The organism is Cupriavidus sp. GW821-FHT02F09 (genome assembly GCF_059421605.1).
This window is the reverse complement of record NZ_JBWKVH010000013.1, coordinates 1-56,050: the sequence shown is the minus strand read 5'-3', so window position 1 is coordinate 56,050 and position 56,050 is coordinate 1. Positions and strand designations below refer to the sequence as shown.

Annotated in this window: 52 protein-coding genes and 1 tRNA gene (1 of these 53 cut by a window edge); 26 read left to right on the top strand and 27 right to left on the bottom strand. The window is 67.3% G+C overall.

The window, feature by feature from the left end:
- From AC07XB_RS16750 to AC07XB_RS16725, 6 genes are all read left to right on the top strand, one after another.
- On the top strand, positions 1-247 hold the 3' portion of the coding sequence (locus AC07XB_RS16750) for a DsrE family protein (protein ID WP_492828704.1). 209 nt of this gene lie to the left of the window's left edge; the window shows 247 of its 456 coding nt (coding positions 210-456); the start codon falls outside the window, past its left edge; the stop codon is at positions 245-247.
- Between the two features lie 166 nt (positions 248-413).
- On the top strand, positions 414-1,238 hold the full coding sequence (soxA, locus tag AC07XB_RS16745) for a sulfur oxidation c-type cytochrome SoxA (protein ID WP_492374152.1): 825 nt from the start codon (positions 414-416) through the stop codon (positions 1,236-1,238).
- Positions 1,239-1,303: 65 nt separating this feature from the next.
- Positions 1,304-1,948 (top strand): sulfur oxidation c-type cytochrome SoxX, encoded by a 645-nt coding sequence (gene soxX / locus AC07XB_RS16740; RefSeq protein ID WP_492374178.1) that lies wholly within the window; start codon positions 1,304-1,306, stop codon positions 1,946-1,948.
- Positions 1,949-1,972: 24 nt separating this feature from the next.
- Positions 1,973-2,479, top strand: a complete 507-nt coding sequence (locus tag AC07XB_RS16735) for a TlpA family protein disulfide reductase (protein ID WP_492374153.1) — start codon at positions 1,973-1,975, stop codon at positions 2,477-2,479.
- Between the two features lie 87 nt (positions 2,480-2,566).
- Positions 2,567-4,288: a thiosulfohydrolase SoxB gene (gene soxB / locus AC07XB_RS16730; protein ID WP_492811504.1), complete on the top strand. Its 1,722-nt coding sequence runs from the start codon at positions 2,567-2,569 to the stop codon at positions 4,286-4,288.
- Between the two features lie 40 nt (positions 4,289-4,328).
- Positions 4,329-4,404, top strand: a tRNA-Ala gene (locus AC07XB_RS16725).
- Between the two features lie 118 nt (positions 4,405-4,522).
- Here AC07XB_RS16725 and AC07XB_RS16720 read toward each other — a convergent pair.
- The gene (locus AC07XB_RS16720) at positions 4,523-4,900 is read right to left on the bottom strand and encodes a hypothetical protein (protein ID WP_492374171.1); all 378 of its coding nucleotides are present in this window, start codon (positions 4,898-4,900) and stop codon (positions 4,523-4,525) included.
- Positions 4,901-5,556: 656 nt separating this feature from the next.
- Positions 5,557-6,297 carry a DNA-3-methyladenine glycosylase I gene (locus AC07XB_RS16715; protein WP_492374172.1) on the bottom strand — a complete coding sequence of 247 codons (741 nt, stop codon included), beginning with the start codon at positions 6,295-6,297 and terminating at the stop codon, positions 5,557-5,559.
- A gap of 123 nt (positions 6,298-6,420) precedes the next feature.
- Between AC07XB_RS16715 and AC07XB_RS16710 the strand changes: the two genes are divergently transcribed.
- From AC07XB_RS16710 to AC07XB_RS16700, 3 genes are all read left to right on the top strand, one after another.
- Entirely contained in the window at positions 6,421-6,774 is a 354-nt protein-coding gene (locus AC07XB_RS16710) for a hypothetical protein (protein ID WP_043350474.1), read from the top strand.
- A 181-nt stretch (positions 6,775-6,955) separates the two neighbouring features.
- Complete coding sequence (locus AC07XB_RS16705; RefSeq protein ID WP_492828706.1) at positions 6,956-9,802, top strand: DUF2339 domain-containing protein; 2,847 nt, start codon at positions 6,956-6,958, stop codon at positions 9,800-9,802.
- Complete coding sequence (locus AC07XB_RS16700) at positions 9,802-11,166, top strand: DUF3999 domain-containing protein (protein WP_492828708.1); 1,365 nt, start codon at positions 9,802-9,804, stop codon at positions 11,164-11,166. The genes AC07XB_RS16705 and AC07XB_RS16700 overlap by 1 nt, the downstream gene beginning before the upstream one ends.
- Before the next feature lie 63 nt (positions 11,167-11,229).
- On the opposite strand, the gene AC07XB_RS16695 is transcribed toward AC07XB_RS16700, so the two are convergent.
- The gene (locus tag AC07XB_RS16695; protein ID WP_416049893.1) at positions 11,230-12,546 is read right to left on the bottom strand and encodes an MFS transporter; all 1,317 of its coding nucleotides are present in this window, start codon (positions 12,544-12,546) and stop codon (positions 11,230-11,232) included.
- Between the two features lie 219 nt (positions 12,547-12,765).
- Positions 12,766-13,011, bottom strand: a complete 246-nt coding sequence (locus AC07XB_RS16690; RefSeq protein ID WP_416049892.1) for a hypothetical protein — start codon at positions 13,009-13,011, stop codon at positions 12,766-12,768.
- A gap of 419 nt (positions 13,012-13,430) precedes the next feature.
- On the opposite strand from AC07XB_RS16690, the gene AC07XB_RS16685 reads away from it, so the two are divergent.
- Positions 13,431-14,324 (top strand): DODA-type extradiol aromatic ring-opening family dioxygenase, encoded by an 894-nt coding sequence (locus AC07XB_RS16685; protein WP_492374176.1) that lies wholly within the window; start codon positions 13,431-13,433, stop codon positions 14,322-14,324.
- Between the two features lie 13 nt (positions 14,325-14,337).
- Here the strand turns inward: AC07XB_RS16685 and AC07XB_RS16680 are convergent, their stop codons facing one another.
- The 4 genes from AC07XB_RS16680 to AC07XB_RS16665 all read right to left on the bottom strand — a co-directional run bounded on the left by AC07XB_RS16680 (position 14,338) and on the right by AC07XB_RS16665 (position 17,965).
- Positions 14,338-15,459, bottom strand: coding sequence for an MFS transporter (locus AC07XB_RS16680; protein WP_492374179.1), 1,122 nt, complete (start codon positions 15,457-15,459; stop codon positions 14,338-14,340).
- A 250-nt stretch (positions 15,460-15,709) separates the two neighbouring features.
- Positions 15,710-16,963, bottom strand: coding sequence for an MFS transporter (locus AC07XB_RS16675; protein ID WP_492828710.1), 1,254 nt, complete (start codon positions 16,961-16,963; stop codon positions 15,710-15,712).
- Between the two features lie 141 nt (positions 16,964-17,104).
- Positions 17,105-17,518 carry a VOC family protein gene (locus AC07XB_RS16670; protein WP_492828712.1) on the bottom strand — a complete coding sequence of 138 codons (414 nt, stop codon included), beginning with the start codon at positions 17,516-17,518 and terminating at the stop codon, positions 17,105-17,107.
- Between the two features lie 27 nt (positions 17,519-17,545).
- Positions 17,546-17,965: a GNAT family acetyltransferase gene (locus AC07XB_RS16665; RefSeq protein ID WP_492375243.1), complete on the bottom strand. Its 420-nt coding sequence runs from the start codon at positions 17,963-17,965 to the stop codon at positions 17,546-17,548.
- Positions 17,966-18,115: 150 nt separating this feature from the next.
- On the opposite strand from AC07XB_RS16665, the gene AC07XB_RS16660 reads away from it, so the two are divergent.
- From AC07XB_RS16660 to AC07XB_RS16635, 6 genes are all read left to right on the top strand, one after another.
- Positions 18,116-18,730 (top strand): HD domain-containing protein, encoded by a 615-nt coding sequence (locus tag AC07XB_RS16660; protein WP_492375242.1) that lies wholly within the window; start codon positions 18,116-18,118, stop codon positions 18,728-18,730.
- 78 nt (positions 18,731-18,808) lie between these two features.
- On the top strand, positions 18,809-19,357 hold the full coding sequence (locus tag AC07XB_RS16655) for a GbsR/MarR family transcriptional regulator (RefSeq protein ID WP_492828714.1): 549 nt from the start codon (positions 18,809-18,811) through the stop codon (positions 19,355-19,357).
- Positions 19,358-19,450: 93 nt separating this feature from the next.
- Positions 19,451-20,962, top strand: a complete 1,512-nt coding sequence (locus tag AC07XB_RS16650) for a TIGR01777 family oxidoreductase (protein ID WP_492828716.1) — start codon at positions 19,451-19,453, stop codon at positions 20,960-20,962.
- A complete protein-coding gene (locus AC07XB_RS16645; RefSeq protein ID WP_492828718.1) occupies positions 20,959-21,558 on the top strand; it encodes a DUF4166 domain-containing protein in 600 nt (199 codons plus the stop codon). Before AC07XB_RS16650 ends, AC07XB_RS16645 begins: the two co-directional genes overlap by 4 nt.
- Entirely contained in the window at positions 21,555-21,989 is a 435-nt protein-coding gene (locus AC07XB_RS16640; RefSeq protein ID WP_492811523.1) for a hypothetical protein, read from the top strand. The genes AC07XB_RS16645 and AC07XB_RS16640 overlap by 4 nt, the downstream gene beginning before the upstream one ends.
- Before the next feature lie 139 nt (positions 21,990-22,128).
- Positions 22,129-22,827, top strand: a complete 699-nt coding sequence (locus AC07XB_RS16635; protein WP_492811525.1) for a hypothetical protein — start codon at positions 22,129-22,131, stop codon at positions 22,825-22,827.
- 78 nt (positions 22,828-22,905) lie between these two features.
- Here the strand turns inward: AC07XB_RS16635 and AC07XB_RS16630 are convergent, their stop codons facing one another.
- Positions 22,906-26,499, bottom strand: a complete 3,594-nt coding sequence (locus AC07XB_RS16630; protein WP_492828720.1) for an indolepyruvate ferredoxin oxidoreductase family protein — start codon at positions 26,497-26,499, stop codon at positions 22,906-22,908.
- A 327-nt stretch (positions 26,500-26,826) separates the two neighbouring features.
- Between AC07XB_RS16630 and AC07XB_RS16625 the strand changes: the two genes are divergently transcribed.
- Positions 26,827-28,608, top strand: coding sequence for an NYN domain-containing protein (locus AC07XB_RS16625; RefSeq protein WP_492828722.1), 1,782 nt, complete (start codon positions 26,827-26,829; stop codon positions 28,606-28,608).
- Positions 28,609-28,686: 78 nt separating this feature from the next.
- On the opposite strand, the gene gspF is transcribed toward AC07XB_RS16625, so the two are convergent.
- The 11 genes from gspF to gspG all read right to left on the bottom strand — a co-directional run bounded on the left by gspF (position 28,687) and on the right by gspG (position 40,401).
- Positions 28,687-29,904, bottom strand: a complete 1,218-nt coding sequence (gene gspF, locus AC07XB_RS16620; RefSeq protein WP_492375235.1) for a type II secretion system inner membrane protein GspF — start codon at positions 29,902-29,904, stop codon at positions 28,687-28,689.
- Between the two features lie 16 nt (positions 29,905-29,920).
- Positions 29,921-31,459, bottom strand: a complete 1,539-nt coding sequence (gene gspE, locus AC07XB_RS16615; RefSeq protein WP_492811531.1) for a type II secretion system ATPase GspE — start codon at positions 31,457-31,459, stop codon at positions 29,921-29,923.
- Positions 31,460-31,467: 8 nt separating this feature from the next.
- On the bottom strand, positions 31,468-33,894 hold the full coding sequence (gspD, locus tag AC07XB_RS16610; RefSeq protein ID WP_492828724.1) for a type II secretion system secretin GspD: 2,427 nt from the start codon (positions 33,892-33,894) through the stop codon (positions 31,468-31,470).
- A 53-nt stretch (positions 33,895-33,947) separates the two neighbouring features.
- Positions 33,948-34,787, bottom strand: a complete 840-nt coding sequence (locus AC07XB_RS16605; RefSeq protein ID WP_492811536.1) for a type II secretion system protein N — start codon at positions 34,785-34,787, stop codon at positions 33,948-33,950.
- Positions 34,787-35,404, bottom strand: coding sequence for a type II secretion system protein M (locus tag AC07XB_RS16600; RefSeq protein ID WP_492375231.1), 618 nt, complete (start codon positions 35,402-35,404; stop codon positions 34,787-34,789). The genes AC07XB_RS16605 and AC07XB_RS16600 overlap by 1 nt, the downstream gene beginning before the upstream one ends.
- Positions 35,405-35,427: 23 nt before the next feature.
- A complete protein-coding gene (gspL, locus tag AC07XB_RS16595) occupies positions 35,428-36,837 on the bottom strand; it encodes a type II secretion system protein GspL (protein WP_492828726.1) in 1,410 nt (469 codons plus the stop codon).
- Positions 36,838-37,228: 391 nt separating this feature from the next.
- Positions 37,229-38,260 carry a type II secretion system minor pseudopilin GspK gene (gspK, locus tag AC07XB_RS16590; protein WP_492375229.1) on the bottom strand — a complete coding sequence of 344 codons (1,032 nt, stop codon included), beginning with the start codon at positions 38,258-38,260 and terminating at the stop codon, positions 37,229-37,231.
- On the bottom strand, positions 38,257-38,928 hold the full coding sequence (locus tag AC07XB_RS16585) for a PulJ/GspJ family protein (RefSeq protein WP_492375228.1): 672 nt from the start codon (positions 38,926-38,928) through the stop codon (positions 38,257-38,259). Before AC07XB_RS16585 ends, gspK begins: the two co-directional genes overlap by 4 nt.
- 49 nt (positions 38,929-38,977) lie before the next feature.
- On the bottom strand, positions 38,978-39,406 hold the full coding sequence (gene gspI, locus AC07XB_RS16580; protein WP_492375227.1) for a type II secretion system minor pseudopilin GspI: 429 nt from the start codon (positions 39,404-39,406) through the stop codon (positions 38,978-38,980).
- Positions 39,403-39,897, bottom strand: coding sequence for a GspH/FimT family pseudopilin (locus tag AC07XB_RS16575; RefSeq protein ID WP_492828728.1), 495 nt, complete (start codon positions 39,895-39,897; stop codon positions 39,403-39,405). Before AC07XB_RS16575 ends, gspI begins: the two co-directional genes overlap by 4 nt.
- 36 nt (positions 39,898-39,933) lie before the next feature.
- On the bottom strand, positions 39,934-40,401 hold the full coding sequence (gspG, locus tag AC07XB_RS16570; protein WP_441637549.1) for a type II secretion system major pseudopilin GspG: 468 nt from the start codon (positions 40,399-40,401) through the stop codon (positions 39,934-39,936).
- 273 nt (positions 40,402-40,674) lie between these two features.
- On the opposite strand from gspG, the gene AC07XB_RS16565 reads away from it, so the two are divergent.
- The 3 genes from AC07XB_RS16565 to AC07XB_RS16555 all read left to right on the top strand — a co-directional run bounded on the left by AC07XB_RS16565 (position 40,675) and on the right by AC07XB_RS16555 (position 42,912).
- Positions 40,675-41,286 carry a type II secretion system protein N gene (locus AC07XB_RS16565; protein WP_492375225.1) on the top strand — a complete coding sequence of 204 codons (612 nt, stop codon included), beginning with the start codon at positions 40,675-40,677 and terminating at the stop codon, positions 41,284-41,286.
- A gap of 162 nt (positions 41,287-41,448) precedes the next feature.
- Positions 41,449-42,021: an EF-hand domain-containing protein gene (locus AC07XB_RS16560; RefSeq protein WP_492375224.1), complete on the top strand. Its 573-nt coding sequence runs from the start codon at positions 41,449-41,451 to the stop codon at positions 42,019-42,021.
- A 399-nt stretch (positions 42,022-42,420) separates the two neighbouring features.
- Positions 42,421-42,912: an Lrp/AsnC family transcriptional regulator gene (locus AC07XB_RS16555; protein WP_043352404.1), complete on the top strand. Its 492-nt coding sequence runs from the start codon at positions 42,421-42,423 to the stop codon at positions 42,910-42,912.
- Positions 42,913-42,993: 81 nt separating this feature from the next.
- On the opposite strand, the gene AC07XB_RS16550 is transcribed toward AC07XB_RS16555, so the two are convergent.
- Positions 42,994-43,692, bottom strand: coding sequence for a GNAT family N-acetyltransferase (locus tag AC07XB_RS16550; protein WP_441637517.1), 699 nt, complete (start codon positions 43,690-43,692; stop codon positions 42,994-42,996).
- 416 nt (positions 43,693-44,108) lie between these two features.
- Here AC07XB_RS16550 and kefF point away from each other — a divergent pair, with 416 nt between their 5' ends.
- A complete protein-coding gene (gene kefF / locus AC07XB_RS16545) occupies positions 44,109-44,690 on the top strand; it encodes a glutathione-regulated potassium-efflux system oxidoreductase KefF (protein ID WP_492828731.1) in 582 nt (193 codons plus the stop codon).
- Positions 44,691-44,700: 10 nt separating this feature from the next.
- Entirely contained in the window at positions 44,701-46,515 is a 1,815-nt protein-coding gene (gene kefC / locus AC07XB_RS16540; RefSeq protein WP_492828733.1) for a glutathione-regulated potassium-efflux system protein KefC, read from the top strand.
- 49 nt (positions 46,516-46,564) lie between these two features.
- Here kefC and AC07XB_RS16535 read toward each other — a convergent pair whose 3' ends face one another.
- Positions 46,565-47,203 (bottom strand): TetR/AcrR family transcriptional regulator, encoded by a 639-nt coding sequence (locus AC07XB_RS16535; protein WP_043350405.1) that lies wholly within the window; start codon positions 47,201-47,203, stop codon positions 46,565-46,567.
- Positions 47,204-47,226: 23 nt separating this feature from the next.
- Complete coding sequence (locus AC07XB_RS16530) at positions 47,227-48,021, bottom strand: DUF1835 domain-containing protein (protein ID WP_492375221.1); 795 nt, start codon at positions 48,019-48,021, stop codon at positions 47,227-47,229.
- A gap of 284 nt (positions 48,022-48,305) precedes the next feature.
- On the opposite strand from AC07XB_RS16530, the gene AC07XB_RS16525 reads away from it, so the two are divergent.
- The gene (locus AC07XB_RS16525; RefSeq protein ID WP_492375220.1) at positions 48,306-49,151 is read left to right on the top strand and encodes a L,D-transpeptidase; all 846 of its coding nucleotides are present in this window, start codon (positions 48,306-48,308) and stop codon (positions 49,149-49,151) included.
- Positions 49,152-49,217: 66 nt separating this feature from the next.
- A complete protein-coding gene (locus AC07XB_RS16520) occupies positions 49,218-49,688 on the top strand; it encodes a universal stress protein (RefSeq protein WP_492375219.1) in 471 nt (156 codons plus the stop codon).
- Positions 49,689-49,692: 4 nt separating this feature from the next.
- On the opposite strand, the gene AC07XB_RS16515 is transcribed toward AC07XB_RS16520, so the two are convergent.
- The 3 genes from AC07XB_RS16515 to AC07XB_RS16505 all read right to left on the bottom strand — a co-directional run bounded on the left by AC07XB_RS16515 (position 49,693) and on the right by AC07XB_RS16505 (position 53,963).
- Positions 49,693-49,971 carry a DUF1488 family protein gene (locus AC07XB_RS16515; RefSeq protein ID WP_183032748.1) on the bottom strand — a complete coding sequence of 93 codons (279 nt, stop codon included), beginning with the start codon at positions 49,969-49,971 and terminating at the stop codon, positions 49,693-49,695.
- 92 nt (positions 49,972-50,063) lie between these two features.
- The gene (locus AC07XB_RS16510) at positions 50,064-52,163 is read right to left on the bottom strand and encodes an FUSC family protein (protein ID WP_492375218.1); all 2,100 of its coding nucleotides are present in this window, start codon (positions 52,161-52,163) and stop codon (positions 50,064-50,066) included.
- A gap of 552 nt (positions 52,164-52,715) precedes the next feature.
- A complete protein-coding gene (locus AC07XB_RS16505) occupies positions 52,716-53,963 on the bottom strand; it encodes a nucleoside recognition domain-containing protein (RefSeq protein WP_492375217.1) in 1,248 nt (415 codons plus the stop codon).
- Positions 53,964-54,271: 308 nt separating this feature from the next.
- Between AC07XB_RS16505 and AC07XB_RS16500 the strand changes: the two genes are divergently transcribed.
- Together AC07XB_RS16500 and AC07XB_RS16495 are read left to right on the top strand one after the other, a co-directional pair.
- Positions 54,272-54,988 (top strand): GntR family transcriptional regulator, encoded by a 717-nt coding sequence (locus AC07XB_RS16500; protein WP_492375216.1) that lies wholly within the window; start codon positions 54,272-54,274, stop codon positions 54,986-54,988.
- A gap of 222 nt (positions 54,989-55,210) precedes the next feature.
- On the top strand, positions 55,211-55,381 hold the full coding sequence (locus AC07XB_RS16495) for a hypothetical protein (RefSeq protein ID WP_492375215.1): 171 nt from the start codon (positions 55,211-55,213) through the stop codon (positions 55,379-55,381).
- A 9-nt stretch (positions 55,382-55,390) separates the two neighbouring features.
- Here the strand turns inward: AC07XB_RS16495 and AC07XB_RS16490 are convergent, their stop codons facing one another.
- A complete protein-coding gene (locus AC07XB_RS16490; RefSeq protein WP_492375214.1) occupies positions 55,391-55,786 on the bottom strand; it encodes a DUF488 domain-containing protein in 396 nt (131 codons plus the stop codon).
- Between the last annotated feature and the right edge of the window lie 264 nt (positions 55,787-56,050).

Genomic DNA, 56,050 nt, shown 5'->3' with positions numbered 1-56,050 from the left:
GGTGGCGTTTGGCTACGGCGTGGACTTCATCGTGGAAGGCGCGCGTGACGCACGTGGCAACACCTTCGAGGCGGCGGTCGGCGCGCTGGCCAGTTCCGGCGTCGAGTTCCGCGTTTGCCGCAATACGCTCACGGCGCGCAAGATTCCGGAGTCCAGCCTGCTGATGGAGGCCAAGGTGGTACAGGCTGGCGTGGTGGAAGTGGCCAAACTGCAGTTCGATGAAGGCTATGCCTATATCAAGCCGTAAGTACGCAAGCCGTAAATACAGGATGTAAGCAGACAGGTTGTAAGCAGCACCCGCGCAAGAGCCGGCCCGCACCGGGCGCCGATAACGGGAAGACAAGCCATAAGATGGGCCCGCGCGGCCTGGCGCCACACGGCGGCAGGCTCCCGAGGCCCCGAGGAGAAGCCCCATGAACACGATCAGACGCCGCCACACCGGCGCCGCGCTGGCGCTGGCCGGCACCGTGGCGCTCGCCGCCGCGGCGGTGCACGCCCAGGGCAGCACCGCCGAGGAAATCGCCAAGTACCGGCAGATGCTCGCCGAGGGCAACCCCGCAGAATTGTGGGAAGCCGCCGGCGAGGAACTCTGGAAAAAGCCCGCCGGCCCCAAGAACGCCTCGCTCGAGCAATGCGACCTGGGTAAGGGCCCCGGCGTGACCAAGGGCGCCTACGCCGAGTTGCCGCGCCTGTTCAAGGATACCGGGCGCGTGATGGACCTGGAGCAACGCCTGGCCTACTGCCGCGTGACGCTGCAGGGCCTGACCCAGGAAGAGGCCCTGAAGAATCCCTTCGCCTCCACCGGCAAGCCCTCCGACATCGAGCGCCTGGTGGCCTTCGTGGCCGGCGAGTCGCGCGGCATCAAGATGAACGTGGAGCTGAACCATCCCGAAGAAAAGCGCGTGTACGCCCTCGGCCAGAAGATGTTCTTCTACCGTGGCGGCGCCTACGACTTCGCCTGCGCCACCTGCCACGCCGTGGACGGCCAGCGCATCCGCCTGCAAGAGCTGCCCAACCTGCTGACCAAGCAAGGCGCGCAAGCCGCGTACACCACGTGGCCCGCCTATCGCGTCTCGCAGGGCGAGGTACGCTCGATGCAGCACCGCCTCTATGACTGCCTGCGCCAGCAGCGCTTTCCCGAACCCGCCTATGGCTCCGACGTGATCACCGCGCTGAGCCTGTTCCTTGCCAGGAACGCAAACGGCGGCACGTACGACGGTCCGGCCATGAAGCGCTGAGGCAAGGGAGAGCAGAGATGAAACAAGCGCATAAATACGCACAAGGCACGCTGGCCACGTTCGCCATGCTGGCCTGCATGGGTGGCATGGCTCACGCGGAGGACAGCGCCAAGCCGGCCAAGGCCACAAAGCCTGCGAACGTCACCGCCAAGGTCGCCGCCGTCAGCGACGCCGACATGAAGAAGCTGATCGAAAGCTCCTTCACCTCCAAGGGCCCCGCCACGGTCGAAGGCGTGCTCGATCGCGACGCCATGCAGAAGGCTTGCAGCGACTACCCCGACCGCTCCAAGGTGCCGGCCGCGGTGGCCAGGAAGATCGAGGCCGCCGAGTTCAAGCAGATCAAGTACCCCGCCGACAAGCAATGGCTGGGCGACTGGAAGGAAGGCGAGAAGACCGCCCAGAACGGGCGCGGCATGCAGTTCTCCGACGCAGTCGGCAGCCCCAACGGCGCTAACTGCTACGCCTGCCACCAGATGACCAAGGCCGAGATCTCGTTTGGCAATATCGGCCCGTCGCTGTACCAGTACGGCAAGCTGCGCGGCGACTCCGAGGCGGTGATCAAGTACACCTGGGGCAAGATCTGGGATTCCAGCGCGTTCGCGGCCTGTTCCAACATGCCGCGCTTCGGGCACAAGGGCATCCTCACCGAGCAGCAGATCCGCGACGTGATGGCACTGCTGCTGGACCCCGCCTCGCCGGTCAACCAGTAAGGCTGCGCAATGACACCCAGCCGCATGGCAGGCTCCCTCCGGCGCGCGCGCGTGCTGCTGCTTGCCGCACTGGCCTGGAGCGGCGCGGCCGCCGCGCTGGAGGTGGGCGACACCGTGCGCCTGCCGCCGGTGCAGTTGCTCGACGGCCGGGTCGTGACGCCCGCCGACCTGGCCGGCAGGCCGCTGGTGGTGGAAGTCTGGGCATCGTGGTGCCCCTTCTGCGCACTGCAGAACCCGCGCCTGCAAAAGCTCTTTGAGAGCACCGGCGGCGCGCGCGGCGGGCTGCAGGTGCTGGCGGTCAGCATCGACAAGGACCCTCGCGACGCCACTACCTACATGGCGAAACACGGCTACACCTTCCCGGCCGCGATGGACACGCCCGCGCTGCGCGCCGCGCTCGGCAAGCGCCGCGGCCTGCCCGAGCTGTACGTGATCGACGCCCACGGCAAGGTCGTGCAGAAGGAGGTCGGCGAGATGCTGGAAGAGGAAGTCGCGGCGCTGGCCAGGTACGCCACGCCAACGCAGAAGTAGCCGCATTGGCCATATCGGCCACATCGGCCACAAGATGCCGGGTCGCAAGAGCCAGACACCGGCGCATGACATGCACAGGACGAGACAATGAACCGACGCGAGTTCCTGCAGGTGCTGGCTATCGCCGGCGCCGGCGGCATGACCTTTCCCGCCACCGACGCACAAGCCGCGCAGGCCGCCGGCAAGCTCTATGACGTGCCGCGCTTCGGCAATGTGCACCTGCTGCATTTCACCGATTGCCACGCACAACTGCGCCCGCTGCATTTCCGCGAGCCCAACGTCAACCTCGGCGTGGGCGACTACGCGGGCAAGCCGCCGCACCTCGTCGGGCAGGCCTTCCTGCGCCACTACGGCATCGCCCCCGGCAGCGCGCAGGCCCACGCCTTCACCTATCTCGATTTCACCGAAGCCGCGCGCCGCTACGGCAAGGTTGGCGGCTTCGCCCACCTCGCCACGCTGGTCAAGCAGCTCAAGGCCGGGCGGCCCGGCGCGCTGCTGCTCGACGGCGGCGACACCTGGCAGGGTTCCGCCACCGCACTGTGGACGCGCGGGCAAGACATGGTCGACGCCGCGCTGGCGCTGGGCGTGGACGTGATGACCCCGCACTGGGAGATGACGCTCGGCGCCGAGCGCGTCACCGAGATCGTTGAGCGCGACTTCAAGGGCAAGGTCGCCTTCCTGGCGCAGAACATCAAGACCAACGATTTCGGCGATCCCGTCTTCGACCCCTACGTGATCCGCGAGATGAACGGCGTGCCGGTGGCCATCATTGGCCAGGCGTTCCCCTACACACCGATCGCCAACCCGCGCTACTTCACGCCAGACTGGACCTTTGGCATCCAGGAAGAAAACCTGCAGCAGGTCATCGACCAGGCGCGCGGCAAGGGCGCGCAGGTGGTCGTGCTGCTGTCGCACAACGGCATGGACGTGGACCTCAAGCTCGCCTCGCGCGTGCGCGGGCTCGACGCTATCCTCGGCGGCCACACGCACGACGGCATGCCGGCGCCGGTGCCAGTCAGCAACGCCGGGGGCACCACGCTGGTGACCAACGCCGGCTCCAACGGCAAGTTCCTCGGCGTGCTCGACTTCGACGTCAAGGGCGGCAAGGTCAGCGGCTTGCGCTACCGCCTGCTGCCGGTCTTCGCCAACTATCTCGCAGCCGATCCCGCCATGGACGCGCTCATCGCCAAGGTGCGCGCGCCGTATGAGAAGCAACTCGGCGAAGTGCTGGCGCGCAACAGCGGCCTGCTATATCGACGCGGCAACTTCAACGGCACGTTCGACCAGTTGATCCTGGACGGCCTGATGGACGTGCAGGGCGCCGAGATCGCCTTCTCGCCGGGCTTTCGCTGGGGCACCACGCTGCTGCCCGGGCAGGCCATCACCATGGAACACCTGATGGACCAGACCGCCATCACGTATCCCCACACCACCGTCACCGCGATGAGCGGCGAGACCATCAAGACCATCCTCGAAGACGTGGCCGACAACCTGTTCAACCCCGATCCCTACTACCAGCAAGGCGGCGACATGGTGCGCGTGGGTGGCCTGCAATACACCATCGACCCCACCGCGTCGATGGGAAAACGCATCACCGAGATGCGCCTCAAGGGCCAGCCCATCGACGCCGCCAAGACCTACAAGGTAGCCGGCTGGGCACCCGTCTCGGAGGACGCCCGCCAGAGCGGCAGCCCGCCGATCTGGGACCTGATGGCCCAGTGGCTGCGCGCCTCCGGCGAGGTCACCGCCCGCCCGTTGAACCTGCCCACGGTGCGCGGCATGACCGGCAACGCAGGCATGGCAACGTGATTGAACAGCCGCGAAAAACTGAGCTACAATCGTTCGTCACGGGCCGATAGCTCAGCTGGGAGAGCGCTGCGTTCGCAATGCAGAGGTCGGGAGTTCGATCCTCCTTCGGTCCACCAGGATTCGCAGTACAAGACAACGCACTACGTTTAACGACGTAGTGCGTTTTTTGTTTTGGGGGTACGGCATTCCCTGATGCGCCCGCAGGGCACACGTCGTTCTCACGGCTCACCGCGGTTACTCGCGGCGCGTCTTTTGCGAAACCGGGACCACCGACGGATTTGCGGCCGTGGGTGCCGGTGCGGACGGCGCCGGGGACGGCCTGATCTGCGGGCTAGGCGAATGCGGCAACCGCACGGGTGCGATGCCCTCGGATCCCAGCAGCGCCTGGCCGTTGTCATAGCCGGTGGAGACGGCTTCGAGGTAACCCTGCGCAAACGTCTGCTCGGGCGTGACCAATGACTGGGCTGGTGCGGGGGGCTGGGCATAGGCGATGCTGTTCGCGCATAGCGCGAGCACGCGCATCAACAGGACACCTCGGCGCAGCGTTCGCATCCCTGCCTGCATGCGCGAGCAGGGCAGGCTCTCTCGTGGTGCATTGCGGTTGATCTTCATGACGGTTCTCCAAAGGAGCGATGGCTCCGGGTGGGACGGTGGGAACGTGGAAGGAAACGAGCATCGGCGCCGCGCTCTGAACCCTTAACCGCATGGACCATGCCATCCGCCTGGCGGCGCCAATAGCGCAGGCGTCGCCACTTTTCCGGGTAAACCTGTTGGAGAACGACAGACACGCAGGCTGGCCGCGGTTGGGCAGGACACAACATGCGATCGATGAAAGCGAGAGGCGACTATCCCGGCCGGGCTGTGGATAACCTGGCAAAACCCTGGGGATAAGCGGGCAGGAAAGCTGTGCCCGGGCTGGGGGTGGGTTGTGGGGTGTATACGAACAACTTCGAGGCGATTTTCTCTCGCCACGTATACGTCCAGTAGATATCCCGCGAGATCAGGGTATTCCCTAGGGTTTATCCTATTCGCAAGTCATTGAGCAGAAAGGGAAAAACCGGCTTATCCACGGGAAAACGGGCCGTTTACCTACTACTACTATATTGGTATACGTAAACAATAAAGAAAAACATAGGGCAACCATTGCGCCGGGCGTATACGCTGCCCGCCTTTGTTGCAGCGCTTCGCACGTATACCTGCACGGGCATCCTCGCCAGCAGGTATACGTGCCGCCGTCGCGTGCTACCGTCGCCTGCCCGACGTTTACCTCACCTTCGCGGCACCTTGAACGCTTGCCTTGCGCGCAAGGCCTCCTCTCGCGTCGCACAGCCTTCCCGGTGATCGTTGACCAGGCCCATCGCCTGCATCAGCGCGTACATCGTGGTGGGGCCGACAAAGCGCCAGCCGCGTTTTTTCAGGTCCTTGGACAGCGCGGTGGATTCCGGCGAGATGGCCATGGTGCGCAGCACTTCCGGCGTCAGCAGCTTGGGGCGGCTGGCCGGATCGGGCTCGAAGCGCCAGAAGTACGCGGCCAGCGACGGCTCTGTCTCCAGCAGTTCCAGGGCGCGCTGCGCGTTGTTGATCGCCGCCTCGATCTTGCCGCGGTGCCGCACGATGCCGGCGTCGCCCAGCAGCCGCTGGATATCGCGTTCGCCGAAACGGGCCACCTTTTCAATCTCGAAGTTGGCGAAGGCGCGGCGAAACGCCTCGCGCTTGCGCAGGATGGTGAGCCAGCTCAGGCCGGCCTGGAAACCTTCCAGGCATAGCTTCTCGAACAGGCGCCGGTCGTCGTCAACGGGAAAGCCCCATTCGTTATCGTGGTAGTGGCAGTAGTCTTCCAGCGTGCCGCACCAGCTGCAGCGCTGGCGCTCCGTGTCCGCCACGGTGTTAGTAGCCGGTAGCGCCGCTTTCTTCGCTGCTTTCGGTGCCACGTTCTTCGGCACCGTCGTCGGCACCTTCTTCGGCCCCTTCGTTGCCACCTTTTTTGTTACGTTGCTATCTGCTGCCATGGGTGCGGTCTCCTTCGATCTGTCATCTTAAAGCGACTCGCGCGGCATGTCGCGCCCACGCGGCCTCGGGGCGCATTTGCTACGATGCCGCCCGTAAAGGACGAATTGATTAAGAGGACTGACATGGAAAAACGACTGGCGACCATCGAAGAAGACGGCTGGCAGCTCGACGACGGCGAGGTCATCGGCGAGGCGCACCCCGAGACGTTCTGGGTGCCGGCACTGGCGGAGCGCCAGGCCCTGCAGGCCGGCCAGCTGGTGAAGCTGATCTTTCGCATCGTCACTGCTGACGAGCAGGACCGCGAGGAGCAGCACGTGGAACGCATGTGGGTGGTCGTGACCGGCCGTGAGGGCGATCTCTACAGTGGCGAGCTGGACAACCAGCCTTATTGCACAGAGGAAATGGCGCCCGGCATGCCGCTCTGGTTCGAGGCGCGGCATGTGATCAATATCCATAAAGAGGGCGAAGAAGAATAACCCGCCCCGGTTAAGCGCCCAGCCGGCGCATATCGACTGGAATCGCCCGGAATCGCCTGGAAATGTCGGTCTGGCGTTACACTGGACATGCATGATGCAGGCGGTGATGGGTGCCGGCAAACGCAGTATCCGCACCAACGGCCGCCGCCTTCCCCAACCTTCTTAGGCGAAACCTCATCTGATGCGCTGGATATTCGGGGTGATTGGCTTGGTGCTCGGCATGGTGGCGGCCGGGTTTGGCGGTGCGCTGACGGGCGCGGTCCTGGGCTTCGGTTTTGGCTGGATGGTCAGCGACCGGCCCACCCGGCCTCCTGGTGAGGGCGAAGCGCAGGGCGCGGCGGCGGCTCCGCTCGAAGCCCGCGTGCTGCGGCTCGAGCAGGAGCTGTCCACGCTCAAGCGCGAGCTGGCGAGCCTGCGCGGCGAGAGCATGGGCACCCCATCGGCCACATCGACCCTTGGCGCAGCGCCGGGTACGGTTGCCGCCAGCGATGTCCCGTCCTTCGAGCCGGCTGCCAGCGTCGCCGTGCCAGTGCCGTCCATCCCGGCGGCGATCCCGATCCCGGTTGAGGCGGCACCCGTGCCGAACTCCACGCCAGCTCCGCCGCTGGCACCCGCTCCCGCACCTGTAAGCGCGCGCCACATTGAACCACCGCTTTCGTCCACGCTCGGGCCGGGCGAACCCGATTTCGTCGAGCGCGCGATATCCGCCGCGCGCGGCTGGCTGCTTGGCGGCAACAGCGTGGTGCGGGTGGGCATCCTGATCCTGTTCTTCGGCGTGGCGTTCCTGCTCAAGTACGCCTCCGACAACGCCATGCTGCCGGTCGAGTTCCGGCTGGCTGGCGTGGCGGCCGGCGCGGTGCTGCTGCTGCTGGCGGGCTGGCGCCTGCGCGAGCGGCGCGCCGCCTATGCGCTGGTGTTGCAGGGCGGTGGCGTGGGCGTGCTGTATCTCACCGTCTTCGCCGCCACCAAGCTCTATGGCCTGCTGCCGGCCGCGGCCGCGTTCGCGCTGATGGTGGTCATCTGCGCGCTCGCCGGCGGCCTCGCGGTGCTGCAGAACGCCCCGGCGCTGGCGTTCACCGGCAGCGCCGGCGGCTTCCTTGCCCCGGTGCTGATCGCAACGGGCGGCGGCAGCCATGTGATGCTGTTCAGCTACTACGCGCTGCTCAATGCCGGCGTCTTTGCCATTGCCTGGTTCCGGGCCTGGCGCCAGCTCAACCTGCTCGGCTTTGCGTTTACCTTTGGCATCGGCACGGCCTGGGGCGCGCTGAACTACCGGCCCGAACTGCTCGCCACCACGGAGCCCTTCCTGATCCTGTTTTTCCTGATGTATACGGGCATCGCGCTGCGCTATGCGCTGCGCCGGCGGGTCAGCCTGAAGGACTACGTGGATGGTACGCTGGTGTTCGGCACGCCGCTGCTGGCCATGGGGCTGCAGGCCGCGCTGGTGCGCAATATTCCTTTTGCCATGGCATGGAGCGCGGTGGCGCTCGCGGCGTTCTATCTCGGCCTGGCGGCGTGGCTGGCGGCGCGCCGCGATCGCCTGGGGCTGCTGTTTGAAGCCGTGCTGGCGCTGGGCGTCATCTTTGCGTCGCTGGCGGTGCCGCTGGCGTTCGACGGGCGCACCACAAGCGCTGTATGGGCCGTGGAAGGCGCTGCCGTGGTGTGGGTGGGGGTGCGCCAGCAGCGGCGCCTTGCGCTGGCCAGCGGGCTGCTGCTGCAGCTGGCGGCCGGCGCGGCGTTTGCCGCGGGCAGCTTGTTCGAGGCCACGCAACTGGCGTGGCCGGTGCTGAACAGCCGCTACGTGGGCACGCTGCTGCTGGCGGTGGCCGGTGTTTTCAGCGGCTGGCGCCTGCACGGGCAGCCCGAGGCGCGTGCCTGGTCCGCGCCATGCGCGCCGCTCGGCCTGGGGGCGGCGTTGTGGGGACTGCTGTGGTGGCTGGGCGGCGGCGTGATCGAAATCCAGCACTGGTATGGCGTGCGGGGCTGGCAAGTGCGCGCGCTGCTCGACATGCTGGCGATGTTCATGGTGCTGAGCGCGTGGTTGGCGCACCTGGCGCGGCGCGTCCTGGCGTGGCCGCTGGCCAGCGTGCCGGCGCAGGGCATGGCGCCGCTGCTGGCGGTCCTTGCCGTGCTTAGCTGCATCGTGCCGTCGGCGTCGCCCTTGCTCGGCTTTGGCGCGCTCGCCTGGCTGATCGTGTTTGGCGCCGCCTGGCTGCTGCTGTGGCGGCAGCAGGACGATGAACGCGATGCCTTGCTGGCGCCCATGCATGCTCTGTTGTTCTGGACCGTGTGCGTGCTGCTGTCCACCGAAGCTTACTGGCGGCTGCGTGCCTATGTGCCGGAGGGCGCCTGGAGCTGGAGCGCCTGGGCCTATGGCTATGGCGGGCTGCTGGCGCTGCTCTCGGCCTGGGGCTGGCGCCTGCGTTGGCCGGTGGGGCGTTTCCAGCGTGCTTACCTGTTGTATGGCGCGCTGCCGCTGGTGGCGTTGCTGTGGCTGTGGAGCATTGCCAGCGTGTCCAGCGACGGCGACGCCGCGCCGCTTTCCTACCTGCCGCTGCTCAACCCGCTCGATGTTGCCCAGCTGCTTGCCATGCTGGCGGTGGCGCTGTGGCAGCACCGGCTTGCCGCCGCGGGCCTGGCCACGCGGCCGCGCGTGCTCGGGTACGCCGCGATCGCCACGGTGTTGCTGTGGCTAAACGCCGTGCTCCTGCGCACCCTGCACCACTGGGCCGGCGTGCCCTACACGCTGGAGGGCCTGGGCGGCTCCACGCTGGTACAGGCGTCGCTGTCGATGTTCTGGACCGTGCTGGCGCTGATCACCATGGTGGCAGCCACCCGCCGCGGCGCGCGCGCGCTGTGGTTCGTGGGGGGCGCGTTGCTGGGGGTGACGGTGGTCAAGCTGTTCCTGTTCGACCTGTCCTTCGTCAAGGGCATCGAGCGGATCATCTCGTTTATCGGCGTGGGCGTGCTGCTGCTGTTGATCGGCTACTTCTCGCCCCTGCCGCCAAAGCAAGAGGAGGCGACGTGATGGCGGCTTTCCGAACCGCGGCCGGGCGGGCGCTGCCGATGCTGATGGCCGCGCTGTTGCCATCGCTGCTGTCATCGCTATTGCTGCCGCTGCCCGCGCGGGCTGAGCGGTTCGCGCTGGCGACCGAACGCGACGCAGCGTACTACGCCGTGACCCTGGACGCCGATGTCTACACCCATAGCGCGCGCCCCGGGCTGGCTGACCTGCGCGTGCGCAACGGCACAGGCGAATTGCTGCCTTACGCGCTGGATCTGCCGCCCGAGCCGGCGGCCGAGGTACGCTCGCTGCGCGATGTGCCGTGGTTCGCGCTGCCGGCCGCGCAGTCGCGGCAGTCCGCGCCCCTGGGCGTGGTGATCGGGACCGACGGCGCGCTGCGCGCCGCCACCGCCCCGCCCGCAGCCGGCACTGCCGGGGCATGGCTGCTCGACCTGAGCCAGTTGCGCGACGACGCCGGCGCGGTGGTGATCGGCCTGCCGGATGGCGATTACCAGGGCAGGGTGGACGTTGCCAGCAGCGACGACCTGCAGCACTGGCAAGCCGCGGGCGGCGCGCAGCTGCTGCGGCTGAGCCGCGAGGGCAGCACGCTGAGCCAGGACCGCATTGCGTTGGGGCGCCTGCGGGCGCGTTACCTGCGGCTGCAGTGGCAGGGCGCGCCGCCCGTGCCGGCGCGCGTGCAGGTGGAGACCGTGGCGGCCAGCCTGCCCTCGCCGCTGGCGCTGCAATGGCGCGACGGCATCGTCGCCACGCAGGCCCAGCCTGGGGGCGATTACCTGTTCGACAGCGGCGGACGCTTCCCGGCCGAGCGCGTGCGCATTCGCCTGCCGCAGACCAACACGGTGGTGCAAGCCACGCTGTGGTCGCGGCCCGATGCGCAGGCATCCTGGCGCATGGTCAGCAGCGCACAGCTCTACCGTCTTTCCGGCGCGGCGGGCACCGAGCAGGAAAGCGCCCAGCTGGCGATCGGGCGCAACACGGATCGCCTGTGGCGCCTGAGCGTGGATGCCCGCGCTGGTGGGCTTGGCGCCGGCATGCCGGTGCTGGCGCTTGGCTGGCGCCCTGCCGTGGTGACCTTTGTCGCGCGCGGCGTGCGGCCGTTCTCGCTAGCGGTTGGGGAGCCGGCGGGCGCGGTGCAAGAACCCGGGGCGGTCGCGCGGGCCGAGTTGCTCGCCGGGCCGGCACCGGTGATCGCCGACGCCCGGATTGCAGGCATGACGGCTTCGCCGCCGGCGGCCGTGCCTTCGGACACCCAGCGCAGCCGGCGCTTCATCCTGTGGGGTGCGCTGCTGCTGGCGGTCGGCGTGCTGGGCTTGATGGCCTGGCGGCTGCTGCGGGTGCTGGGCGCGGCGCAGGCGCCGCCGGACTGAGCGCAAAGAAAAAGGCCAACCTTGCGGCTGGCCTTTTTCATTTCAAAGCGACGTCCGGCGGTACTACTGCAGGGGCTTGCCGGTACGGTCGTGCATGAACAGCAGCGCGACAAAGCTGATCGCGGCCGCGGCAATCACGTAGTAGGCCGGCGCCAGCTTGCTGCCGCTCGATGCGATCAGCCAGGTCACGATCAGCGGGGCAAAGCCGCCGAAGATGGTCACGGCGAAGTTGTAGGCCAGCGACAGGCCGGTGGAGCGGACCTCGGTGGGGAACTGCTCGGCCAGCACGGCCGGTGCCGGGCCGGTGAAGGCCGCCAGCAGGATGCCCAGGATCACCTGGACCATCAGCAGCGTCTGGGTGGTCGGCGAGACGTTGAGCCAGTGGAACAGCGGATAGGCCAGCACGCCGATGATCAGCGCCACGGTGCCCAGCATGCGCTTGCGGCCCACGCGGTCGGACAGCATGCCCATCAGCGGGCACAGCACCAGGATGATGGCGCCGCACAGTGCGGTCGACTGGAAGGTGGCGCCCAGCGGCAGGCCGAGCTGCTGCTTCGCGTACGACGGCATGTAGAACACCAGCACATAGGTGCAGACCGTCCACAGGATGGTCACGCCCAGGCCGGCCAGCACTTCGCGCGGATGGTCGCGCAGCACCTGCGTGAGCGGCGAGAACTTGACCTTGCTGGCAGCGCGCTCGGCGCGGCGGGCCTCAAAGGCGGGCGGCTCTTCCAGGTGCGAGCGGATATACATCCCGACCGGGCCGATCAGCAGGCCGAACAGGAACGGGATACGCCAGCCCCAGGCATCGATCTGCTCCGGCTCCAGGCCGTTGATCACCAGCGCGCCCATGGCAGCGCCCAGCATGAAGGAAATGCCCTGGCTGGCCTGCTGCCAGCTCGCGTAGGCGCCGCGCTCCTCGTCAGGGGCGTGCTCGATCAGGAAGGCGGTGGCGCCGCCAACCTCGCCGCCGGCCGAGAAGCCCTGGATCAGCCGGGCCACCACGATCAGCGCCGGTGCCCACAGGCCGATCGACGAATAAGTGGGCGCCAGGCCGATGATGGCGGTGCCGAGCGCCATCATCAGGATGGTCAGGGTCAGCGCTGCCTTGCGGCCGACGCGGTCGGCGTAGACGCCGAGCACGATGGCGCCGACCGGGCGCATGAAAAAGCCCACGCCGAAGGTGGCGACGGTCAGCAGGAAAGACGTGAGGTCATTGCCGGTGGGGAAGAACAGCTTGGCAATGATCAGCGCAAAGAAGCTGTAGACGGTGAAGTCGAACCACTCCAGGCCGTTGCCGATGGTGGCGGCGAGGATGGCCTTTCGTCGTTGGGCTTTGGATATTTCGTGGACTTGAGGTATTGCAGCGTTGGCTTGCATGTGGCGTTTGATGCGGTGAGAAATCGACGGGAGGCCTGCCCCGAAACTGGACATGCACTCGGAAAGGCAGAATAGTAAGCGATTCTTTAATTAGCCAGCAGGATGGCAGCGTGTGGAGTCAGATCCGCATGGCCGGCTGCGCGGCCAGCGCCCCGTGGAATGTTCCACGTGAAGCAAGCATGCGCGTGCCCGGCGTCCAGGGCGCGCGACGGCCGGGATTCAGGGCTGGCTGGCGTGATGCTGGCGCGCGCTGCGGGCGTCGGGCGCCTCGCCCGGGCCGGCTTCTTGTTGCGGCTCCGGCGTATCCGGGCGCTGGCGCGTGAGCCAGAGCCAGAGGGCGCTGCCGACCCACCCGGCCACGAAGACGGAATCGCCCACATGGTTGAGCAGCGCAGGGGCGCCAGGCGCGTTGAATACATCGACCAGCAAGGGGGCGGGAAGGCGGGCGGCGATCCATAGGAGCACAGCCGGTCCGCTTGCATACACGCCTGGCTGCCACCAGTTTGCATGGGGCAGCAAGGGCCTGTGGGCTGTGCGCTTGACCACGTTGTTCTCCAACCTGACACGCTTCAGGGCGCGTCGTATCCAGTCATGCGGGGTTTGCCAGGGCCCGCGCGGACGACGCGTTGCGCCGCGCAAAGCTGGGCCGGACCCCGTGCTGGAATCATAAGCCGATTGCCCGCCGCGTGTCCGAATCTTTAAAGCGTTGTGTGGTGCACCCCACGCTCGCAGGGTGGGCCGGGTGCGCATGCGGTGGTGGGACGTGCGGTAGCGCCGCGTGAATTCAAGTTTTTTGATGGAGGTGTCCGCAAATAGCTGGCGCAGGGGCTGGGCAGTTTTGTCAAACTGAACACCGCTATCAAAAGGATTTGAAGGCCGCCATCATGCTTCCCGCCATCTACATCTCCCACGGTTCGCCCATGCTCGCCCTTGATCCGGGCCCGAGCGGCGCCGCCTTCGACGCCCTTGGCCAAGTGCTGAGGGCGCGCAAGCCGCGCGCCGTGCTGGTGATCTCGGCGCACTGGATCTACAGCACCCTGGTGGTCGGCACCCGCGAGCGGCAGGAGGCTTGGCACGACTTCGGCGGCTTTCCGCGCGCGCTATACGAACTGCGCTACGACGCCCCGGGCTCGCCGGCGCTGGCCGCTCGCGTCAAGGCGCTGGTCGAGGCCGCGCAGGTCCCCGGCGCCGCGGTAGTGCTGCAGGACGATGAGCGCCCGCTGGATCACGGCGCCTGGATGCCGATGCGGCATTTCTTCCCGGATGCCGACATCCCGGTGGTGCAACTGGCCCTGAACCCCTATCTCCCCCCCGCAGCCCAGATCGAGATCGGCCGGGCGCTGGCGCCGCTGCGCGACGAGGGCGTGCTGGTGCTGGGCTCGGGCAGCTTTACCCACAACCTGCAGGAAGTCTTCGGTGCCGGGGGCCGGCGCGAGCAGCACGGCTCGCCCGTCGAGCCCTATGTGGAGGCATTCCGCGGCTGGATGATCCAGGCGCTGGACGATGCGCTCGCCACCGGCGACACCACGCGCATCGCGGACTATCGCGCGCAGGCGCCGTATGCGCGCCGCGCCCATCCCGCCGACGAGCATTTGCTGCCATTCTTCGTGGCGCTGGGCGCTGCGCTGGGCCCGCACGAAGGCGTGCCCGCCGAGCAGGCGCCGGCCGGCGTAGCACGCGTGGCCGATGAGGTCACTTATGGCGTGCTGGCGATGGATACCTTCGTGTTCGAAGGGGCCGGCACGCACCATGCCCCGGCATGGAGCGAGGCTGCCTGAGCCTGCCTGGGCATCACGCCTTGCGGGCCAAAAGGTAAGGGCGCGCCAGGCGCGCGCCCGCCACGGCGATCCAGCCCATGGTGAGGGCAACCACGCCCAGGCCGTATCGCAGGCTGGTGACATGGGCCACGCCGCCAATCATCACCGGCCCCATCAGCAAGCCGATATAGGCAAAACGCGCCACGCGCGAGATGGCTTCGGCCGGCGTCACACCCGGCAGGCGCGAAGCCGCCACGAAGAAGATCGGCACCATGTTCGCCGCGCCCAGGCCCATCAGCGCGAAGCCGACCAGGGTCGCCGCCGGCGCGGGCCACAACAGCGCCAGCAAGATCCCCGCGAACGCCACCCAGGCGCTGGCGCCGAGCGTGCGCGCATCCGACCAGCGCGCGCGCAGGCGGTCGCCGCCAAAGCGGCCGCAGGCCATGCCACCGGAGAAAGCGGCATAGCCGGCGCTGATCCAGGCGTCCGGCGCCAGCGCCACCTCGCGCATGTAGACGCTGGACCAGTCATACATCGCACCCTCGCCAACCAGGCCCAGGAACGCCATCAGGCCCAGCAGCCAGAGCGCGCGCACCGCATGTGCGCGGTGATGCGCGGAAGGTGGCGGCACGGGATGGTCGTCCAGCAGCCAGGGTGCCACGCCCGCCGTGACCGCCGCGGTCAGCACCGCCATGCCGAGGGCGTGCGCCAGCGGCGGCACGCCCAGGCCCAGCAGCACGCCGCCAACCGCCGCGCCCGCCATGCCGCCCAGACTGAACATGCCGTGCAGCGCGGACATGATGGGCCGCGCGCGGCTGGCCTCCACGGTGGCGGCCTGCGCGTTCATGCCCACGTCGAAGGCCGCGTTGGCCATGCCGAAGGCGATCAGTGCCAGGATCAGCAAGGCAAACTCCGGCATGGCCAGGATGGCCACGGTAGCCACGGCGTAGACCAGCCCGCTGCGCCGGCAAGCGGCCGCGCTGCCCACGCGCCCCACCCAGCGTCCCACCGGCCCCATCGCCGCGATGGCGCCCCCGGCCACGGCCAGCATGGCCAGCGACAGCACCGCATCCGACAAGCCGAAGCGCGCCTTGATGGTCGGGATGTGCACGCCCCAGGTGGCAAAGGTGGCGCCGTTGACAAAAAACAGCGCCATGGTGGCGCGCGCGGCATGCTCCACTCGCCGCGCGCTGACTGGCGCGGCGGCGGGTGTTGCGCAGGAGGGGGAGGGCGGCTGGGTCAGGTTGGGGGAAGCGGAATCGGGCATATTGGCGGCGGGCACGGCCAACCGCGCCTGGCGGCGCGGGAGGTGCCCTGGCGGGCGCTGCAGGGTAATCGAGCCCTGCATCGTCGCACATCGGTGCGTCGGGCGCATGACCGGCGGCGTAGCCGGCCGGCGTGGCCGGCTACGCCGCCGCCGTGTGGCTGGCCGTGCGCAGCAGCCCGTGCCGGTGCAGGGCAAAGCCGAAAGCCGCCAGCGCCATCAGCGCCAGCGCCACCATCACCCACAGCATCAGCCAATAGCCGCCCGCGGCGCGCCACAGCAATGCGCCCAGCCAGGGCGCGGCGGCTTGCATCAGCAGCACCGGCGTCATCATCAGGCCGTTGAGCGTGGCGTAATGGTGGCGCGAGATCAGTTCCGGCATGGCCATGGCGCGCAGCATGGTGTTGATGCCGTTGGCGCAGCCGTACAGCACCGCCGCCAGCATCAGCCATTTGCCATAGCCGAGCGCAAAGCACAGCAGGCCCAGGCACATCACCAGATAGACCGGCAGCGACAGCCGCAGCGGGTGGCGCACGGGAAAACGCATCATCACCAGGCGGCCGACCACCTGCGCCGGGCCGATCAGCGCCGCCACCACCAGTTGCTCGCCCAGCGGCAAGCCCTTTTCGGTCAGCATCGGGATCAGGTGGGCACCCAGCAGCGAGGCAATCACCGCCAGCGCGGTGAAGGCCAGCACCACCGCCCAGAACACCGGCTGGCGCAGCGCGATCCCGGCGATGCCCGGTTGCGCGGCATCCGCCAGCGGGGCCGGCGCCGGCGCCGGCGCGGCCGCGTAGGTGGCATGTGCCGCGTAGCGCAGGCGGGCGTGCAAGGGCGCGCAGACGAAGAGGTTGAGCCCGGCGAAGCACAGCAGCGTCTCGCGCCAGCCCAGGTGCAGCACCAGCCATTGCGCCAGCGGCACGAAGATGGTGCTGGCAAAGCCCGCCATCAGCGTCACGGTGACGATGGACTTCTGGTAGCCATCGCCAAAGGCCTGGCGCAGCACGACGAAGGCGGGCTCGTACAGCGTGGTCGCCATGGCCAGCCCGATCGGTATCCACATCAGCAGGAAGGTCGCCTGGTTCGGGCTCCACGCCCACAGCAGCAGGCCGGTGCCGGCCAGCACGGAGCCCGTGCACATCACGGCGCGCGCCGGCACGCGGTCTAGCAGGCGGCCCACCGCGAACGAGCACATCGCCCAGACCAGCAGCCCGAGCGAATAGCCGCCGGCAAGGAAGGGCTTGGAGTAGCCCAGTGTCGCGCTCATCGGCCCGATGAACACGGTGAAGGCGAAATACAGCGTGCCCCAGGAAATCGTTTCGGTAATGCCAAGGGTCCAGACCAGCTGGCGTGGCGAGATGGCGCGTGGGCCGGGTGGGGCGTCTTGTCGTGTCATGGCGCGCCTGGACGCGGTATGTACCGCCGCGCAATGGCCGCCGTGAGGAGGGGGATGGCGCGCTGGGCGGCGAGGGGGGTGAGCGGGCATTGTAGCGGGCATCCAGGCGGAATGCCCACCTTGCGTCACATGGGCTAGCGGCTATTGCTTACCCGTGGGCGGCCCTTTGAGCTCCACCATATTGCCGTCCGGGTCGTGCACGTAGATCGACGGGCCTTTGCCTTCGGCGCCGAAGCGCATCTCCACGGGACCCGGTTCCACGCCGTGCGCACGCAAGTGGGTGCCGATCGTTTCGGCATCGAACGGATCGAGGCGCAGGCAGAAGTGGTCGAGGTTGCGGCCTTCCCTGCCCGGCCCAGCGCCGCCGGCACGGCCCAGCGGGCCGTCCAACGCTACCAGGTCGATCAGCCCGCCGCCCGCGCGTAACTGGATCAGGCCGAATTCCGCCTGCACACGTTCGACGCTGCAGCCAAGCACGTCCACATAGAAGCGCATGAGCGCCGTCACGTTGCCGGTACGCAGGACAAGGTGATCGATGCCGAGGATGCGGAACATGGCCAAAACTCCCTGCGCTCCCAGCGCTCAGATATCCGGAATCAGCCGCTTGCCCAGGCTCACCGCCTCGTCCTGCGCGTACCCGAGGCTGCGGTAGAAGTCGATGACCTTGCTGTTGCCAGTGCGCACCAGCAGGTTGATCTTGGGGCAGCCGCGCTCGATCAGCAACTGCTCGGCGTGCGCCATCAGGCGGCGGCCGTAGTCGCGGCGCTGGTGATCCGGGTGCACCGCCAGGTAGTAGACCCAGCCGCGATGGCCGTCAAAGCCGATCATGGCCGATGCCACCGGGCGGCCCTCCACTTCGCCCACCAGGAACAGCTCGGGCTGCTCGGTCAGCTTGCGGGCAATGTCCTTCTTCGGGTCGTTCCACGGCCGGGTCAGGCCGCAGGCTTGCCAGAGGTCGATGATGGCGGCTTCGTCGGCGGCCAGGTAAGGGCGGATCTGCATGCGGATTGATGCGCCGCGGCATGCGGCGGCAATGTTAAGTCCTTGACAGTGTAGCCGCCAAACCTGTGCCAGAATCGTTGCTCAATGTTTGTTCAATCGTTGTTCATCACAAGCAAAACAAGCAGGATCACCCTGCACGGAGACCCCACAATGAGCGAAACGACCACGCACGCCCGCGCCACCTTCAGCCACATGGAACAAGGCACGCGCGAGGACTGGGCGGCGATATCCGCCGAGTTCATGCCCTTTGCGCAGGCGCTGGCCGACCGCGTGCTCGATCACCTGCGGCTGCTCGAGGGCGACTGCGGCGGCTTTCCCATCGACCGCCTGACCCACTGCCTGCAGACCGCCACGCTGGCCCACCGCGACGGGCGCGACGAGGAGTACGTGGTATGCGCGCTGCTGCACGATATCGGCGACACACTCGGCAGCTTCAACCATCCCGACATCGCCGCCGCCATCCTCAAGCCCTTCGTCAGCCCGGAGAATCTGTGGATGGTGGAGAAGCACGGCGTGTTCCAGGGCTACTACTTCTTCCATCACCTGGGTCTGGACCGCAACCTGCGCGAGCAATTCCGCGACCAGCCCGCGCTGTTCGAGCGCACCGCGGAGTTCTGCGCCAAGTACGACGGCGCGGCCTTCATGCAGGACTACGACACGCTGCCGCTGTCCTTCTTCGAGCCGATGGTGCGGCGCGTGTTCGCGCGTCCGCGCAACTCGATGTACGTGAAGGAGAACGAGAGTACGCTGGCGCAGCCGGCCTGAACCTGGCCGCCATGGGTTGACTGCAGGAAGTTGAATTTCTGTCTTGACGGAAATTTCCGAACAGATAAACTGTCAGGCATGGAACTTCAACCGGTCGCACAACGCTTCGTCCTGCACTGGGGCGAAATGGGCTCTAAGTGGGGCGTCAATCGCACCGTCGCGCAGATTCACGCCCTGCTGTTCCTTGCCGAGCATCCGCTGCCGGCCGAGGAAATCGCCGACACGCTCAACGTCGCACGCTCCAACGTCAGCAACAGCCTCAAGGAGTTGCAGAACTGGAAGCTGATCCGCACCGTGCACATGATGGGCGACCGGCGCGATCACTTCGAGACCATCACCGATGTGTGGGACCTGTTCCGCACCGTGGTGCGCGAGCGCAAGCAGCGCGAGTTCGATCCCACCATCGATGCCTTGCACGAATGCGTGAGCAATCCCGCGTTCGCCAAGGAGAGCAAGGAAGTGCAAAAGCGCATCATCGCCACCTTGCAGCTGATGGAAACGCTGGGCAGCTGGGGCGACGAAATGCTGCGCCTCTCGCCCGATACCCTGGTCAAGGTGATGAAGCTCGGCGCGCGTATCCAGAAGCTGGTGCGTGGCGACCAGCGTGCCCGCGAAGCCGGCAAGTAGCACAGGCATGAAAAGCAGGCCACCGCGGTGGCCGCTTTTTTTGACCAGATATTTCTCTTAAGACAGAAATTAATGTAAATAAGGATGCTTGAGATGGACCCCACCAGCGGCACGCTCTACACCGTCATCCTCAACCTGCTGATCATGCAGGGATTGATGGGTGCCTTCGATACCGTCTGGCATCACGAACTGCGCTGCGCCTTGCCGCAGCAGCACAACGCCGCGCCGGAGCTGCGCCTGCACGCGATCCGGGCAGTGCTGTACGGCGTGCTGTTTGGCGGCCTGGCCTGGTTTGCCTGGGGCGGCGCCTGGCTGGTGCCGCTATGGGCCATCGTTGCCATCGAGATCCTGCTCACGCTGCGCGACTTCGTGGTGGAAGACCAGACCCGCAGCCTGCCGCCGAGCGAGCGGGTGACGCATACCGTGCTGGCCATCAACGGTGGCGTGATCTTTGGCCTGCTGGCCTGGCATTCGCAAGCCTGGTGGGAACTGCCATCGGGCCTGCACTTCCATCCACAAGGCTGCCAAAGCTGGGTGCTGAGCGTGTTCGCGCTCGGCGTGGCCGCCTCTGGCGTGCGCGATGCGTTCGCAAGCCGCTCGCTGGCGGCCCGCGCCGGTGTTACGCCGTCGTTCGATTTCACCGGCGCCGATCCCTCCCGGCGCGCGCAATCGTTCCTGCTGACCGGCGGCACCGGCTTTATCGGGCAGGCGCTGGTGCGCTCGCTGCTGGCCGATGGCCATCGCGTGACGATCTGGGCGCGCAACCCGCGCGTGGCTGCACAGTTGTTCGACGGCCGCGCCGCATGCGTCGGTTCGCTGGCGCAGATCGATCCGGCCGTGCGCTTCGATGTGGTGATCAACCTTGCCGGCGCGCCCATCCTCGGCCCGCGCTGGAGCGCCGCACGCAAGCGCAGCCTGGTGGAAAGCCGGGTGGGCACCACGCGCGCGCTGGCAGCGTGGCTGGCCGCCGCAGCGTACCGGCCGCGCCTGATGATCAATGGCTCGGCGGTGGGTTTCTACGGCATCCAGGGTGACGACGACCTGAGCCAGCGTACGGAGGCCAGCGCGCCGCAGGACATCTTTGCCTCGCAGTTGTGCCAGCAGTGGGAGGACGCGGCCCGCGCCGTGACGCCGCTGGGTATCCCGCTAGCCATCCTGCGCCTCGGCGTGGTCTATGGCCATCAAGGCGCGCTGCCCGCCATGCTGATGCCGGTGTGGCTCGGCTTTGGTGGCCCGATGGGCAGCGGCCGGCAAGCGCAGAGCTGGGTACATATCCACGACGTGCTCGGCGTGATCGCCTGGCTCTGCCGGGGCGACGCCGCGCAAGCCGCGCCGGCGGCTGTCGCCACCTATAACCTGGTTGCGCCGGATACCCCGAGCCAGGCCGGGTTTGTGCGCACGGCGGCTGCGTTGCTGCGCCGGCCCGCCTTCATGCCCACGCCCGCATGGCCGATGCGGCTGGCGTTGGGCGAGCAGGCCACGCTGCTGCTCGACGGGCTGCGCGTGGCGCCGGCGCGCCTGCAGCGGGAAGGCTATGCCTTCCGCTTCCCGACCCTGCAACTGGCGCTGGAGGACCTGCTCGGCAACGGGCGGGCACGTCGATGAACACGTTAGCCGCGCATGGCACGGACGCTGGCCCGCAAAGCCTGTACGGGACCATGCTGGGTGCCGCTCTTGCCAGCCTGCCGCCGGTGCTGCAGCGCGTGCATCGTGCCGAGGGCGTGCACCTGCGCGGCACGCTGCGCGTGCGCTGGAGCGCGCGGCGCTGGCTGCGCGCGCTGATGCGGCTGTCGGCGCTGCCCCGGCCCACGGCGGCGGCGCCGACCCTTGTGACCATCTCGCCGGAGCCAGCTGGCGAGCGCTGGCACCGCAGCATCGGCGGGCACATCGTGGCGAGCCGCATGCGGCTCGCGCGGGCCGGGCAGGTGACGGAACGCATGGGGCCGCTGGCAATCGTGCTGGCAACGCGTGTCGATGGCACCGGCCGGTTGTGGCAGGCCAGCCGCGGCGTCAGCCTGTTCGGCCTGACCGTGCCGTGGCTGCACGTGCTGGCCAGCGAACGCGCACGGGATGCGCACAGCTATCGCTGCGATGTGCGCATATGGGGGCCCCGCCTGGGCTACCTGCTGCGCTATGACGGCGTGCTGACCATCCGCGAACCTGAATCTGAACCCGAGACTTACCTGGAGAATATGGCATGAAGTCCAATCCAACCATCGGGCGCAATGCGTCCATCAGCCTGCCCCGCGTACCGGGGTGGATGCCTGCCGTACTGCGGCTGGCAGCCCTCTACAACCTGCTCTATGCGATTGCGCTGAGCCTGTGGCCGTCGCAGATCTTCGACTGGCTGGGCATGCCGGCCACGCCCGATGCCATGATCCGCTGCATTGGCATGATGGTGGGCGTCTACGCGCTGGGCTACTGGATCGCGGCGCAGGACATGCTGCGCTACTGGCCGCTGGTGGTGGTGGGACTGGTGGGCAAGACCCTGGGGCCGCTGGGCTTCTTGCATGGCGCGCTGACCGGTGTGTTCGCATGGCGCAGTGGCCTGTTCGTGCTGTGCAGCGACCTGATCTGGTGGGTGCCGTTCTGGGGGATGACGCTGTTCGCGTTGAAGCACCGGGACCGCTGATATCGCTGCGTCAGCAGTGTCTTTACCCCCTGCCTTCGCGCAATCCCCAAGCAAAAGCAGAAATTTCCTACTCTTTTATCGCACCGTGTTGGGTATAGATTGAGGCACCCCGAATGTAACCTATAGGAGGTGCACTTTTATGGCGCTGCCCAACACACCCTTTCGCCCATGCGGGCACGTTCTGCACACCCGGCCAGCGCTGTTCGTGCTGATCAACTACGCGCCATGCGAGGGCCAGCCGGACTGGTGCAACGCCTCATGCGAATTCGTGGAGGAGGGCAATGCCGATGCCGGCTCGGCACTGGCCGTCCATATCTCGCCCTTTGACGCACTGCTGAACGCGGCGTTCGTGTCTAGCCCGGGCAAGCCGTATCACGTCGCGCATGCGGCGGCTTTCGATCCCCGGACCTTGATCCGGGATAGCGGCGGAAAGCTCCATATCAACCTGCACTGCGGCTGGGCTGCGAGCGACGGCCGGATCGTGGTCAGGCGCAAAGGGGGGCTCGCCAGCGTTTGCATGGTGCAGACCGACGAGATCCCGCCATCGGCGCACGATGCCATCGAGCTCGAGATCGACCAGCAAGGCATTGCCAGGTACGAACGCGTGCGCGAACACGCCGGGCTGTTCGCGCACGCGGATTCGCATAGCCTGATCGAAACGTGGACGGAACAGCAACGGCATCAGGCCGTGGCGCTGGCCATACAGCGCATGCCGGGAACGGTCTGCGTGGGCGCGCAGATCAACCAGGTTGCCCTCTACGACCCCGAAGCCGCGCAATGGCACTTCGTGCCCATCGAGGTTTTCTTCGCCGAGCCGGATCGCAACGCGAATGCCTGAACGGTCGGCTTCAGGCCGGCTATCGAGTTTCCGCAACCGGAGCGCCCCTTCGCGGCGGCGCTCCGTTCAAGCTGAAACTCAAGCCACCTGCTGCGCCGTCTCCGGATGCCGGAACTGGTCAAGCAGCGCCGTCCAGCGCGTACGCACCTTCGCCAGGTTGTCGTCCTTGACGTGCCCGAAGCCGCGAATGTCGTCGGGCAGGCTGGCCAGCGTGATCGCGGTTGCATGGTTGGCTGCGCTCAAACCACGCGTCAGCTCCTCCAGCAACGCACGATACTCGCCGATCAGGGCGCGTTCGGTGCGGCGCTCGGCGGTCTTGCCGAACACATCGAACATGCCACCGCGCAGGCCCTTGAGCTTGGCCAGCACGCCGAAGAGCTTCATGGTGGAGGGACCGAAGCGGCGCTTCACAAGATGCCCCTTCTCGTCGCGCTTGGCCATCAGCGGCGGCGCCAGCCAGAAATTGAGCTGGTAGTCGCGCCCGGGCTCGCCTTCGAACTGATTGCGCAGCTTGTCGAGGAAGACGGGATCGGTATAAAGGCGCGCGACTTCGTACTCGTCCTTGTAGGCCATCAGCTTGGACAAGTTGCGTGCCGCCGCTTCGGTCAGCGGCAGCGGCTTGCCGCTGCCAACCAGTGCGATTTCCGCCGTGCGCACACGGTTCACCGCGTCGCGGAAGGCCTGCGCGTAAGCGGCATCCTGATAGGCAGTCAGGTGCTCGGCGCGGTGCGCGATCAGCTTTTCCAGCAGGGCGCCGGAGGAGGTGGGCAGCTTGACCACTTCCGCGCCTTCGGCGGTGTTGCGCAGCTTGCCGGTGAGCGACAGCACGTGCTCCGGGTCGTGCGCCATGTGGCGGCCCCAGTCGAAGGCGGCCTTGTTCTTTTCCACCGCCGTGCCGTTGAGCTCGATGGCGCGCACCAGCGCGTCCAGCGATAGCGGCAGCCAGCCCTTTTGCCAGGCGTAGCCCAGCACCAGCGGGTTGGTGAAGATGGCGTCGCCGATCAGCGCCACGGCCAGGCCGCTGGCGTTGATGAAGTCGCAAGCCTCGCCCACTGCGTTGCGCACATCCTGTTCCGCCGACAGGCCGGGGAACTGCCACTTGGGATTCTTGATGAACTCGGCGGTGGGCGTCTGTGCCGTGTTGACGATGGCGCGCGTGCGTCCTACCTGGGTCTTGGAGATGACATCGTCGGTGGCGCTGACGATGGCGTCGCAGCCAATCACCAGGTCCGCTTCGCCCATGGCGATGCGGGTGGCGTGGAGCTGGTCCGGGTGCGCGGCAATCTGCACGTGCGAGAGCACCGCGCCGCCCTTTTGCGCCAGGCCGGCCATGTCGAGCACGGTTACGCCCTTGTTTTCCAGGTGCGCGGCCATGCCGAGCAGGCCGCCGATGGTGACCACGCCAGTGCCGCCCACGCCCGTGACCAGTACGCCGTAGGGATGCTCAAGGCCGGGCAGCGCCGGTTGCGGCAAGGCCGGCAGGTTGTCCATCGACACGCCGTGGCGCTCGGGCTTCTTCACCTGTGCGCCTTCGGCCGTGACGAAGCTCGGGCAGAAGCCGTTGACGCACGAGAAGTCCTTGTTGCAGGACGACTGGTTGATCTGCCGCTTGGTGCCAAGCTCCGTTTCCAGCGGCTCCACCGACAGGCAGTTCGACTTCACCGAGCAATCGCCGCAGCCTTCGCAGACCGCGTCGTTGATGAAGGCGCGCTTGGCCGGATCAGGGTAGGTGCCGCGCTTGCGGCGCCGGCGCTTTTCGGTGGCGCAGGTCTGGTCGTAGATCAGGATGGTGGCGCCGGGCACCTCGCGCAGCTCGCGCTGGATCTTGTCGAGCTCGTCGCGGTGGTGCACTTCCACGCTTTGCGGCAGCTTGATGGCGGCGCTGTATTTTTCAGGCTCGTCGGTGACGACGACGATCTTCTTCGCGCCCTCGGCCGCCACCTGGAAGGCCACATCCTGCACCGACAGCTTGCCGTCGATCGGCTGGCCGCCGGTCATGGCGACGGCGTCGTTGTAGAGGATCTTGTAGGTGATGTTGACGCCTGCCGCGATCGATGCGCGAATCGCCAGCAGGCCGGAGTGGAAATAGGTGCCGTCGCCCAGGTTGGCGAACACATGCTTGTCGCCGGCGAAGGGCGCTTGCCCGATCCATGCCACGCCTTCGCCGCCCATCTGGCTGAAGGTGCTGGTGCTGCGGTCCATCCACACCGTCATGTAGTGGCAGCCGATGCCGGCCAGCGCGCGCGAGCCTTCGGGCACGTTGGTGGAGGTGTTGTGCGGGCAGCCCGAACAGAACCAGGGCTTGCGCTCGGCCGCCACGCGCGGCACGGCCATGGCTTTTTCCTTGGCCTCGATCACCGCGATGCGCGCGGCAATGCGCGCGCGCACGTCGGAGGGCAGCTCGAACTTGTCGAGCCGCGTGGCGATGGCGCGCGCAATGATGGCGGGCGACAGTTCATAGTGCGCTGGCAGCAGCCAGTTGCTCTGCGGGATCGACCATTCGCCGCCTGCGTTGTCTTTTTCGTCGAACTTGCCGTAGACCTTGGGGCGCACGTCGTCGCGCCAGTTGTAGAGCTCTTCCTTGAGCGCGTACTCCATGATCTGGCGCTTTTCCTCGACCACCAGGATTTCCTGCAGGCCTTCGGCAAAGGCACGCGCGCCGTGCGCTTCCAGCGGCCACACGCAGCCCACCTTGTACAGGCGGATGCCGATGCGTGCGCAGGTCTCATCGTCCAGGCCCAGGTTGGCCAGCGCCTGGCGCGTGTCGAGATAAGCCTTGCCGCCGGTCATGATGCCGAAGCGCGCATGCGGCGAATCGATCTCGATACGGTCGATCTTGTTGGCGCGCACATAGGCCAGGCCGGCGTACCACTTGTAGTCGAGCAGGCGCGCTTCCTGTTCCAGCGGCGGATCGGGCCAGCGGATATTCAGGCCGCCCGGCGGCAGGACGAAATCCTGCGGCAGCACGATTTCCACGCGATGCGGATCCAGCTCCACCGATGCCGATGACTCCACCACATCGGTCACGCATTTCATCGACACCCACAGGCCGGAGTAGCGGCTCATGGCCCAGGCATGCAGGCCGTAGTCGAGATACTCCTGCACGTTCGAGGGATAGAGCACCGGCAGGCCGCAGGCCTTGAAGATGTGCTCGGACTGGTGCGCCAGCGTGGACGATTTGGCGGCGTGGTCGTCGCCCGCCAGCACCAGCACGCCGCCGTGCCTGGAGGAGCCGGCCGAGTTGGCGTGCTTGAAGACGTCGCTCGTGCGGTCCACGCCCGGGCCCTTGCCGTACCACATGCCAAACACGCCCTCGAACTTGGCGTCCGGATACATATTCACCTGCTGCGAGCCCCATACCGAGGTGGCAGCCAGGTCTTCATTCAATCCCGCCTGGAACACGATGTCGTGCGCAGCCAGATGCTGCTTGGCCTTCCATAGCGACTGGTCCAGCGCGCCTAGCGGCGAGCCGCGGTAACCAGAGATAAAGCCGGCCGTGTTCAGGCCGGCGGCGCGGTCGCGCTCGCGCTGCAGCATCGGCAGGCGCACCAGCGCCTGCGTGCCGCTGATATATACGCGGCCACGCTCCAGCGTGTATTTGTCTTCCAGGGAAACGTTTGCGAGCGCGCGGCGGATGGCGTCGCTGACCGGAGGGGTCAGGGGGGCATTCATAGGTGCTCCTCTATGGGGCATGCAGTCGGGATCACCGACTCACTTCAGTTGTGGGCGACCGTGCGCCGCCTCTTGTGAAGGCGGAAAACGACCGTGTCTCGTTGCAGCATGGTAGCACCGCCCCCAAGGGGGCGGCACCTTGCGACGCAGCAAAAAGCGCGCCCGACACAGGCGTGCTTTCCCGAATGGACACGCTTCGCGTGTACACTGCGTTGCAAACAGGTTTACGCAACAAACGGGCAGATGCGGACCGTGCGCCATATCTTCAGGGATTGTGCCCCGGTGCAACCCGCCCCATCCGAGGCCGACCGGCCTCCAGGACCCAACATGACTATTTCCTCCCGCCAGGGCACTGCGACCCTGGCTGTGCTGATCGACGCCGACAATGCGGCGCCCGCCATCGTCGAAGGCCTGCTGGCCGAAGTCGCCAAGTACGGCGTAGCCGCCGTCAAGCGGATCTACGGCGACTGGACCAAGCCCAACCTGGCCGGCTGGAAGGAGCGCCTTCTGTCGCACTCCATCCAGCCGATCCAGCAGTTCCGCTACACGGTCGGCAAGAACGCCACCGACAGCGCGATGATCATCGACGCGATGGACCTGCTGTACACGGGCCGCTTCGACGGCTTCTGCATCGTCTCCAGCGACAGCGATTTCACCCGCCTGGCCTCGCGCATCCGTGAGCAGGGCCTGACCGTGTACGGCTTTGGCGAACGCAAGACACCCAAGCCCTTCGTCACGGCCTGCGACAAGTTCATCTTTGCCGACGTGCTGCGCAGCGACGCCGACACCGACACCGATACGGAAGCCGACGGCGCCGCCGCGCCCGCGCGCAAGCGCAACAGCGGCGAGCTGCGCCAGGATTCGCGCCTGGTGCGCCTGCTGCAAAGCGCCTCGCAAGCGGTCTCGGACGAAGAAGGCTGGGCCACGCTCGGCGGCATGGGCAACCACATCGCCAAGCAGGCACCCGAGTTCGACTCGCGCAACTACGGCTACGGCAAGCTCTCCGAGCTGGTCGCTGCCACGGGCCTGTTCGAAGTCGAGACCCGCAACGGCAACAACAACAAGACGCTGTGGGTGCGCCTGAAGCGCCGTTCCAAGACCGGCGAAGCCGAGCCCCGCCAGGGCGACGAGCGCCAGCCCGAGAACCGCCAGCCCGAGAGCCGTCAGAGCGAGAACCGCCAGGGCGAGAACCGTCAGGGCGAGAACCGCCAGGGCGAGAACCGTCAGGGCGAGAACCGTCAGGGTGAGAATGCCCAGGCAGAAAGCCCTCAGGCTGAGAACCGTGACAACCGCGAGCGGCGCGAGAATCGCCGCAACAAGCGGCGTGGTGGCGATCGCCAGCCTTTCCCGCAGCAACAAGGCTCACGGCCGGAGCGTGCGCAGCAGGCCGCACTGCCTGTGCAGCCCGCGCCGGTGCCCGAATTTGCAGCGCCGGCCCCCGCTCCCGTTAGCGAAACCGCCCCGTCGTTCGTGGTCGATCCGATGGACGTGCTGGAGCGCGTGGAGCAGGCTTACAACGGCGCCGAGTCCGAGGACGAGCAGGACGACGCCGATGCTGGCGAAAACGGCGAATCGAACGGTGGCCGCCGCCGCAAGCCGCCCAAGCCCGAGGTCACGCTGAGCGAGATCCCGTGGCCGATCGACAGCTCGATCTTTGTGGCACCGTCGTCCACCGTGGTGGCGGCGGTCGTCGAAGCCGCTGAAGTCATCGAGATTGTCGAGGTGGCGCCGGTCGTGGAAGCGGTCGAGGTTGCCGAGGTCGTCGAAGTCGCTCCGGTTGTGGAAATGGCCGAGGTGGTCGAGGTTGCCGAGCTGGTCGAGCCGGTCGAGCCCGTGGTTGAGGTCAAGGCGAAAGCCAAGGCCCCGGCCCGCGCGAAGAAGACGGCTGCACCCGCCAAGAAGGCTGCCGCACCGGCCAAAAAGGCAGACGCACCCGCCAAGAAAGCGGAAGCACCAGCCAAAAAGACCGCTGTAGCCGCCAAGAAGGCTGCTGCGCCGGCCAAGAAGGCCGCCGCTCCCGCCAAAAAGGCTGCGCCTGCAGCCAAGAAGGCGGCCGCCGCCGCGCCGGCCAAGCGCGCACCGAAGAAGACGGCGAAGGCTGCTGAATAAGCCACACTCGTCAGAACGCAAAACGGCGCCGCAAGGCGCCGTTTTGCATTTCGGCAGCTTGCGCCGCCAGCCGCATGACTACCGTACCAACTGGTTGATCTCGATGATCGGCATCAGCACCGCCAGCACGATCAGCAGCACCACCACGCCCATGCTGAGGATCAGCAGCGGCTCGAGCAGGCTGGTGAGGAACAGCGTGCGGCGCTCCAGCTCTGCGCCTTCGCCCTGCGCCGCGCGCTCCAGCATGATCGGCAGGTTGCCGGTGGCTTCGCCAGAGCGGATCAAATGCACCAGCACGGAAGGAAACTGGTTCTGCGCGGCCAGCGCGCGTGCCAGCGAGGCGCCTTCGCGCACCCGCGTGGTGGCGTCATCCACGTTGGCCTTGAGCGCCTCGTTGGTCAGCGTTTCCCCGGCTGCCTGCAGGCTGCGCAGGATGGGCACGCCAGCGGATACCAGGATGGCGAGCGTGCTGGCGAAGCGTGCGGTGTTATAGCCGCGGATCAGCTTGCCGACCAGCGGCGCGGTCAGCAGCCAGCGGTGCCACTCCAGGCGCACACCGGGCTGGCGCAGCAGGCTGCGTATGCCCAGGCTCACCGCCACGATGAACGCCAGGGCGGCCCACCACCAGTTGCGCACGAAATCCGACAGCGCCAGCATGATGATGGTCAGCATCGGCAGCTTCTGCTTGGTGTTGGCGAAGACGCTCACCACCTGCGGCACCACATAGGACAGCAGGAAGATCACGATGGCGAACGCCACCACGGTGACGATGGCGGGGTAGGTAAAGGCCAGCCGGATCTTGGCGGTGAGCGAGTTGCGCGTCTCGATATAGTCCGCCAGCTTTTCCAGCACCAGGCCGAGGTGGCCCGAGTGCTCGCCGGCGGAAACCAGCGCGCGGTAGATATCCGGAAAATCGCGCGGATGGTGCAACAGCGCCACCGAGAGCGAACTGCCGCCGACCACGTCCGCGCGGATGCCGGCCAGCAGCTCGTGCACATAGCTGCGCTCGGCCTGGTCAGCCAGCGCCGCCAGTGCTTCGTCCAGCGGCAGGCCGGCCACGATCAGGCTGGCGAGCTGGCGCGTGAACAGCGCTTGCTCTTGCGTGGAGAGCCGGCGCACGAAGGCAGCGGTGCTGCTTTTCTGCACGCCGCCGACGCCTGCCAGCGGATCCACATTGAGCGGTGTCAGGCCGCGCGCGCGCAACTGGCCGCGGGCCTGCTTGGGGCTGTCGGCTTCGATGACGCCGCGATCGGTCTTGCCGGCGGCATCGACGGCCTCGTAACGATAGGCTGGCATGTCTCTGGGCTCGCCCTTAGTCGCGCGTGACGCGCAAGACTTCTTCCAGCGCGGTTGCGCCCGAGTCGATCCAGCGCTGCGCATCGCGACGCATGGTGTGCATGCCGCGCGCCAGGGCCACCTTCTTGATCTCGGATTCGGCCGACTGGCGGTGGATCATGGTGCGGATCTCGTCATCCACGCTGAGCAGCTCGTACACGCCCATGCGCCCCTGGTAGCCCGAGTGGCCGCATTTGTCGCAGCCCACCGCATGCCACACGCGTTGCAGCGGTTTGCCTTGCGCCAGCAGCACGTCGGCTTCGTCGGGTGTGACTTCGATCACTTCCTCGCGCTTGCAGTGCTGGCACAGCCGGCGTACCAGCCGCTGCGCCAGCACGCCGAGCAGCGACGACGACAGCAGGAAGGGCTCGATGCCCATGTCGACCAGCCGCGTCACCGCCGAAGCCGAGTCGTTGGTGTGCAGCGTGGCCAGCACCAGGTGGCCCGTCAGCGAGGCTTGCACCGCGATCTGCGCGGTTTCCAGGTCGCGGATTTCGCCGATCATCACCACGTCCGGATCCTGGCGCAGGATGGCCCGCAGCGCCTTGCCGAAGGTCATGTCGATGCGCGGGTTGACCTGGGTCTGGCCGATGCCGTCGAGGTCGTACTCGATCGGGTCTTCCACCGTCATGATGTTGGTGGTGCGCGCATCGAGCCGCGACAGCGCGGCGTACAGCGTGGTGGTCTTGCCCGAGCCGGTCGGCCCGGTCACCAGCACGATGCCGTGCGGCTGGCGGATCAGGTGATCGAAGCCGCCCAGCGTGCCCGGCGCCATGCCGAGCTTGGCGAGATCGAGGCGGCCGGCCTCCTTGTCGAGCAGACGCAGCACCGCGCGCTCGCCGTGGCCGGTGGGCAGCGTGGAGACGCGCACGTCCACGGGACGCCCGCCCACGCGCAGCGTGATGCGGCCGTCCTGCGGCAGGCGTTTTTCCGCGATGTCGAGCTGCGCCATGATCTTGATGCGCGAGATCAGCGCGCCGTGCAGCGCCTTCTTCGGGCGCACCACGTCGCGCAGCGTGCCGTCCACGCGAAAGCGCACCACCGAGGAGGACTCGAACGGCTCGATGTGGATATCGGAGGCACCTTCGCGCGCGGCCTGGGTGAGCAGCGCGTTGATCATGCGGATGATGGGGGCGTCGTCCTCGGACTCCAGCAGGTCTTCCACGGCGGGAATGTCCTGCATCAGCCGCGACAGGTCGACTTCGCCCTCCACCTCGCCAACCACCTGGGCGGCGCTGCCGCTGTCCTGGCGGTTGTAGGCCTCGGACATGGCGAGCTCCAGCGCATCGGGCTCCAGCACGCGCAGGCGCAGCGGCCCGTGCACGCGTGCCACTTCGGCCAGCGCTGCGGGCGAGGTGGCGCGGCTGACCCACACCTCCAGGCCGTCGGCACGCTGGTGCGCGATCAGCAGGCGGGCCTCGCGCGCGAAGCCGTAGGTGACCAGGCGCGCGGCGATGGTCGACGGCGGCTCCAGCGGCTCGTCGGACATGGCGGCGGGGGCGATGCTTGTGGCCATGGCGAGTCTCAGTTCACCGGGCGCACGGCGTCCACCGTGGCGTTGCCGAGATTGACGCCCGGCGGCAGCGGCGTGCCGTTGGCTGCGGGCGCCTGGGCTTGCGGCTGCCTTTGCTGCTGTTGCTGCTGTTGCTGCTGCGATTGCGGCAGCGTCTGCTCCAGCGGCAGCGGACCCGGCACCGGCCCGCGCGAGCGCGGGTCGACGAACGGTGCCATGGGCGCGTCCGCCGGCGGCAGGATCGGCGTATTGCCGTCGCGCACCATGATGTTGGGTGAGGCGAAGCCCTGCTGCAGGCCGCGCATATAGTCGTAGCGGTCCTGCGTCAGGCGGTCGGTGGCGCCGGCGGTGCGCATCACGTACGGGCGCAGGAACACCAGCAGGTTGGTCTTGCCGCGGTTCTTGTTTTCGTAGCGGAACAGCCCGCCGATCCACGGCAGGTCGCCCAGTCCCGGCACCTTCTGCACGCCGTCGCCGTAGGTGTCCTCGATCAGGCCGCCCAGCACGATGATCTGGCCGTCGTCCACCAGCACGTTGGTCTCGATCGAGCGCACATTGGTGGTCGGGCCCTGGGTGAGGGCGGCGGTGCCCTGTACCACGGACGATGATTCCTGGTAGATCTGCATCTTCACCAGGCCGCCATCGGTGATCTGCGGCTTGACCCGCAGCGTGATGCCGACGTCCTTGCGGTCGAAGGTCTGGAATGGCGTGACTGACGCCGAACTGCCGGTCTGCGCGTAGGAGCCGGTGGTGACCGGGATGTTCTGCCCGATCAGGATCTTGGCTTCCTCGTTCTCCAGCGTGATCAGGTTGGGCGTGGACAGCAGGTTGACGCTGCCGTCGGCACCAAGCGCGTGCAGCAGCGCGCCCAGGCCCATCGCCCGGTTGACGATGCCGAGGTTCAGACCGGCCAGATCGGGCACCAGGCCCGAGACGCTCGGAATGGCGGCGGCGCCGTTCGCGTTGATCGCGGCGGCGGCACCCGTCAGGTTGATGATGTTCTGGCCGCCCGTGCCGAAGTTGGTGCCGGCAAAGACGTTGGTGTTGCTATTGCGCGAGTTGAGCAGGCCCTGCCACTGGATGCCCAGCTGGCCGGTCTGGGTGGAAGAGACTTCCACGATCATCGACTCGATATAGACCTGCGCGCGGCGCATGTCGAGGTCTTCGATCACCGCGCGCAGGTTGCGGTAGACGGGCTCGCTGGCCGTGATGATCAGCGAGTTGGTGGCCGGGTCGGCCTGGATGATGCCGCCGGTGGTCGGCAACGTGTTGGTGGCGAATGAGTTCGCGAAGGCCGAGCTGCCGCCGCCGGATCCCGATCCGCTGCGGGAGCTGCCGGTGCTGCCGCCCGTGTATTGGCCGGTGTTGGGCGTCGAGGTGTTGAGCAGGCCGGTGCCGCCGGCGACGCCCGCCGCGCCGGTCGCGCCCTGCGTGCCGGACTGGCTGGTGTTGAAGGAGCTGTCGGCCGCGACGATGGCGCGCAGCGTCTGCGCCAGCTTGGTGGCTTCCGCGTTTTTCAGGGGCACCACCCAGATATTGCCGGGGCGCGCATAGGGCTGGTCGAGCTTCTCGATCAACTGGCGCGCCTGCTGCAGCCGTGCCCGGCTGGAGGCACGGATCATCAGCGAATTGCTGCGCGGCTCCGCCACCACCGAGGTGCGCAGGCTGGCGTCGGCGCCTGCCACGGCCCCGCCAGCAGCGCCGGCGGAACCCGGGTCCAGCAGTTTTTGCAGCACCAGCGCGGTATCGCTGGCGATGGCATTCTTGAGCGGCACGAGCTCGACCTCGCCCGAGGCCGGCGCGTCGATGGCGGCGATGATGCGGCCCAGGCGCTGCAGGTTCTCGGCGTAGTCGGTAATGACCAGCGTGTTGTTGGCCGGGTAGGCGGTGATGGTGTTGTTCGGCGCGATCATCGGGCGCAGCACCGGCACCAGGTTGTTGGCCGACTCATAGTTGAGGCGGAACACCTGGGTCACCACCTGGTCGCCGCGGGACCTGCCGCTGCCGACCACGATGGGCGAGCCCTGCAGCTTGGCGTCGGCTTCCGGCACCACCTTGGTGAAGCCGTTGCTCTCGACCATCGCATAGCCTTGCATGCGCAGCACCGAGCCCAGCGTTTCCAGCGCCTGCGAGCGCGACACCGGCTGCTCGGTCACCAGGTTCACCGAGCCTTTCACGCGCGGGTCGATGACGAAGTTCTTGCCGGTCGCCTGCCCCACCGCCTTCACCACCGATTCCAGGTCGGCATTGACGAAGTTGAGCACGACCTGGTCGCGGCTGCGCGGAGTCAGGTCGGGCGGCTGGCCTGGCTGGGCCGCCGGCTGGCTCGGTTGCTGGGCCCACAGCGGCGCGGGTGCCAGCAGGGAGAGGCCGCATAGCAGCGCGGTGGCGCGGGCGCAGCGGGTCTTGAGCGAAGGTCGAAGGGCTTGGGTTTTCATATTCGGTTCCGGGCTGCGGGCATCGGCGCGAAGGTTTCGCGCCGATGCCGGGGTCAGAAGCGCAGCCGTGTCACATTGTCCTCACGTCGTCCCAGCAGGCTCAACAGGCCCACCAATTGCGTAGCGGCGTCGGGGTCGGCGTCGGCCGTGCCCTCGAAGCGCGCCTGGCGGCCCAGGGTGCCGCTGCCCTGCAGGTGCAGTGGCCCGGCGAGGGTAGTCAGTTGCAGCTTGCCGTCGGCGCCCGACCAGTCGATCTCGGCGCGGTAGCTGCCAAGCGGGCGCACCCGGCTGACGGCCGATGATACTTGGTCAAGGCGTACGGTCAGGTGGCCGGTCATGCCGCCCGCGCCGCCTGCGCTGCCCGGCTCGCTGGCACGCGCAAAGAACCGGCCTTGCAGGCCGGACCAGTCAATGCGCATCAGCCCGTCGGGGCGCAGGGTATTGAACGGGGCGCCGACGCCTTCGAGCAGCGCCGCCGGCATGCGGATGGCGCCGGCCTGGGCGGTCCAGCCGAGCGGGGTCACCGCCACGGCGACCGGGCCGCTCATGGCCTCGGTATGGTTGACCACCATGCGCAGCGTGCCGGTCAGCAACGGCCAGAAGGCCACTGACCATTGCAGCCGCCCGGGCAGCACCGTGGCGGTCTCGCTGCCTGTGCCGGCCGACAGGGCCAGGGTGGCGCTGCCGTTCCACAGCGAGCCATCGGCATCGGCCAGCAGCACGCGGCGCTGGCTCTGGCTGGCGATGCCATCGGCGATCCATGCCGCGGGAAATGCCGCCAGCACGGTTAGCGCCACGGTGACGCAGCCAAGCGCCAGCCAGCCCGCGCGTTGCCAGCCACGGGGGCTGGCAACGCGGCGGCGGGCGAGCCTCAGGGCTTCCAGGCGCGCCATCAGCCGCGCCCGCCCGGATTTGCCGCGGGGCCTTGCAAGGTGGCGGTGACGTTCACCAAGGCGGTGGCGCCCACGTAGACGATGCGGGTATCGATCACCTTGAGGCGCTGTTGCTGGCGCACATCCTGCAGCCAGCTCGCCACGGAGCCGAAGGGCACCTTGTCGAGCTGCACCTGCACGCTGTTGTCGCCGGTGCCATTGAGGCGGGTGGCCTTGAGGCCGTGCTGGGCAAGGCTCTCCTGCAAGGCCTGGTTGAGCGCCTCGCCGCGCAGCGACGGGGCCGGGCTGGCTGCCAGGCCGCGCGCTTCCTGCGCCAGCGTTTCCATCTCCGCCGCGTCGCTGCGCAGTTGCGGCAGGCTGCGCAGCAGCTTGTCACGACCGTCGGCGGCGGGCTCCCAGAGGACGGTGTAGCCGATCACGAGCGCCAGCACGGCGCTGCCGCCGGCCAGGATGGCCTGCTCACGCGGGTTGCGCGCCGACCAGAAGGCGTCGAAACGTTCCTGCCAGCGCTGCGGCACGCGCGGGCGCAGGCGCGCCAGCCGGTCCGCGACGCGCGCGCGGCCAGCCGGGCTGCGCTGGGTGGCGCGGGGGCCGGGCTTGGATGCGGTGTCTTTCATCGGGGTCACTTGGCGGTCCGCGCTCACAGGCTGGGCTTGATTGACCAGCGGGTGCCGGCCGGTGCGTTGGCGCGCGCGGCGTCGGGCGGGCTGTTGTCAGCTTCCATGGCCAGGCCGGACTGGCGCGCCGCGCTGCGCAGCGCATTGGTGTCGGTGCCAGGCTTGAGCGTGGCGAACAAAGTGTGCCCGCGGTATTCGAGCGCCAGCAGCGCGTCCGGCGCAAGCTGGCGCGCGGCCTGGCCGAAGCGGTCGGCCAGCGGCAGGAAATCGTCGGGCGTGCTGCGCCCGCTCGCCAGGCGCAGCTGGTCGACCTGGCGGCGCATCTGCAGCGGCGGATCGATGACCACGGGGATCTGCGGAAAGGCGCTGCGCAGCGTCTGTTCCTGGCCGGCCGCGAGGCGCTGCGCCTCCTGGCGCAGCAGCAGCCAATGCACGTTCATGCCAATCAACTGGACCAGCACCAGGCCGGCAGCCAGCGCCAGCGGCAGGCGCCAGGCCTTGAGGTTCCAGCGGTCGGCACGGCCCTGGGCGAATTCGAACTGGGCCAGGTCGAGCGCGGGCTCGCGCAGGCTGGCCTGTGCCCCTTCGATCCATACCCGCCAGTCCAGCGCTTGCGCGCCCGGCGGCGCCACCCGCGCCAAGGCGTCCTTTGATGCGTACCAGTCACCGGCGGGGGCGAGTCCCTGCCAGGCGGCGAGCGCCTCGGAGCCTAGCAGCAGGCCGTAGCCGGCGTACTCACTGCTGCGCACGGTCAGTTGCCAGTAGCGCGAAAGCTCGGCTGGCGCGGGCACGCCCTCCGTTTCAAACAAGGGCGACGCGCTGGTCAGCGAGGCGGCTTCGAGCGCCAGCGTGGCCGGGGCCGCGCTGGCCGCGGAGGGGTGGCCGACAGAATCCGCGCCGGGCTCGGCGGGATGCGCCACAGGCTGCTGGGGCAGGCACAACTGCGCCGGCAACACGTGGCGGCGGCGGTGGCGATGCTCGGCAAATGCGTCCAGCACGGCGCGCAGCCAGGCGCGGTCCGTCACCATCAGCAAGCGCCGGCGCGAGCCGCTGGCCGCCTTGCCCTTGCCCGGCAGCGCGTCGAGGGGCGGGCCCACGGCGATATGGCAAGGCTGGGCGTCGGTGGCCAGCACCTCCTCGACCAGGTTCGGCAGCGCCAGCTTGAGCCGCGCCGGCGCGAGCGGCGGCACCGTGGCTCCGGTAAGCAGCACATCGCTGGCCGCCATGATCAGGACCAGGCGTTCGGCGGGAGGCAGTTCGGCGATGGCGGCGTGGCCTTCGCGCAACAACTGCCCCGCCGCCTGGGGGCCTTGCCGGTGGCTACGGTCGGCGACGGCCGTGCGGACCAGGGCAAACGGCAAGGCACCGAAGTGCCAGGGTTGCGGCTGGTCGTGCGGCCGATGCGGCAGGCGGACGTACAGGGTGGTGCTCAAGATTTCCTTGCTACAGCGCCGATCGTGGCGTCAATGAACGATAGCGGGGGCATGCGGCCCATGCAGCGGACGGCGCTGCTTGCATGGCGGATGCCGGCTGCGATACTGCCGGCGGCACAGGGCAGGCGGGCGCCCGGAGCCATGGACTACCGCTTCCGCCGGGCCGGAGCATACCTTGCCTGTGTGACGAATTGGCGTCAATACGTATCTGTCTGATACTGCTGGCCAAACACCCGGGAAGGGCGCCGGCAGGTGTTTCGCGGCGCGCCTGGGAGGCCCGGGCCTGCCCCTTGTGGCCACCTACGCTAACCCTTTTCGTCCCGCGCGATCCGACAGCATGATCCCAAAATCCGCCAGCCACGACGGCCACACGGACGAGGGGTTGCACGCATCAGCGCTGCTCCGGCATCCGGTCGATATCGCGCACCCAGACCACCCGGGTGGTATTGGCATTGCCGAGCACTTCGCCGCGGTAGACCAGCGAGACCTGCATGCGGCTGGCGCGCTCGTGGCGGATCAGCCCGTAGATCAGGAAATAGTGGGTGCGTACGTCGAGCGTGCTGGTGGCGGCGTTGGGGTCGGCCTGCGGCGCCAGCGTGCGCAATTGCGTTTGCAGGTCGCCAATGTTGTTGAAATAGGCGCGGTCGCGCTGGCGCACCACTTCGCGGGCGCGGTCCAGCGGCAGCTTGTCGATCACGGCGGCGAGCACTTCGGCCTCGGCGGTATTGGCATTGACGAGCGTGCGCTCGGGCAGCACGTCGACGAAGGGCGCCAGCGCGGCCACGATCTCCGGCGTGTAGCCCGGGATGGCGAGCAGGTCGTTGACGTCGTCGGGCGCGCGCAGCCCGCGCTGGCTGTCACTGCTGCCGCCGTTGCTGGCGCCGGCGGCGCTTACCAGGTAGCGGGCGGTCGGCTCGGCCAGCGAGGCGTTCAGGCCCAGCGTCTGCAGCAGGCGGCGATAGATCGCCAGGCTGGGGGCGTCGATGGTGGCGATCCGGCCTTGGGACTCGCTGGCGGTCCACAGCACGAGGTTGGATAGGTTGAAGCGGGCCTGCGCGTCGAGGATGCGGCCCGACAGGAAGGAGGTTTCGCCTTCCTGGTCGGTGCGCAGGCCGGCGCCGAGGAAGTCCGACAGGCGGGTCTCGGCGATCGGCACTGCCCAGGGCTCACCGAGCTGGTCCACGCTGGTGCGGCGCTGGTCGTCACGCAGGATCAGGCGGGCCCAGTCGACGGCCGCGCGCTCGATCCAGCTGGCCTGGGCCAGCAGGCGCTGGTTCTCGATGGAGCGGATCTGCACCTGCTGGCGCCAGAGCATGCCGGATACCACCACGACCGCCAGCGTGACCACCAGCAGGGCCGTGACCACGGCGGCGCCGCGCTGGCGGCGGCCGGCCGGCACAAGGGGAGCGATGCGCTTGCTCATAGGCCGGTCATGCAGATTTTCTGGAAGCGCCGCGGCGTGTCGCCGTCGCCCATGCGCGCCGTGAGGTTGAGCTCGATCGCACGCACCGCCGTGGTGGCTACGCCCAGGCTGGCGCTCACGCCGGAGGCGGCCACCGCGCTGGCGCTGGCGTTGCCGCTGAGCAGCGCGGCGGCGATGCGGCCGTTTTCGGCCTGCCAGCCACCGGGTTCGACCCAGACGCGCGCCGACAGGCTGTCGGCATCGCCGACCAGCGGCCGCGCCAGGTTTGCGCCGCCGCCAGCCTGGCGCAGCGTGATCATCGCGGCCTGCACCGCGCTGCGGTTGTCCGCCGGCGGGCTGGCAGCGCGCACCACGGTGTTGCCGTTGAGGCGATAGGCGATGACTTGCCACTGGCTGGGGCGGCCCTCGTCTCGGCGGTCGCGCACCATCAGCAACAGGCCGTTGCCGAGCTCTACCGGGCTGCCCTGCAGCAGGGTCGGGCTGGTCAGGTGCTCGCAGTCGGACTGGAACTGGCCGTATAGCAGCTTGAGCGTATTGAGGCGGTTGTCGTGGTCGGTCAGGCGCTCGCGGCCGCGCGTCATCGCGTCCAGGCCGCGCCAGGCGATCACGGCGATCACTGCCAGCAAGGTGATCGCCACCAGCATTTCCAGCAGTGTGAAGCCGCGCATGGCCACGGCCGGGCGCGGCCGCCCAAGGCACTTAAAGCGCTTAACGCGTTCAGAGCAGGTTGCGCGTTTCATTGGGAACGATGGTGACCAGCCAGGCCAGGCGCACGGATTTGTCGGCGCCGGACGGGTAGACCGCGATCTCGACGCGGCGGAAAGAGGGGTTGGGCGTGCCCGAGATGGTTTCTTCGCAGTACAGCTCCACACCGCCTTGCGGGCAGGCGTAGCCGCGCGTGCCGGGCTCGGGCCAGGTCTTGGACAGGCGCAGGGTGGCGAGGTGGTTCTCGGCGCTCCACTCGGCCAGCATGCGGGTCTGCAAGGCGGAGCCCGCCTCGATCATCGACCCCATCGCGCGCATGGCGGCGGTCAGCGCCACGGCCAGGATGGTCAGGGCGACCAGCACTTCGATCAGGGTGAAGCCGCGCACCGGCAAGCACCGGGCGCTGCGCGCACAGGGGGGGGAGTTGGGGTGGCGCGTCATGGCGTGCTGGCGAAGTAGCGGCCGGCGCCGTCGCTGGCCACATCGATGCGAATGCCGCCGCGCACCAGCACGACATGCTGGGGACCTTCGATCAGCTCGCGCCCGAACACCAGGCGCGCGCCGCCGTTGCCGCGCCCGCCTTCGGTGACGGCCACGCCGTCGAGCTGCAGGCGCCATTTGGTCGGCGCGAACACGTCCCCGGCGAGCGGGGCCCAGCCGGCCGGCGTGGCTTGCAGGAAACGCCAGCCGACCGTATCGGCCTCCCAGGCAATCGGCCGGGCGCGCAGCTGGGCTTCTTCCTGAGCGAGCTCGAACAGCCGCGCAATGCGCTGTCCGTCGTCGAGCACGCGGCCGCGCTCATTGGGCGCGGCATTGACGGCGACCAGCGAGATCACGATGCCGGCGATGACCATCACCACCAGCAGTTCCAGCAAGGTGAAGCCGCGGGCGCGATGGCCGTGAAGCCGCCCTGCCTGTGGCCAGGTGCTCATGGCTGCGCGCCTGGCCCGGATCATGGCAGTGGTTCCTTATTCCCAGTTGCCGATATCGGCGTCGTTGCCACTGCCGCCAGCCTGGCCGTCGGCGCCGAAGCTGAACACGTCGATCTCGCCGCGCACGCCCGGGTTCAGGTACTGGTACGGATGGCCCCAGGGATCCTTGGGCAGCTTTTCCAGATAGCCGCCACCCTTCCAGTTGTTGGGCACGGGCTCGGTGGTGGGCTTGGCCACCAGTGCCGCAAGGCCTTGCTCGGTGGTGGGATAGCGGCTGTTGTCCAGGCGGTACAGCTTGAGCGCCTGCATGATCGAGGAAATGTCCTGGCGCGCGGCGACGATGCGGGCTTCGTCGGGGCGGCTCATGATCTTCGGGACCACCAGCGCGGCCAGCACGCCGAGGATCACGATCACGACCATGATTTCGATCAGGGTAAAGCCGCGGACACGGCGGCGGCCGAGGCGGGGGGAAGAGTCGGGAAGGGTGGCAACGTTCCTGCGCATCATGGTTAGCCTTATGGAATATCTGGCGGAGCGCCTGCTTACATCCGCGTTGCATCCGCGTGGCGGCGATCCAGTGGTCAAACAGTATAACCGCCACTTCATGACGACTTTGCGAGCGAGTGCTTGCATGTTCACCCGCGGCAAAACGGCGCGGGATGCGCGCAACGCATCGTTTTGCCTTGGCGTGCCGATGCGTCGCGGGCCTGACGGAGGCAGACAGCTGTCATGCGGCTCTGGTAGGCTTGGTGTTTTGATGCCTACCAGCCCACTTCCGTGCAACTCTCCTTGCGGCCTGCCCTTCGCTTCAACCCCTCCAGCCTCTGGCTGCCGCGACTGGCCGCGCTCGTGCTGTTCGTTGCGCTATGCGCCCTGGCTACCCGCTGGGCGCTGACCTTCAGCGCGATGCAGACCATTGCCGTGCCGAACGCGGCCCGCGTGGCGCAGACCGAGGCGGTGGAGACCGGCGCGGCCGGCACGCTGTTTGGCGGCAACGCGCAGTCCGGCGTGCGCGATGTGCAGTTGATCGGGGTGGTAGCCGACATTGGCAGCGGTGCCGGGGCGGCCATTGTCTCGCTGGATGGCGGCCCGGCCAAGGCGGTGCGCGCGGGCACCGCGCTGTCCCCGCAGATCCGGCTGACGGAAGTCCGTGATCGTGGGGTTGTGATCGAGCGCAATGGCGTGCGCCAGGAAATCGCGCTGCCGGTCCCGGCCATCGTCACGCGCGGCCCCGCGGCGGCCCCGCAGCCGGCTTTGCCGGCAGGCGCGGCGGCGCCGCTATCCACGCCGATGCCGGTGCCCGCCACGCCCATCCCCGCACCGCCGCTGCAGTCCTTGCCGCAGCAGCCGTCCCAGGGCGGTAACGAACCTATCTCTGCTAAAGACTGATTTGTAACAGCGCTGCGCCAACTTGTTTACGTTACTTTCAGCGGCTTACGCCGGCGGTGCTTAACTGTGAGCCGCGTAACAACGTATTAGGCGGACCAACTTTCCAGCCTGGCGTGCGCTCTAATCCTTACCAGTCCACCGAGACGAAAAAGGAGCAAAGACATGCAAGGCAATCTCAAGGCACGTTCGATCCGGAATTTCATGGCCGCTTCGGCGGTGTTCCTGGCGATGGGCGGCGCAGCTTTCGCCCAGACCACTGCCCCCGCCGCGCCGGGCCCGGGACCTCAGGCGGGTATGCGCCACCATATGGAGCATGGCGGCGGCATGTGGTTCAAATCGATCGATACCGACGGCGATGGCACGATCTCCAAAGCGGAGGCCGACGCGCTCTTCAACAAGATCGACACCAATCACGACGGCAAGCTCGACAAGAGCGAACTGGCTGCCTATCACAAGACGATGATGGAGCAGCGCCGTGCCGAGATGCGGGCCGAGCTCGATGCCCGCTTCAAGGCGGCCGACAAGAATGGCGACGGTGCGCTGACCAAGGCAGAGGTGCAAGCCGGGATGCCTCACCTGGCCAAGTACTTCGACCAGCTCGACACCAACCACGACGGCAAGCTGACGCTGGACGAGATCCACGCTGGCATGCAGAAGATGCACGAGCAGCGGATGCAGCGGATGCCCCGCGGTAGCCAGTCCAACCCGGCAGCGCCGTCGAGCAGCGGTGGCTGATTGAGGCAGGATCCACGGCGCGCCGCGCCGTGGGCAGATGAAAAGAAGCGCGACCGTTGCCGGCCGCGCTTTTTTTTGCTTCGTGGCTGGCGGCTCTGGCCAGTGTTGGCACCATCCTTGCCTTCCGAACGCTCGACCTGCCGGATCAGCGAATAGTCCACGCTCCTGAAGGCCGGAACGTCCGGGGCGATCCGGCCGCATTTGCCATGGCAGTCTCTGACGCCCTGTTCCTGTGCATGGGCCGTACGCCGCGGCGGCATCTTGCACCTGGAAGGCGATCGCGCAGGGCGAAAGGACGCCGGAAGAGACAGGTCGCCATAAAAAATTGCGTACTTGTGCACGGTTTGCTAAATTTGCGCAAAAAAATTGCCGACAAACATATTGCGGAGCAACAATATCGTGAGCAAGGTGGAGCTGGACAAGATCGACAGGAAGATCCTGGAGGTGCTGCAGACCAACGGGAGGCTGACCAACCTGGAAGTGGCCGAGCGCGTGAACCTGTCGCCCAGCCCGTGCCTGCGACGCATCCGCCGGCTGGAGGAGGTTGGCGTGATTCGCCAGTACGCGGCGCTGCTGGAACCCGGCCGGATCGGGCTGGGGCTGCTGGCCTATATCAACGTACGGCTCGAGAAGCACGGGGGCGCGCCCAAAGGCAAGGCGCCGCTGGACTTGTTCCGCGCTGCCATCGAGATCTGGCCGGAAGTGGCCGCCTGCCACGCCATGACCGGGGAGATGGACCTGCTGCTCAAGGTCTACGTGGAAGACATGGAGCATTTCGCACGCTTCATGAAGGACCACTTGCTGGCCCATCCCGCGGTCATCGACGTACGATCGAGCTTCGCCCTCGAATGCATCAAGGACACCACGGCCTTGCCGGTACCAGGAGGCTGAGAGCCTCGCGGTTATCGCCGGCACCAAAGAAAATGGCGCGCCGGGCGGGCGCGCCATCGGTACGATGCCGGCAGGCTTCGCTCAGGCGGTGTGCTTTTGCGGCACCATCGAGCGCCAGAAGCGCAGGCCGAAACGGCGCGCATCGCGCAAGTTGCGGCGCAGCATGTAGTCGAGGTCGGCAACCTGCTCGTCGAGCGCCTCGGTCAGGCGGCTGACGGTATCGGCAGGCGGCAGCTCAAGGTAGGCATCGGCCTCGCCGTACGCATACTGCACCTTCATGCCGGCCTTTTTGGCAATGTGCATCATGGCGGCGTTGCGCGACAGGCAGTGCATGTACAGGGTGCGCACATTGCTGTTGCGGCCGTGCATGGCCGCACGCTCGAACAGCGCGCTGCCAATGCCGCGGCCACGTGCGCTCTGCGACACGGAGACGCCGAACTCGGCGACGCGGCCCTGCGTGTTGTCGCGCAGGTTGGCAAAGTGGCCCACGCCGATCAGTTCCAGGTGCTCGTCGTACACGCCGAACACGGTGTCGTGGTCGAAATCGATGCTGTCGACGTAGGCTTCGATCACATGATCGCCAACCGACTGGCCAAAACGGAGCAGGCGATCCTCCTCGCCCAGGGCGAGGAAATGCTTGAGCAGGCGCGAGCGATGATGCGCAGCCAGTTCGCGCACCAGGGTGGTGGGGCGATGCGAGGCTTGCGCTGCTGCGGCTGCACGGCGGAGATCTTCGTCGGATACGGCCCCGACGGCCTTGCTCAGTTCGAGCGGATTCACTTTGTTTTCCTTGCGACGTAATCAGGTATAAAAATAGCACTCAGCGGGTGTTCGTCCATGCACTTTCGACAAATTGGTCGGGCTACAAGGGCAAACACTATCTTGCTGCAATGCAAAAAGTATTGTAGTGGATTTGTCAGTTCCACGTAAGGTGAGCATCGCATCTACCTTGTTCGATTTTGTAAATTCCAACTAAATCTATATAAATCAATCAGTTATGTGGTGCTTGAAGGGCGCTTTCCGCCCGATGGTGTGGGTTTGCTGCAACGCCGCATACCGGCTTTCGCCGGGCCGGGGCACGGGATTGGCCCTGCTTCGCGGTGGCACAGCCCCGGTTATTCACAGATGTAAGTGCTTTATGCACATCTTTTTGGCCTCGCGACTACTGTTGCGCAGCTGATTTCTCAGGATTTTTCGTGGACCCCAAGGCCGAGCCCCCGATTCTCGTTATCTACGCCCACCCCAGGCCGCAACTGTCGCGCGTCAATCGTCCGCTGGCGGCGGCACTGGAAAGCCTGCCCGGCGTGACCGTGCACGATCTCTACACCAGCTATACCGACTACGACATCGACGTGGTCGCCGAGCAGCGCGCGCTCGCGCGGGCCGGCACGCTGGTGCTGCAGTTCCCGGTGCAGTGGTACAGCATGCCGGCGCTGCTCAAGCTGTGGGTGGACGATGTGCTGGAGAGTGGCTGGGCTTACGGCCCCGGCGGTACGGCGCTGCGTGGCAAGTCCATGCTTGTGGTGGCCAGCACCGGTGGCCACGCCGACTCCTACGGGCCCGACGGCACGCATGGCCACAGCATCGAGGAATACATGCTGCCGCTTGAGCAGACCGCCGTGCTGTGCGGCATGAGCTGGCTGTCGCCACTGGTGCTGCACGATGCCAACCAGGCCGATGCCCAGGCGCTGGCCGACCATATCGGCCGGGTCACCGGTGTGCTGGGCGGCATTGCCGAGGGCGCCCGTGGCGTTGCCTCCAACGCCGCCGCAAGCTGAGGAGCACGCCATGGAACAACACGATTTCCTGGTGGCCCTGGTGGTCTTCCTGGTTGCCGCGGTAGTGGCGGTGCCGGTGGCGCGCCGCTTTGGCCTGGGCGCGGTGCTCGGCTACCTGCTGGCCGGCGTGGCGATCGGCCCGTGGGCCCTGCGGCTGGTGACCAACGTCGAGTCCATCCTGCATTTTTCCGAGTTCGGCGTGGTGCTGATGATGTTCGTGATCGGCCTGGAGCTCGAGCCCAAGAAGCTGTGGGCGCTGCGCCGCGTGATCTTCGGCTATGGCGGCGCCCAGATGGCGGCCTGCGCGATCCTGCTCGGCGGCGTCGCTGCGCTGGTCGGGGCATCGTGGCAGGTCGCGCTGGTGGCGGGCCTGGGGCTGGCGCTGTCGTCCACCGCGATCGCGCTGGCCACGCTGACCGAGCGCAATCTCTTTGGCACGCCGGCGGGCGCCGCCAGCTTCGGCATCCTGCTCTTCCAGGACATCGCCGCGATCCCGATGATCGCGCTGTTGCCGCTGCTGGCTGCCGGTGGCACAGACGCCGGCGCGTCCGGCGCGGGGGGCTGGCTCGGGGCGGCAAAGGCGGTCGGGGTGATCGGCGCCGTGGTGGTGGGCGGGCGCTATCTGGTCCGCCCCGCGCTGCGCTTTATCGCGCGCACCGACATGCGCGAGATGTTCACCGCCTTCGCGCTGCTGCTCGTGGTGGGCATCGCGCTGATGATGGACGCGGTGGGATTGTCGATGGCGCTGGGCACCTTCCTGGCTGGCGTGCTACTGGCGGACTCGGAGTACCGCCATGCGCTGGAAGCCGACCTTGAGCCCTTCAAGGGCCTGTTGCTGGGCTTGTTCTTCATGGCGGTAGGCATGTCGATCGACTTCGGCGTGCTGATGCGCGCGCCGGTGCAGGTGGCAGCCCTGGTGGTTGGCTTCGTGCTGCTCAAGACGCTGGTGCTGGCCCTGCTGGCGCCGCGCTTTGGCATTGCGCGCGGCCAGTGGTTATTGTTTGCGCTGCTGATTTCACAGGGCGGCGAGTTCGCCTTCGTGGTGTTTGGCGTGGCGGGCGGCGCCGGCTTGCTGCCGGCGCGCACCGAGGCGCTGCTGGTGCTGGTGGTGGCGCTGTCGATGGTGGCCACGCCGCTGCTCCTGCTGGCCTTCGACCGGCTGGTGGCGCCACGGCTGGCCCGCCTGGCGCGGCGCCCGGACGACGTGATCGCGCCGCAGGACAACCCCGTGCTGATCGCCGGCTTCGGCCGCTTTGGCCAGATCATCGGCCGCCTGCTCTATGCGCAAGGGATCGGCGTGACCGTGCTGGACCACGATCCCGACCAGATCGAGTTTCTGCGCCAGTACGACTTCAAGGTGTTCTACGGGGACGCCACGCGCATGGACCTGCTTGAATCCGCGGGCGCTGAGCGGGCCCGCATCCTGGTGGTGGCGATCGATGGCATGGAGGACAGCCTCGCGCTGATCGACAGCGTGCGAGCGCGTTTCCCGCACCTGCAGATCTACGCGCGGGCGCGCCATGTGTCGCACGTCTACCAGCTCAAGGACCGCGGCGTGCATTTGTTCGAGCGCGAAGTGTTCGAGGGCTCGCTGTTGCTGGGCCGTCGCGTGCTGGAGGGGCTGGGCTACGATCCCGTGCAGGCCCGCTCGGTCGCGCTGCGCTTTCGCCGGCATAACATCGCGGCGATCGAGCGCTTCTATCCGCATTACACGGACCAGAAGAAGCTGGTCTCGCTGGCGCGCCAGGCGCGCGACGAACTGGAGGAAATGTTCCGCCAGGACCGCGATCAGCGCCGCCAGCGGGAAGAGGAAGACTGGTCCTGAGGTGCCGCGCCGGCGCTGCAATGGCGCCGGCACTGCCTATGAATTTGTGTTACTCGACACCACGCAGCCGCGCTGCGGGTTCTGCGCGCGCACCGGGCAACCCGCCCGCCAGCAGGTCGATCACCATCTCGGCGAACTCCGCGTACGACAGCTTGCCGCCTGGCTTGAGCCAGGTGAAGGTCCAGTTGATCATGCCGAACACCGTCATCGTCAGCGCGGCCTGGTTGTCGCGGGTGACGCGCTCGGGATAGGCCCGGCGCAACTGGCGGGAGAAGGCGGCCACCACGTCGCGCTCGCGCTTGAGGATCTGGTCGCGCTGCTCCTCGGCGAGGAACTTGACGTCGTTGATCAGGGCGACATGCCGGGTCTGCGAGGTCTCGTACTCGGCCAGGAAGGCCCGGATCAGGTTGGAGAAGCTATCCAGCTCGCTGCGTCCCTGGCGTTCCGCCTCCGCCTCGACCTCGGTCACGATCAGCATCAGCCGGCGCGTGTAGCGGTCGAGCAGGTCGAACAGGATCGCCTCCTTGCTCTCGTAATAGTGGTACAGCCGGGCCTTGGAAGTGCCGCAGGCGGCAGCCAGGTCGGCCATCGAGGTGCTGGGGTAGCTGCTGGCGGCAAAGGCGGCGGCAGCCAGGTCCAGGATCTGCTCGCGCTGCGCCTCGAAATCGGGTGCCTTGGTACGGGCCATGGAGACCTTCGCCTTTTCTCTTTTTACTCGCCGCCGGCGGACAGGTTGCGGCGCAACTCGCAGGTCTGCAGGGATTCGGCATTGCCGCGCAGCACCAGCTGGCCGGCGCCAATCAGCTCGCGGCAGCGCCAGAACACAAACCAGTCGCTGGCCAGCAGGCCTTCGATGGCGCCCATCACGCCGCCCACCACTTGCGCGGCCGGCGCCCATTCCAGCGGGGCGCGCTCCAGGATGACTTCGTCGACCGTGTGGTAGGCCGCTGGCACCAGCGTATTGCCCTTCCACAGGCGCACGTCGGCGTTTTCCTTGACGTTCTGCTGCCACTCATAGCCCAGGCGGCCCAGGCGCAGGACCGAGACCGGGGCGATGGTGGAGAAGCGCCGCGCCAGCCGGGCCGCGGGATACATGCCGATAGCGGCCAGGTTGCCGCGCGCGGGCGCTTCCAGCTCGCGCATGTCCATGGCCACTTCATTGATGCGCTGGGGCGACTGGTAGAGGTGAAACACCACCCGGCGCAGCATCAGCTGGTCGGAAGCGCTCTGGCCATGCCAGATGGCAACTTCCAGCTCGTCCTTGCGCAGGCCATGCAGCTGGTCGAGCGCTTGATGCATTTCGGCGGCGAAGTCGATGTCGCTGTGCGGCGCCACGCGCTGCCAGAAACCGGAGCGGATCAGCCCGCTGCTATCGACATCGGCCAGCGGCCCGACGGCGAGGTCGTCGCGAAGCACGACGACCGGGTCGGGCCTGGCGGCCTGGGCGAGGGCTTGCCGTAGCGTGTTGCCCGCTACGTCGCCATTGACGACATGGATGTATTGCATGGGCGTGATTGTATATGGATGCGACCTGCGTAAGGCACGAAACGCGGCGGCTGAGCCGCCACGCTCGGTACGCTGGCGATCCTTCGTCCCCGGGGAAGCGGCGTCCGACATACACAACGGAAATAGTCCGTGCCTTCGCGGTCTATATAAGTAGACCGTCCACCGTTTCGGGACGGTGGCGTCGGAGCGCTTCCGTGCGTGGAGCTTGATCCTGCACAAGGCGCCGCGCCGCGTAAACGTCAACCATGGCGTTTAGCCGCAACGCCTGTCTAAAGGAGGCAATCATGTCGTGCGCTCGCCTCGGGCGGGCCCGCGTCAAAGGTTTTCGGCGCTGGCTCGCTCGCTTCAGACGACGTCTGGCGCCATTGGCGCTAGCCGCGCTGGTGGCGTTCCAGCCACCACTTGCCGCCGCCAATGAGCTCAGCATGGTCCGGCAAGCATTCGCGCAACAAGTGTCCCGCCATCTCAGCCTCCCGGCGGCCGTCGCCGTGCGGTATGCCGGCTTGCTGGCGTCCGCGCTACAGGCAGACGGGCGGGAGGCCGATGCGGGTGACTGGGCTGTGCTGGTCGATCGCAACCCGCGCGTCCAGGCCGCCATGCTGTTCGCGCGGCCCGCCGACGATGCGCCCTGGCAGTGGGTGGGCGCCGCGCCCGTCTCGACAGGCAAGCCAGGCACTTTCGATCATTTCATCACCCCGACCGGTGTATTCAGCCACAGCATGGACAACATGGATTTCCGTGCCGAGGGTACCTACAACGAAAACGGCATCCGCGGCTACGGCGTCAGCGGGATGCGCATCTATGACTTCGGCTGGGTCGATGCCCAACGTGGCTGGGGCAAGGGCGGGGAGAGCCAGATGCGCTTGCAGATGCATGCCACCGATCCGGACCGGCTTGAGTCTCGGCTGGGCCACCCGGCTTCCAAGGGATGCGTGCGGATCCCCGCCACCCTGAATCGCCTCCTTGACCACTATGGTCTGCTGGATGCCGACTACCTGGCCGCTGCGCAGCGCGGTGACTCGCTTTGGGTCCTGGCGCCGGGCCGGGCGCCGGTGGCCCGGCCCGGGCGCTACCTCGTGATTGTGGACTCGGGCGCGCACGGAACGTCCGCGTCGCGCGGGGGCGAGTAGTATCGAATCCGGCGGAATGCGATGCCGCTTCCGCCACTATCCGTTGTTCTACTGGAGAAAATGGCAATGACGAATGCGGCTTATAAGAAGATTGTGGTGGCAGTGGATGGCAGTGCAACCTCCGACCTGGCGCTTGCCGAGGCAATCCGGATCGCGGGCACCGGGGGCGCGCAAGTCCTCGCCTTGTATGTCGTGGACAACGGCCAGCTTATGTTCGACGTTGCGTATTACGACCCAACGCCCGTGCAGCAAGCGCTGGCCGACAGCGGCGAACGCGCGCTGGCGGCTGCCGCGCAACGCCTGAGCGCGCAGGGCGTGCGCCATGAAACGCGGCTGGTCACCCAGCAGACCGTGGGGGGCGACATTGCCAGCGCGGTAAACGATGCCGCAGCTGAATGGGGCGCAGACCTCATCGTGATCGGCACCCACGGCCGGCGTGGCGTGCGCAGGCTGGTCCTGGGCAGCGTGGCCGAGTCCGTGATCCGGCAGGCCAGCGTGCCGGTGCTCCTGGTGCGCGGCCAGGCGGCGGAAGGCTGAGCCTTCAGCCTGCGAATCGGATGTGCCCGCTACGTAACAGGATTTCCCGCGCCTGGGTGAGTTCGAACAGGCCTTCGGCAATGCGTTCGATGCGCTGCCGGTGGCTGGTAAACGCCCGCACCAGATCCTCCTCGCGTGGGGAGCGGGCGCCGAAATGGGTCTCGAGCGCCTCGGCCGTGATCGAATACAAGGTGGGTTGCCCGTTGACAGTGGCGGGGCAGGAGAGGGTCAGGCTAGCCGCACAGTAGGTGGGGACGCTGCGGGGAAAGGAAATTTCGGGCATGGCGTGCCTCACACCGGTCACTGAGGAATGGAACCATTCTAGGAGATGGTTCCGATCCGCGATGAACGCAGAGTGCTGGGCTTTGACCGTCATCAACCCGGATAGGGCAAATGCGGGCCGTTGGGCCTGGGCTGGCCGCCGGCCAGCCGGTGCACGGCGGCCACGGCTGCGTGGGCGGTGTTGATCTGGGCCGAGGCGAAGCCGGCCTGTTCAACCAGAAACCGGTCCAGCGGTGCCGCGGAATCCGGCAGGAACCCGCTTGCAAGCGAAGTCACGCCTGCGCCGGGGTTGGCTGCCAGGTCGGACAGCCGTGCGGCGAGGCCTTGCAGGACGGCCTGCGTGGCCGGTTCCGGCTGGCTCTTGCCTGCTTGGGCCTCTAGCCCGGCGCGCACCAAGCCAGCCAGCGCTGCCATGCGCCGCAAGGCCAGGTGCAGCTGGGCGTACTCGCGGGCCAACTCTGGAGCGAGCTCTGCCACACCCTGCTGCAAGGTTTGATCCGCCCGGCTGGAGGTACGCCCGGCCGCCATGCGCAAGGCTTCCAGCCGTGTCTGCGTCGGCGCGGGCGAGCGGGTGGGCGAGGCAGTGAACGCGCTGGCGCCGGCAAATGCGGCCCGCAGGTACGTTGTGTTTGCCACCAGCGCGTCGAGGCTATGGCGATACACCCGCGACAGCTCGGCCCGCGGCGCCAGCACATAGTAGCTAGCCAGGGCGATCAGGCAGCCCAGCGCCGTGTCGATGCCTCGCAGTGCGGCAAAGTGGCTGCTGTCCGCCGCTGGAGCCCCGACCCACGAGAACAGGATCACTGCGGGCGTCAGGCACATTGCGAAGGCCCCGGGACTGCCGGCGAGCCGGCACGTATAGGCGGCAGCCAGGCAGGCCGCGCTGATTGCCAGGGCCAGCGGCGCCGGCGGGTGGGCCAGGCCGATGGCACAGGCCAGCAGCGCGCCGGCCAGGGAACCCGCGAAGCGCAGGAACGAGATCCTGCGCGTGGTTTGCAACTGGGGGCTAAGCACCATGATGACGGTGACCGCTACCCAGTATCCGTGATCGACTCTCCAGAACTGCGCCGGCATCAGGCTCAGGCCGCCAGCCAGCGCCAGCCGCACCGCATGGCGGGCCACGCGGGCATCGCGGGCGGTGTGCTCCGCAACCACGGCGCGCCAGCGTTGCCATGTCCGGCGCATGGCGCGCCGCGGCCAACGGTACTCGCGGCGCCAGTCGCCGAAGGCCGGATAGCGGGCCAGTGCGCTCAGCGCAGCCTGGTACAACGGCGGCGCCCCGGCATTGGCCAGCGGTGCATGCAGCCGGCGCAGTTCGCCGGCCAGCGCCGCGCATAGCGACGGCAAGTCAGGCGCGTGATGGGCCAGACCTTCGCAGACCTGCTCCCGGACATCGGTGACGCAGCGCAGCAAGTGGCGCAGCGGCAGGTGCTCCGCACTGCCCGTGTCACCGGCTTTGGGGCCCGCGTCATCGGCCCGGCTGCGCAGTTCGGCGGCAACGATCAACAGGGCGAACATGGCATCGGCCAGGCTCACCACATAGGCATAGTGCATCAGCCCAAGCGGGTCCCGCAGGCTGCGCCGCATGTTGATCGCCTGATGCGCAGCCTCGATACGCTCGCGGATGTCGCGCTTGGTGGCCGTCGCATCGCCCACGGGCGCATCGGCCGCCAGATCGGAGGCAAAACGCAGCAACGCATCGAACACCGCCAGTATCTCGGCGCGCGGCCGCGTGTCGCGCGCGGATCGGATGAGGGCCAGGCTGACGACGCAGGCGAAGATGCCGCCGAGCAGGAATTCCTGGCTGCGGGCCAACACACGCATGGCCAGTTCGGCCTCGCCCGCTGGTTGCAGGCAGGAGGCGATCAGCACCACATAGAGCAGCTTGGCCGACAGCGCGGGCACGGGGCCGCGGGTCTCGGCCAGCCCGGCGGCCAGCCCGGCGAAAAGCACCACGGCGAGCGCCGTCCATGGCGTCACCGCTGCAGCGGTGCCCAGGGCACATGCGGCGGCACCGCCAATGCCGACGGAGCCCAGTGCCGCCAGCCGTTCGGCGGCGGTGCCGCGGCGGTCGGCCAGGCAGGTCCAGATCGAAGCCGTTGCCGCCCACAGATAGCCCGCTTCCCCGGTGAGCCATCCCGTGCCGGCCAGGACCAGGAACGAGAAGGCGTAGACCAGGCCTCTTTGCAACATCGAGGCATCGGGGCGGGGCAGGCGCAGCGCGGAGATCATGTCGGCAAGAAGGGTGGGCGCTGCGAGGCGGAGATTCGCCCTGCCAGGCGCAAGAGACAGGTTGACTCTACGGGATCGAATGTTGCGTCGCAACATTTTGCGCGAAATTCGAGGTTTCACCCCGGAGCGGTGCGGCCTGGCCTTCTCATGGTGCAGCGGCTGAGCTTCTTTGGTGCGCTGGGCAGGATCGGCTGCGGCCGATGCCGTGAGCCGCCACAGCAATGGCAAACCATGGCGATTGGCAAAACGCGGGCAAAAAAAACCCGCGCAGTTTCGTGCGCGGGCTGGAATCCACCGAGGTGGTGGAGGAGACAGACTCCACTATATATGATTTGTTGCGTCGCACCAAGCGGCATGTAGGCCAAGCGTGTCTGGCTTCACAAACATGTTGTATGTGAGCAACAAAGTAGCGGCTTAATACATCGAAAGCTCGTCTTCTATCATCTTTCGCCCTGTTTTCGTCGAGTGTTTGTCGGCAATTCGTCGGTTTTATCGCGGCACGGCGTGCCAGTTTCAGCGGAAGAACAGGTAGGCGATGCCGATCGCGGCGCACAATCCCACAAGATCGGCGAACAAGGCACAGGCAAGCGCGTGCCGTGTGTTGCGGATGTTGACGCTGCCGAAGTACACGGCAAGCACATAGAAGGTGGTTTCGGTCGAGCCCTGGATGATCGCGGCGAGCTTACCCTGGAAGGAGTCGACGCCATAGGTGCTCATGACGTCGATCATCAGCCCGCGGGCGCCCGCGCCAGACAGGATTTTCATCAACCCGACCGGCAGCGCGGGGACGAAGGCGGTGTCCAGGCCCAGCCAAGCAAAAGCGGCGCTCAGGCCCCGCATCAGGACATCCATGCAGCCGGTCACCCGAAACAGCCCGATCGCCACCAGGATTGCCACTAGATAGGGAATGATCTGCACAGCGACGCCGAAGCCTTCCTTGGCGCCGTCGATGAAGGCCTCGTAGACGTTTATGCCGCGTACGGCGCCGCAAATCAGGAAGACCACGATCAACGTCAGGATGAAGCCGCTGCCAGCCAGGGCGGTGGCGGTGCTCACCTGTTCCGGGGGCGCGTGCCGCAGCCAGAGGAAGACTCCGCCGACAGCCGCCGCCAGCAGCCCGAAGGCGGCCAGCACGGCTGGCTTGAGCACGTTGAGCCGCTGCGCCCAAGCCACTGCCAGCAAGCCGGCAACGCAGGACACGCAGGTGGCAAGCAGGGTCGGAAGGAAGATATCCGCGGCATTGAACCCGACCAGGCCTTGCTTGACCGCGATCGCTTGCCGCATGGCGATCACCGAAGTCGGGATCAGCGTCAAGCCAGCCGTGTTCAGCACGATGAACATGATCTGCGCGTTGCTGGCTGTGTCAGCGCGCGGATTGAGCGACTGCAGCTCCCGCATGGCATTGAGGCCGAGCGGCGTCGCCGCATTGTCGAGCCCCAGCATATTGGCCGACACATTCATCATCATCGCGCCCTGGGCCGGGTGGCCCTGCGGAACGCCGGGGAAGAAGTGGCGCAAAAGCGGATTGACCGCCCGCGCAAAGACGTCGACTACGCCGGCGCGTTCGCCAATGCGCATGATGCCCAGCCACAAGCTCATGACGCCCGCCAGGCCAAGCGAAATCTCGAACGCGGTGCGTGCGTTGTCGAACAGGCTTGCGAGCATCGCCGGAAACACCGCGGTATCGCCTGTCGCCACACGAATGCAGGCGACGATGAAGGCGAGCAGGAAGAAGGAGAGCCAGACCAGGTTAAGAGCCATCGGCGAATCGCGGGCGGGGTTTGGGAGAGGCTACGCATCATAGCCTGCCGGACCCGTGCCCACGGCACATGGGCGGCGCGTTGTGCCAGGGCGCGGCGCGCCCTGATGTGAGCCTTGGCATTGGCAATGTGTGTTGCGCAAAAACCGTAGTGCGCCGGTATACAATGCGGACAATGCCGCCGCGGTCGCATTGTCCCTCAGCCTTCCGGGCCAGCGCCGCGGTCCCTGATCCCTTTGACACTCGTTCGCGATGGCTCGCCCGTGCGCCACACCCGAGGACAGTGTCTCGCCGACCCAAGCCAGAATCTATGTCCGACGCCCATGGTACCGAACACGCACTTCCTGGTTCGGATTCCGCCGGCGCCAGTCTTGGCGCCCAGCACTCCCCATTGTTTGCCCTGGTGACCGATACGTTGCGTGAGCGCATCCTCGGCGGGCAGTACAACCAAGGCGAGCGCCTGGTCGAGAACAAGCTTTCCACTGAACTTGGCGTGTCGCGCATCCCCGTGCGGGAAGCGCTGCGCGCGCTTGCCGCCGAAGGCCTGGTGCGCATCGAGCCCCGGCGGGGCGCCTCGGTGGCGACGCTGTCGCCGAACATCGCCAAGGAAATGGTTGAAGTGCGGGCCACCCTGGAGGGGCTTAACGCCAAGCTGGCTGCCCAGCGCCGTGATCCTGCCCTGATCGCCGAACTCAGCGAAGTGCTGCGCCAGGGCACCGAGGCCGCCGCGAGCGGACGCTCGGAGCGTTTCATCGAATTGAACACCCGCTTCCATGAGGTGCTGGGCAATATCGCGGCCAATAGCGTGCTGCAGGATATGGTGCGTACGCTCAGGGAGCGCACAGGCCTGCTGTTCGCACCGGCCAACGTGACGCGTGCCCGGCAGAACTGGGAAGAGCATGCGCAGATCCTGCAGGCCGTCATCGCCGGCGATGCGGATCTGGCGGCGCTGTTGGCGACGCGGCACGTCTATAGCGCCGCCAAGGCAGCCGAAGATGTGGCCGAGGCCGCCGCCACAGGTTCCTGAGCGCTGGTAGATAGTATTCGATATACGGAAGAGATCCCGCACCAGGTCAAGTCAGCACCCGCCGCCACCAGGGCGCTGCTTTTCGTTGATTTCATTGGTATTTCTGGGCGTTCCGGCGGCAACCCAATGCCCCGGAATGGGGCGTTTGCAAGCCTCAGCATGACGCAGTGCACCAAAAATCGGTATACTGTCAATCCTGATGAACCACAATAGGGATTGACCATGGACTACCCGACGCCCGCCTATTTCCGGCAGTCGGTTGGCGAGCAACTGCTGGCCCACTATGCCGAGCGCAACGCTGTGCGTCATCGCACCCCGCTCCTGCCTATCCGCTGGCCAAGCCTGCGTCCCTTGTTCCGCCGCCAGTGCGTGCGCGACCAAAAGGCGGTTTGAGCGCACCGCCTAAGATAGCGCGGCCCCGCGCGCCGCCAGCAGGGCGCGCAATATGGAACGGTGGCATCTTTCCTCGTGTTCGCAATAACAGCCAATCGAGAAGTTCGTTTGCTGTGACATCGCGGCCAGCAGATCCAATGTCCTGCTGGCTTCCGGGCGCGCCATTTCCGCACGAAAATGCCGCTCGAATGCCCGCCATGCCTTTTCATCCCCTCCGCTCTGTATGTCCAAGGCTTGTGCAACCAGTTCGGCGGAGGGCGACAGGTTCGGAAACCACACATCGTAGTAGTCCCGCTTGGCGAACTCGGCTTTCGGCACGCCCCGGGGCGGCCTGCGTACGGTGCCGATGCGGATTCCCTCGTCGGGCTGTCGGGGCGAGCCGAGCTTCACGATGCGAATGGTCATGCAAGTTCCTCCTTCTATATAGAGTGCCCCGCGGGTGTAGCGGACTTCGTCGTGTGCCGCCCGGGCCTGTCCTGCGGCCATAGTTTGCCGCAGCCAGGTGGCCGCCGGCTAGCGCCGTGGCTCGGCGATGCCAACGGGCCTTCATTAGTCTTTTGCAGCACTTTTCTGTTGGTGCCAGAATCATTTCAGAAAACGCTTGCCAAGGCCGAGGGGGTCCCCTATGATTCGCCCCCTCGCAACACGAAACACCGCTGCAAAGCAGAC

Coding starts and splice junctions, on each gene's coding strand:
- AC07XB_RS16695 (WP_416049893.1), bottom strand. CDS start 12,546: ATGCAAGCCAACGCTGCAATACCTCAAGTCCACGAAATATCCAAAGCC.
- AC07XB_RS16530 (WP_492375221.1), bottom strand. CDS start 48,021: ATGCAATACATCCATGTCGTCAATGGCGACGTAGCGGGCAACACGCTA.
- AC07XB_RS16560 (WP_492375224.1), top strand. CDS start 41,449: ATGCAAGGCAATCTCAAGGCACGTTCGATCCGGAATTTCATGGCCGCT.
- kefC (WP_492828733.1), top strand. CDS start 44,701: ATGGAACAACACGATTTCCTGGTGGCCCTGGTGGTCTTCCTGGTTGCC.
- AC07XB_RS16525 (WP_492375220.1), top strand. CDS start 48,306: ATGTCGTGCGCTCGCCTCGGGCGGGCCCGCGTCAAAGGTTTTCGGCGC.
- soxB (WP_492811504.1), top strand. CDS start 2,567: ATGAACCGACGCGAGTTCCTGCAGGTGCTGGCTATCGCCGGCGCCGGC.
- AC07XB_RS16660 (WP_492375242.1), top strand. CDS start 18,116: ATGAGCGAAACGACCACGCACGCCCGCGCCACCTTCAGCCACATGGAA.
- AC07XB_RS16495 (WP_492375215.1), top strand. CDS start 55,211: ATGGACTACCCGACGCCCGCCTATTTCCGGCAGTCGGTTGGCGAGCAA.
- AC07XB_RS16670 (WP_492828712.1), bottom strand. CDS start 17,518: ATGTTCCGCATCCTCGGCATCGATCACCTTGTCCTGCGTACCGGCAAC.
- AC07XB_RS16635 (WP_492811525.1), top strand. CDS start 22,129: ATGGCGCTGCCCAACACACCCTTTCGCCCATGCGGGCACGTTCTGCAC.
- AC07XB_RS16665 (WP_492375243.1), bottom strand. CDS start 17,965: ATGCAGATCCGCCCTTACCTGGCCGCCGACGAAGCCGCCATCATCGAC.
- AC07XB_RS16715 (WP_492374172.1), bottom strand. CDS start 6,297: ATGGCAGCAGATAGCAACGTAACAAAAAAGGTGGCAACGAAGGGGCCG.
- AC07XB_RS16720 (WP_492374171.1), bottom strand. CDS start 4,900: ATGAAGATCAACCGCAATGCACCACGAGAGAGCCTGCCCTGCTCGCGC.
- AC07XB_RS16630 (WP_492828720.1), bottom strand. CDS start 26,499: ATGAATGCCCCCCTGACCCCTCCGGTCAGCGACGCCATCCGCCGCGCG.
- AC07XB_RS16685 (WP_492374176.1), top strand. CDS start 13,431: ATGCTTCCCGCCATCTACATCTCCCACGGTTCGCCCATGCTCGCCCTT.
- AC07XB_RS16510 (WP_492375218.1), bottom strand. CDS start 52,163: ATGTTGCAAAGAGGCCTGGTCTACGCCTTCTCGTTCCTGGTCCTGGCC.
- AC07XB_RS16500 (WP_492375216.1), top strand. CDS start 54,272: ATGTCCGACGCCCATGGTACCGAACACGCACTTCCTGGTTCGGATTCC.
- AC07XB_RS16705 (WP_492828706.1), top strand. CDS start 6,956: ATGCGCTGGATATTCGGGGTGATTGGCTTGGTGCTCGGCATGGTGGCG.
- gspK (WP_492375229.1), bottom strand. CDS start 38,260: ATGAGCAAGCGCATCGCTCCCCTTGTGCCGGCCGGCCGCCGCCAGCGC.
- AC07XB_RS16490 (WP_492375214.1), bottom strand. CDS start 55,786: ATGACCATTCGCATCGTGAAGCTCGGCTCGCCCCGACAGCCCGACGAG.
- AC07XB_RS16600 (WP_492375231.1), bottom strand. CDS start 35,404: ATGAAAGACACCGCATCCAAGCCCGGCCCCCGCGCCACCCAGCGCAGC.
- AC07XB_RS16710 (WP_043350474.1), top strand. CDS start 6,421: ATGGAAAAACGACTGGCGACCATCGAAGAAGACGGCTGGCAGCTCGAC.
- AC07XB_RS16700 (WP_492828708.1), top strand. CDS start 9,802: ATGGCGGCTTTCCGAACCGCGGCCGGGCGGGCGCTGCCGATGCTGATG.
- AC07XB_RS16515 (WP_183032748.1), bottom strand. CDS start 49,971: ATGCCCGAAATTTCCTTTCCCCGCAGCGTCCCCACCTACTGTGCGGCT.
- gspI (WP_492375227.1), bottom strand. CDS start 39,406: ATGACGCGCCACCCCAACTCCCCCCCCTGTGCGCGCAGCGCCCGGTGC.
- soxA (WP_492374152.1), top strand. CDS start 414: ATGAACACGATCAGACGCCGCCACACCGGCGCCGCGCTGGCGCTGGCC.
- AC07XB_RS16680 (WP_492374179.1), bottom strand. CDS start 15,459: ATGGCGCTGTTTTTTGTCAACGGCGCCACCTTTGCCACCTGGGGCGTG.
- gspD (WP_492828724.1), bottom strand. CDS start 33,894: ATGAAAACCCAAGCCCTTCGACCTTCGCTCAAGACCCGCTGCGCCCGC.
- AC07XB_RS16675 (WP_492828710.1), bottom strand. CDS start 16,963: ATGACACGACAAGACGCCCCACCCGGCCCACGCGCCATCTCGCCACGC.
- AC07XB_RS16575 (WP_492828728.1), bottom strand. CDS start 39,897: ATGAGCACCTGGCCACAGGCAGGGCGGCTTCACGGCCATCGCGCCCGC.
- AC07XB_RS16585 (WP_492375228.1), bottom strand. CDS start 38,928: ATGCGCGGCTTCACACTGCTGGAAATGCTGGTGGCGATCACCTTGCTG.
- AC07XB_RS16605 (WP_492811536.1), bottom strand. CDS start 34,787: ATGGCGCGCCTGGAAGCCCTGAGGCTCGCCCGCCGCCGCGTTGCCAGC.
- AC07XB_RS16735 (WP_492374153.1), top strand. CDS start 1,973: ATGGCAGGCTCCCTCCGGCGCGCGCGCGTGCTGCTGCTTGCCGCACTG.
- AC07XB_RS16625 (WP_492828722.1), top strand. CDS start 26,827: ATGACTATTTCCTCCCGCCAGGGCACTGCGACCCTGGCTGTGCTGATC.
- soxX (WP_492374178.1), top strand. CDS start 1,304: ATGCTGGCCTGCATGGGTGGCATGGCTCACGCGGAGGACAGCGCCAAG.
- AC07XB_RS16650 (WP_492828716.1), top strand. CDS start 19,451: ATGGACCCCACCAGCGGCACGCTCTACACCGTCATCCTCAACCTGCTG.
- gspG (WP_441637549.1), bottom strand. CDS start 40,401: ATGCGCAGGAACGTTGCCACCCTTCCCGACTCTTCCCCCCGCCTCGGC.
- AC07XB_RS16520 (WP_492375219.1), top strand. CDS start 49,218: ATGACGAATGCGGCTTATAAGAAGATTGTGGTGGCAGTGGATGGCAGT.
- AC07XB_RS16655 (WP_492828714.1), top strand. CDS start 18,809: ATGGAACTTCAACCGGTCGCACAACGCTTCGTCCTGCACTGGGGCGAA.
- AC07XB_RS16640 (WP_492811523.1), top strand. CDS start 21,555: ATGAAGTCCAATCCAACCATCGGGCGCAATGCGTCCATCAGCCTGCCC.
- AC07XB_RS16505 (WP_492375217.1), bottom strand. CDS start 53,963: ATGGCTCTTAACCTGGTCTGGCTCTCCTTCTTCCTGCTCGCCTTCATC.
- gspE (WP_492811531.1), bottom strand. CDS start 31,459: ATGGCCACAAGCATCGCCCCCGCCGCCATGTCCGACGAGCCGCTGGAG.
- AC07XB_RS16535 (WP_043350405.1), bottom strand. CDS start 47,203: ATGGCCCGTACCAAGGCACCCGATTTCGAGGCGCAGCGCGAGCAGATC.
- gspF (WP_492375235.1), bottom strand. CDS start 29,904: ATGCCAGCCTATCGTTACGAGGCCGTCGATGCCGCCGGCAAGACCGAT.
- AC07XB_RS16645 (WP_492828718.1), top strand. CDS start 20,959: ATGAACACGTTAGCCGCGCATGGCACGGACGCTGGCCCGCAAAGCCTG.